Source organism: Trichocoleus sp. FACHB-40 (assembly GCF_014695915.1).
Taxonomy (GTDB): Bacteria; Cyanobacteriota; Cyanobacteriia; order Cyanobacteriales; family FACHB-T130; genus Funiculus; species Funiculus sociatus.
Window position 1 is genome coordinate 57,672 of sequence record NZ_JACJPF010000100.1, and the last position, 57,671, is coordinate 115,342.

Consider the following 57,671-nt stretch of genomic DNA (forward strand, 5'->3'; position numbering starts at 1 on the left):
GGAAGCCCAGACTACTCCTTTGCCCCCGCAAAATCCAAAATTGTTACGCCCAGCGAATCAATCCCAACTCATAAGGAGTTGACAAATTTTCATGTTTCGGCAGAACGCGCAGAGACAAACCTTGTAAACCACTGGAAGTGAAGAGAATATCAGCAGTGTAAATGCAACAATTATGTTGATCCTGACCTTGGTGTTCCATCACCACAGGCACACCGTTGACAATTTCCCCATCAGCATCGACAGCACCCTGATAGAGTTGCACCTGCACATCATCTGGAGTTAGAGCGTCCAGATTAATTCGAGCTTTGACACCAACAGTTTGATTAACCAAAACCCCAGCAGGTTCAGAGACATCAACCTCTTCAATTTTGATGTCATACCAATGTTCAAACATCCGCTGCTTCCAAGAAGCTATTTCCTTAGCTGGAGCGTAGTTGTTTGAGGTCATAATCGAGTAGCGATCGCTTGCCGGGAAATATCCCCGTACAGCATAATCGCGCACCATCCGCGAAGTATTGAAAAACGGTAAATTCAACCGGATTGCATCCTTCATTTTCGCAACCCATTGGCGGGGAATTCCATAACCATCCCGTTCATAGAACAGCGGTACGACTTCCTGTTCTAGCAACTCGTACAGGGCATTTGCCTCCACGTTGTCTTGATAATTCAAGTCGTCGTAGTCTTCCCCGTGACCAATAGGCCAGCCAGTGCGGACATAATCAGCCTCATCCCACCAGCCATCTAATATGCTGAGGTTCGGCGAACCATTCATTGATGCCTTCATCCCACTCGTACCAGAAGCTTCGCGGGGACGGCGGGGCGTATTCAGCCAAACATCACAACCAGCCACCATCAACCGAGCTACATAGATATCGTAATTTGGGATAAACACGACACTGATATTCATCCCTTCCTCCCGCGAGAAATGGATGATATCGCGGATCAGTTCTTTCCCCGGTATATCCTTGGGATGAGCCTTACCAGCAACTACAAACTGCACCCGGCGATTTTTGTTACCCTGCAAAATCTTCTTGATTCGCTCTTTGTCACGGAGAAATAGGCTAGCCCGCTTATAAGTAGCAAACCGTCGCGCAAACCCAATCGTTAACACCGTTGGGTCTAGCACTTCCTGCGCCTGGGCAATTTCGCCGGGAGTTGCACCGCGATCGCGCAACTGTTTCACTAGACGCTCCCGGACAAACACCACCAATTCCGACCGTTGACGCTCGTGATTGCGCCACAACTCTTCATCCGGAATCGACAGCACCCGCTCCCACAAACTATCATCCGCAGGCGCATCAGACCACTGAGGGCCAAGGTAGCGGTCATATAGCTCCTGAGTAGACCTTGCCACACAACTACGGGCGTGTACCCCATTGGTAATCGCGGTAATTGGCACCTCCTCCAGGGGCAAGTCCTTCCAAAGATCCTTAAACATCATCCGCGATACCAACCCGTGCAGCTGGGCGACACCATTAACAAAACTTGATGTCTTCATCGCCAGTGCTGCCATGCTAAAAGGCGACGACAAATCCCCGGTATTTTCCCGTCCTAGAGCGAGAAACTCTTCTGGCGAAAGCCCGTAACTATGGGCATAGTGTCCCACGTAATACAGAGCCTTGTCTGGGGGGAACAAGTCGAATCCAGCGGAAACTGGTGTATGAGTAGTGAAAACCTGACTAGCTTGCGCTACTTGTTTAGCTTCGGCAAAAGTCAAACCTTCGTCCTGCATCAACATTCGGATGCGTTCCAGAATCAGAAACGCTGAGTGACCTTCATTCAGGTGATAGACGGTGGGTTTATATCCCAAAGCCTTCAGCATCCGGAAACCCCCGATGCCCAGCATCATCTCCTGGTGAATCCGCATATCCAAGTCACCACCATACAACTCGTCGGTGATGTCGTGGTCGTAGGAATTATTTGGCTCAATGTTAGTATCGAGCAGATACAGAGGTACGGTTCCCACTTGTACCCGCCAAACACGAGCATAAACGGTGCGCCCTGGATACTCTACCTCGATCCGCAATTCCGAACCGTCAGGATTGCGCTCCGGGTGCAGGGGCATATTGTAGAAGTCGTTGATCGGGTAGCGTTCTTGCTGCCAGCCATCGGCGTTGAGGTACTGGGCAAAATACCCTTCTTGGTAAAGTAAGCCTACAGCAACCAGCGGCAAGCCTAAGTCACTAGCTGATTTCAGGTGGTCGCCCGCCAGAACGCCTAAGCCTCCGGAGTAGATAGGCAGGCAATCGGTAAGACCAAATTCCGCACAAAAGTAGGCGTAGCACTCTTTCTGGTCAGTTGCGCGATCGCTGCCACTTGACAAGTTTCGGTTTTTGCGATACCAATTTCGCTCTTGCAGGTAGTCGTCTAGCTGCATTGAAGCCCTTTCCATTTGGGCGACAAAGCCTTCATCTTCAGCAACTTCCTTTAATCGGGCTTGGCTGATGGTTCCCAGCATCAAAACTGGGTTATGACGGCTTGATTCCCACAAGTCGCGGTCTAAGCGCCGAAATAACTCTTTGGTTTCGACGTTCCAATCCCAGTGCAGGTTATAAGCCAGCTTGCGTAGGGGTTCTAGTCTCGGCGGCAGAGAAGGAGAAACATTAAATGTCCGAATCGGCTGCATCGACAAAGCCTCTATAAGTCTGAATAAAGTTATTGTGTACTCAGATCGGCCGAAAGTACGATGTTTTTTATACTCTTTTCGAGGACTGATGATGCTTACAACTTAGAACAAATATTTTTATACCTCTGTTTAGCAACAAGCAGCCGCTTTTAATACAAAATGATGGGATTTCAAGGTATCCGAAATTAAATCTTCCATTTCTGTCGGATAGTTAAACCGCGCAAACTCATACTCAATGACTGCGCCAAGGCTGTTTAATTCTTCTAAATTTTGGCAGCTTTGGATTGCGGCGATGAGGAGTCGCTGCCAACTCAGAAAAATTCTGTAGCTAAAAAAGCTGCTGCACGTCTTCCCTTTTTCGTTTTCCCAGACTATGCACAGCTGATGCGCCATGTGCTTTATCCACTTCACCTGGTTTGCCGGAACCCCCAAAACTTGCCCTGCTTCTTCCTTGGTTATATGCAAGCTGGCACGCTTAAACCATCGCGTTTTAATAAAGCTGTGGCGAGTTGCTTGCTTTGAGCGAGTTCTGCGAGTTCTGCGTGCCATGATGCGTTCCTTAGTTGTGAGTAAATTCTCTATAAATTCTGTCGCCCGAACCTGCCCTATACATATGCCGATAATTCTATTATCTTATCCGCAATTGCGGATAAAGTCCATATTCTCAGCATTCTCAGCAGCATACAATTGATAAATAAGTGAGGTGACGCTAATTGATTAAGTCTGATACTGGAAGCAAAGGTCGAGTGCAGGAGGACGGTACAGGTCGGTATCGATTCGACCGAATGGGCATCATGCGTGTTGGAGAGATTCTTCGCAAAGCCAGAGAAACAAAAGGCTGGAGTCTCCAAGAGTTGCACAATTATTGCGGTCTACCAGCCAGCTCAGTTAGTGACATTGAGAATGCTTGTGTCACCAAAGTTCAGGCTGATGCCTTGGAAACTTTGCGCGTAGCCTTAGAACCACAAAATCCCGATACAGGTATGACTTATACCCTCGGTGACTTATATGAAATGATGCTGGTTAGGGAAGGAGAAACTAACGGTGCAAAAGGGAAAAGCTAGAGCGATCGCATTTTTTCCCCAGGAAGCGATCGCGTAACTCTGTAAAAAAATCTACTTAACTGGAACCACCAGCATAGTGATATCCTGTCTGCCAACAACCATCACAGGCTCATCAGCTTCAACAATGGCTTGGCAATCAGGCTCTATAAATCGTGCAGGCCAGAAAGTACCAAGACACTTGACTCGTCCAGGCTGATTAGGAGCGATTGTTTTCTCCACTGTACCCGCGATAGGTTCAGCGAACATCTCAAAATTTTCGGGAGCTAATGAACTGTTCACGATTACCTCCATCTGATTGAGCGACCTGAGCCTTGGAAAACTGAGTGAGAAAGATTTGAGCCAGAGCCGATCGGGTTTTTTCGGAAAAACTTAAGTGTTTAGCCTATCGTTCTGCCACCAGCATCCGATTAGTTTTCAGCCAGGAAAAATCTAGACCATTAGAAACCTAACATCAGCTTAAGTTCCTTAAATTCCGGATAAAGCCCCAAGATTCCCGGATCAGTTGGACGGGAGGAGTCGCCAACGAGGGCGATCGCTTTCTTCAACAACGACGCTTGGTGAAACTTAATGCACTCCAGAATCGTCAAGCAATTTGAGCAGCCTTGCACGACCCTGAATTCAACGCTTGAGGTCTTTGTCAAAAATGAAGCAATATTTCGGTATTATGAGAAAGTTGTCATGCCTTTAAGGTAACAACATTCAGCCTTTCCCGTCTGGAGTAGATATCGGTATGCTGACCCTCAAAATAGTTGTTTATATAGTCGTTGCCTTCTTCGTCCTGCTCTTTATGTTTGGATTTTTGTCCAATGATCCGGCTCGTAACCCGAAACGTCGGGATTTAGAATAAACAGCGATCGCTTAATGCCTCAGGCCAATGTCGGGACAGCAGCCCAATGTGAGGCACGCTGCTCAGAATGCAGTTGAGAATAGGCATTTGTGCTGTCCGCTCGACTCCTGTTGCTAGAAAATGCCCCAACCAGTCCCGCCGCCTGAACCACCTTCAATTGTCAGTACCTCACAGCCAGGGGAATTCGCTCCTCTGGCTGCTTCAACTCCAACTCTTTTCTCGGTTTCCACCAGAACCATGCAAACCGGGGCGGTTGCTGCTCCGACTCCGCCGGAAACCCTACCGCCGGAGTCTTCCTCATCTATATCTATCCCTAAAAGAAGTGCCGTCCTGCTTGGTTCTCCGATTTCAGTGGGGCATTCTGTCGTTGGAGCAAAGCAGCCGCCTGCGAAAAATCGAAATTCTGAAAATAAGACAGAACCAGTAAAAGAACGGGCAGCAGCACCTGTTTTGCAAAAGTCGCTGTCCGTATCCCAGTTACCAAGTGTAGATCAACAGCCAAAAGAGCCGCCGCCAGAGCCGAATCCGACGGAAGCCGAAGATGACAGGCTATCCCCACTCCCACCGTCAGAGGGAACTGGGAGAGAATCCGAAGATGATAGGCTACCCCTAGAATTACCGCCAGAAACTCCGAGAGAATCCGATACACCCGTTGCCCCCTCCCCCTTGGAGGGCGAACCCTGGAGTGAGGAGGAATTAGTACCTGTCTCACCACCACCCAAGACACAGACACAGCAACCTTCCCCCGTAACACCCACTACTGAGAGTAATGGTAGTGTCGTGGAATTAACTTCAGACCGTCAGGAGTACGAGGTAGATCGGCAAGTTGTGACAGCCGAAGGCGATGTTTTATTGCGATACCAGGGATCGGTAGTAGATGCCGACCGGGTGCAGCTGAACTTGCCAAATCGGATTGTGGTAGGCGAGGGGAATATAGCCTTGAAGCGGGGCGATCAAACAATCAGAGGCGATCGCTTAGAATACTTCTTTGCCCAAGATAGCGGTTTTGTCTTAAATGCCAGTGGGGAAATTTATCAGCCCACAGCTGGGACGGATTTTTCTGGGCCATTACCAAATGATACCCGTGCCTTTGCCCGACCGTTAAGCGATCGCATCCTCGCCAACCAACCGTTATCGAATATCAGCAGCCCCGGTGGCTTTGGCGCTGTATTTGGTGCTGGCAGAACTATTCAAAACCAGTCTGCCTTTCAACAGGGAGGCACCCTGAATCGGCTGCGCTTTCAAGCGGATCGAATTGATTTCGACTCCGAAGGCGCGATCGCTAAAAACGTTCGCTTTACCAACGACCCCTTCTCACCGCCAGAGTTAGAGGTACGGGCAGACACAGCTAGATTCAGAAGAATTTCGCCCCTTGTAGATGAAATTACCAGCACTAACTCCCGCCTAGTTTTCGACCAGGGGTTCTCCATTCCCATATTTCAAGATCGCCGACTGATTGACCGGAGAGAGCGCGAACCTGGAATCGTCACCTTCGGGTATGATGATGGCGATCGCGGTGGTGTGTTTGCCGAGCGCACCTTTCAACTTATTTCCACTGACAAGATTTTATTTCGCGTCACACCGCAGTATTTTATCCAGAAAGCAATTACTGAGGGCGACTACATCGATCCATCGGTATTTGGTGTCCGGTCTAGGCTGGATGCCACCCTGAGTCCCACTACCACTTTGAGGGGGACGGCAGTTTTCACCAGTCTAGATCCCGAAGAGATAGCAGAAGACGAGTTGCGGGCAAGTCTGCGCTTGCGCCAAACCATCGGCACCCGTTACCCCCACACCCTGAACCTGGAATATAGCTATCGCGATCGCCTCTTCAACGGCTCCCTCGGCTTTCAAACCGTCCAGAGTAGTATAGGCGCAGTCCTAACTTCCCCTGTAATTCCTCTAGGAAACACAGGCATTAACCTCAGCTATCAAGCAGGCGCTCAAATTATTAACGCCGACACCGACCGCATAGACTTGCTCGACCCGGTGCGGACAAACAACCGCGTCACTCTCAACCGCTACCAAGGTAGTGCGACCCTTAGCCGTGCCTTTACACTGTGGCGGGGTGAAGCCTTACCCGCCACCCCTACCGAAGGATTGCGATATACACCAGTACCAATTGTTCCCTACCTGCAACTGACTACTAGCGCTACTGGCGTATACAGTGGTTACAGCAGTAGCGATACCCAAGCATCCTTGAGTGCAGACATCGGACTACAAGGGCAAATTGGTCATTTTTCTAAGCCTTTCTTAGATTACACCGGGTTTAATGTCAGCTTGTCTCAGGTTGCCCGTAATGGCACATCGCCTTTCTTGTTTGACCGTTTAGTTGATACTAAAGTCCTTTACGCTGGTATCACCCAGCAAATTTATGGGCCATTTCGCGCTGGTTTTCAAACAGCTATCAGTTTAGATACCGGTGATAGCATCAGTACCGACTATTTTCTGGAATACAGCCGCCGCACCTATAACGTCATCTTGCGTTATAACCCAGTCCTAGAGTTGGGTTCCATCAGCTTGCGGATTAATGACTTCAACTGGTTAGGTAATCCAGATCCATTCCCAGGTTCTGGTGTCCGTCCAGTTATCCAAGGTGTTCCCGCTACAGACTGAGTGGAATTGCGATCGCAAACTCTGCCCCTTCCCCAATTGATGAAAAACACTGCAATGTCCCGCTGTGCTTTTCTGTAACAATTTGGTGGCTAATCGAAAGTCCTAGTCCAGTTCCTTTACCCTGCGGCTTAGTGGTGAAAAATGGGTCAAATAGCCGTTGGCGTACTGACTCAGACATTCCTAATCCATTGTCTTTTATCCGAATCTCCACCTGATGGTTATTGGTTACGAATGTGCGAATTGTAATCAGGTTCGGATGCTGCTCAATTTCAGCATAAGTTTTAAGGGCGTTAGACTCCTCTAGCGCCTCAATCGCATTCGAGAGCAAATTCATAAATACCTGGTTGAGTTGTCCGGCGTAGCACTCAACCATAGGCAAATCTCCATACTCTTTAAGCACCTGAATCGCTGGACGGTCTGATTTAGCTTTCAGGCGGTGCTGCAAGATCATCAGCGTACTTTCTAAACCATCGTGAATATTCACAGCCTTTTTCCCAGCATCATCTGCCCGCGAAAAGTTGCGTAAAGACTGCATAATATCCCGAATGCGGTCAGTACCAAGTTTCATTGAGGAAATCATCTTGGGTAAATCTTTCAGCAAATATTCTAAGTCAATCGCCTCAATTTCTTCGGCAATTTCTCCTGGCGGATTCGGCATATGCTTTTGATATAAATTCACCAGATTACTCAAGTCTTGAACATACTCTTTAGCATGGTGCAAATTGCCCGCAATGAAGCTGACCGGATTGTTAACTTCGTGGGCAACACCAGCGACAAATTGACCCAAAGAGGATATTTTTTCAGTCTGTATTAGTTGAGCTTGCGTTTGCTGAAGTTTTTCTAAAAATTGTTGCAACTGCTGAGATTTCTCTTTTTCCCGCGCATATAAACGGGCATTTTCTAAAGCTATAGCGACTTGCGAAACTAAGACTTTTAAGACTTCTATCCGCTCTTGGGTAAAAGCTCCTGCTGCCAAGTTATTTTCCAGGTAAAGAATTCCTTGCACCTGGGATTGATAAATAATTGGTAGACAGAGAATTGATTTTGGTTGATTTTTCTGAATGTAGGGATCTGTGTTGAAAGGCTCTGCTTGAGTCACGTCATTAAAGACGAGATGATTTTGACTTCTGAAGACGTAGTTTATAACGCAAAGGGGTAGATCCTCACTGGTTTCAAGAGAAATCGATTTTAAAACTGTCACTTCATTGTTTGTAGCAGTACCAGCAGCTTCGATGAACAGTTGGTTATCTTTAACTAGCAGTAGCACTCCTTTTTGAGCAGCGGCATTTTCCAGCAGAATTTTGATTAACTTGCTCTGCAATTTTTCTAAGACAATTTCACTAGCGATCGCTTGCGAAGATTTGATAAAAGTAGCTAAGTCTAAAAAGTTGGTCAAATTGCTACCAGTAGTGGTAGTCGTAGTCGTAGTGATGGTGACATCCAGGGTCGGGTCTTCTATAGTACGACTTTGTGCTACCAGAATTGGATGTTTGGATTCTAAGTCTTTGACTTTGGCTATAGCTCCCCAACGGATATAGGCATAGTATGCTTTCGTTATGTATGCCTGATAAATTATTTCTTTCCCTAAAGATTTATACAATTTCCCAGCTAATTCATAAGCCAGTGCTTCTTCTTGAATATAACCATTTTCGGCGGCTCCTTTGATGGCGCGATCGTAGTAATCCATCGCCTGATAATTCTCGCCAATCACCCGATATTGTTCTGCTTCGACCAGATATAATTTATGTAAAAAATTCATTGGGGCATGATTTGCCCAGTGCTGCATTTTCTCCTGGTTGGCTTGCACTTTGTCCAGTACACAGTCTTGTTCTGGCTTTGATAGGGAGGCATACATCGCCAACCGGACTAGAGAATCGTAGAAATCGAGGAGAGGAATAACTGGCTGTGCTGTTACACCGCCTAAATAGTTTATTGCTAAAGCTGCATTTTCCAGCGCTAGGGGATACTGTCCAAACAGATAGTGAAGGATCAGTTTGTAAAGGTGCAGATAGTAAAGCGCCATTACATCATTTGCTTCTTGATGTTGCGGTAGCGATCGCTCCTCGTCGTAAGTTTCACCGATTAAACGGCACGGATCGACAGAACGCCCCATCAAATTTAGAACGGCCTGCCGTAGCATCTCGCTGTAGTTTAACTGAAGTTCCTGCTTGATTTGGCGGATAGCATTACTATAGGTTGCTAGCTTGGGTTCCAAAGCAGCTAGTTCCTGACCCATTAAGTATAAAGATTGACATTCAAAAAAGTAATTCCAAGCAGTAGATTCTAAATTTCCAGTTTCTAGTCCGCGTTGATGCCCTAGCTGAAAAAGTGATAAAGTTTCCCTCAGATGAAACTTCCAGTGATTTACGAAGAGTGCAACGGCACAAAATACTTTGGTATCGATTGCTTTATCACTAAAGTGTGACAACAAATTTAACGCCAATTTGCCAAATTGGTAGCCAGATTCAATGTCATTGACTATACCGCAAAGGATAACACCATAAGTAGCATAAGCAACGGCAGACACGGGCGCATTACCGTGAGTAATAGACAAATTAACCTGTGATAATGTAATCAGCGGATACAGCCTGGGAGCGGCTACGTAAGTAGCAGCAGCTATTGTATACAAAATCCGCATAGCTGCCAGCGCGTAAACATCAGTCATTTTGGGCAGATTCATTAAGTCTTCAATGCCCTTTTCTGGGAGTAGAGCAGCCGTTTTGAAGAGCGCCTGACCGATGTCTGCATCTGTAGGTTCTCCGGGAAAGTCTACCCCCAGCAACTTCAGCGCTTGTAGCCCGATTTTAATAGCTTCTAGCAGTTTATTCTGGGCTACATAGGTGAGGATTGTGACTTCATAAACCTTGACTTTATCGAGCTGATTTCTTGCTTGTTGCAGCACAATCTCAGCGTGTTTTTGCATCTGTTCAAACTCACCACTGAGGTAAGCTGCTTCTGCTGCTTGTTCATATAATACCAAGGTAAAATTATAAGCATTTTCCCAGGTATCAACGCTTAAAAGTTTTACTCCTGTGTTCAAATACTTGAAAGCAGGTTCATAAGCAGTAGCAGCTTTTGCCTTACGTCCCGCAATTAAATTTAATCGCGCCAATTCATGTTTTTCAGACTCTTGGGTGAGCGTGTCAATTCCGAAATTCAACTGATTAATAATATCAAAAATGTTTAATTCTATTTCCTCAATTGGCGTATTTTGCAAGAGCAATTGACCAATTTTTAAATGGATAGCTTTCTTTTGAGTATTAGGAATCAGGGAATATGCTGCTTGCTGGACGCGGTCGTGCAAGAATTTATAACCAACCCGCGAAGTATCGAAAGTCAAATCAACCGCTTCTGACTGGTTAAAGACTAAGGGAACGCGGTACGCTTCACTCAAGGGAAGTATTAACGCCGCTTGTAAAGCTGGATACAGTTCGCTGGCAGTGACGGAGGGTGACTGTTCATTGACAATTGAAAGAACATCTAGGGTAAATCTGTCCCCCACACAAGCAGCTAATTTCAATACTTCTTGTGTTGATTTCGGCAGCTTTTCAATACGAGAAGCAATCAGTTCCACTACACTTTTATCGGTGATGCCAATCGCCTGTATCTTTTCAATACTCCACTGCCATTCCCCCTGTGTCCCTCCTTGGTAAGGAGGAATTAAGGGGTTGAAATCAAATTTCAAAAGCTTTTCTTGATATATCGCCTGGAGTAATTGCGTTATAAAAAATGGGTTTCCGGCAGTTTTATTACAAATTAACTCTGCTAGAGGTTTAACTCTTCCCGTATCATTTAAGGTATCAGCAATTAGCTGATTTATATGAAATAAATCTAACGCTTGCAGAACAATATTATTAACAACTGCGCCTGCCTTACGAATTTCTTCTACTGTTTGAATTAAAGGATGAGTGGGACTAACTTCATTATCCCGATACGCGCCGATGAATAGCAGATATTTGCTATCTGGGTCAGCAATTAGCACTTGCATTAACTTCAATGTGGCTGAATCTGCCCATTGCAAATCATCTAAAAATATGACTAAAGGATGCTCTTTTTGAGCGAAGACGTGAATAAATTCTTTAAAAACTCGATTAAATCTGTTTTGCGATTCGGTTGCCCCAAGTTGTGGCACTTCTGGCTGTTTGCCAATGATTAGTTCTACTTCGGGAATCAAGTCAATAATTACTTGCCCATTTGACTCGACAGCGCTTATGATTTTAGTTTTCCATCTTGACAGTCGGGCAGCACTTTCAGTTAGTAATTGGCGCATCAATGAGCCGAAGGCTTGAATCAATGACGCATAAGGAATATTCCGCTTTAATTGGTCAAATTTACCGGATATAAAATAACCCCGTTGTCGGGTAATAGGCTTATTAACTTCATTTACTACGGCAGATTTACCGATGCCAGAGTAACCAGAAACTAGCATCAATTCACTGGTTCCTTGACTGATGCGATCGCAAGCGGCTAAAAGTAATTTTACCTGAGTTTCTCTGCCGTATAATTTTTGTGGGATCAGCAACTGACTCAAGACATCTCGCCGTCCTGGTATGAAATCAGTAATCTCACCCTTTGTTTTTAACTGGTGAAAACAAATTTCTAAATCTGCTAATAGTCCCGCTGCACTTTGATATCTATCTTCGGCATTTTTCCCCATCAACTTCATCACAACTTCTGAGATGGCTGGGGAAATTTCAGAATTTAATTCGTGGGGAGATTTGGGTTGAGCAGCAATATGGCTGTAAACTATCTCCAACGGATCGTCACTCGGAAATGGCAACCTCCCGGTGGTCATTTCATACAAGGTGACACCGAGAGAATAAAAGTCTGTGCGATAGTCGAGAGTGCGATTCATTCTCCCAGTTTGTTCGGGAGACATATAAGCAAGGGTGCCTTCGACTGAATTGGGATTATTAATTAGTGGGCTTTCTTTAGTTAGGCGTGAAGCGATGCCGAAGTCGGTAAGTTTAACAATTCCGGTTTGGGAATTAATGATGATGTTACTGGGTTTAATATCTTTATGAATAATCTGATTTTTATGCAGATAGTCTAAGGCTTTAGCGAGTTGGATGCTAATGCTTAAACAGGTAGTGAGGTTGAGTTTCTCTATTCGCAGCAGTTGTGCGAGGGAGTTACCACCAAAGTCTTCTAAAAGTAGTGCCTGACGATTGTTGAAGGTTTCGAGGCTAAGGACTTTGACGATGCCTGGATGGTCTAAGCTTTGCCGGATTTGATATTCGTGTTTGAGGCGGGTGATGGCTTCGAGGGTGGGATATTCCGCTTTGAGGAGTTTGAGGATCGTTGGCTGTTGGTGGGTTGGGGTCTGCCCCCGATAGATAATCGTTTGGATACCTTCGTGCAGAGTCGATTGGATTTGATATTCGGAGATTGTCTGCATAAAGCCCTAAAAGTTACCTAAGTTATTAATATCCTGCCATCTAGAACTATGCTCAACAATGGGGAAAATACGCGATCGCACGCGCTAACAGTAACCAATTTAAGCAATTTTCGCGGTGATCGCTGCAAGTAATAGGTAGCTAATATCACTTTTTTCGCTGCCCAGTTAAAGAAAACTGGCACAGCGATCGCATCTTTCAATCGCCTCAAACCATTGGTTTGAGGTTTTGGGAACGAGAGTTTTCTGCCTACAGTTTAAAAAACTGTCACGGCGATCGCATTTTTCAATTAACATTAGTTAATAATTATCGCTTATCAAGAATTTTATCTAATCATAGATTAATTTAAAATATTAGTTCAGTTGGAGGCTATAGCAGCTATCCAACCACTTGCCCCACAAAAAGACACCATAGTTTATAAAGCTAAAAACCCTCAACAGCCGAATGCGGTTGAGGGTTTTTTAGGAAGACAACCATGTGCGCGAGCTTTGCTAATTACCTGGCTTTCGCTTTTTCTTGAGCTTTTGCTGCCGCTTTTTGGTAGCAGTAACAGCATGGTCAATCGGAAATCCAGCGATGGGTATGACTTGATACTGCCGCTCTTCTTCGAGCTTTTTCAGCTCCGTGTAATCGACCCAATGGATGCAATCAACAGGACAGGTATCAATGGCTTCTTGAACTACCTCTTCTAAATCTCCATCCTGGCGAACTACACGCGATCGCCCATATTCTGGCTCAATATAAAATGTATTCCGGGCAACATGGGCGCAGTGCTTACAACCAATACAAACTATTTCGTCAACATAGACTCCCTTTTGTCGCAGGTTGCCACCCAACTCCGGCTCCAAACCAGAACGTTCCGGTGCATCCCGCCAAATACCACCTAACTCTGGCTCTAGACCAGAACGCTCAGGAGTCTGCTCTATCCCAGAGGGTGCTTCCTCAGACATTAGGCACTCCAGCGCTGCACGACTAGGCGGATAGAACCATCCTCATTTTGTTTTTGCTCAGCAACTTGAAAGCCCTGGTTAGCAGATTCTTTGATAACCGTATGGTAAGCGTAACGCTGAGTTATTTTATTAAGAAAACGATCCACAGACCCGACTTGCTGCCAATACTGTAGGTCAGCGACCAGTTCGTATTCTTGGCCATTCCAGCTAAAGCCGAGGTCAGAACCATTGTCCTGCTCAATGACAACTTCGGCAGTACGGGTCTGACCGCGATAGCCTCGTACTGTGCTAGGGCCAGATTTCCAGTCAATTCCCAAGTCTGTCAAAGCAGCTTCTAAGGAGGAAAGGTTACGGATTTGAGTTTTGATGTTGCTAAAGTGTGACATGGTGGTTTTTTCAAATGAATAAAGATGGATTAAACAAAAAAATTACCATTCGCTATAGGTGGCTTGGGTTGTCGCCACCGCATTTTGCTCAACAGCTAAGGCAAAAAATTCCGAAGTTGGCTCATTAGTGAGTACCACACCAAGCTGCGCTTCAATAGCGGCAGTCACTTCAGCGCAGGAAGCCCCGATGATTCCCGTGACTTTTTCCTGCACCCGGCCATCCGGATAAATGACAAACTCTAATGATTCCATGCTCATTGCTTTAGAAATCCAAGAAGTTAGGGGGCGGCAATAACCATAGTGCTGATGTTGCCGTATAAGACATCTTTCTAGGGACTGACTCAGGGGCATCTCACTAAATTAATGTTGTTCGATTGAATCAAAGCGACGCAAAACGTAACATAACTTAATGATTTGAGTGAGTCGTACTTTTATTATTTGTCAGTGTCGCTTAACTTTACATCTCCGTCAAGATAGAGAATTATTTCAAAATCTGGTAAAAAAGCTAACAAGCATCTTGATCCCAGAGCTTGCCAGAGGAATAGCAATAATACTTAGTCAGTGAGACGGGGAATTTAGGAGTTGGTAAGAATAAATCCTCATGGTTGAAATAGGGAAAAAATTTGTTTGTTCTTTATGAACAAATTTCAGGGCTTGTATTGATTTTGGGATTGGGTCAATCAGCCTGGATAATTAAAGTTTGTTCAGTTTCGGTAAGACGCTATGAGTGTTTCCATCAATCCAACTACCTTGCACCCTCACCCCCAGCCCCTCTCTGATCAAGGGATACGGGAGGAAAACCCTAATCCTATTCGAGTGGGCGTTCTGGGCTTCGGGGGACTGGGGCAGGCTGCTGCCAGAGTTCTTGCACCAAAACGCGAGATGATTTTGGTGGCGGCTGCTGACCAACAAGGCTATGCCTACGCTGCCGCTGGGTTAGAGCCAGATGCCAGCATTGCGACTTATCAAGCTCAAGGTTCGCTTGGTTATTTAGAGTCAGCAGGCACCCTCAGCAGCCAGAGCATTCAAGATTTAATCGAACAAGCAAACCCCGTGGATGGCTATTTTCTGGCGCTGCCAAATTTGCCCAACACCTTTATGGCATCTGTGGCGCAGCAATTTATCCAGTCAGGTTGGCGGGGTGTTCTGGTAGATGCTATGAAGCGCACGAGTGCCGTCCAACAGATGTTGGCGCTCTCGGAGGAACTGCAAGCGGCTGGTATTACTTATATGACTGGCTGCGGTGCGACACCGGGCTTGTTGACGGCGGCAGCTGCCTTAGCCGCGCAGAGTTATTCAGAAATCCACAGTGTCAAAATTACGTTTGGGGTAGGAATTGCCAATTGGGAAGCTTACCGGGCGACTATCCGTGAGGATATTGCCCATTTACCAGGTTACGATGTGGAACGCGCCAGAGGGATGAGCGATCGCGAGGTGGAAGCGTTGTTGGATGAAACCAATGGCATCCTGACTTTGGAGAATATGGAACACGCTGATGATGTAATGCTGGAACTGGCGGGAATTGTTGAACGCGATCGCGTCACGGTGGGCGGCGTTGTTGATACCCGCAATCCCAAAAAGCCACTCAGCACCAATGTCCAAGTAACGGGGCGCACCTTTGAGGGCAAGATTTCCACCCATACCTTTACCCTTGGGGATGAAACCAGTATGGCAGCAAATGTTTGCGGCCCTGCCTTCGGTTATCTCAAAGCTGGCGTAGCGTTGCATCGGCGAGGCATTTACGGTTTGTTTACCGCTGCCGAAGTCATGCCACAATTTGTAAAATAAAAATCCAAAAAACTAATTGCTAATTGTTTTTTATTACCATTAGCAATTAGCTTTTGTTACTTTTTGCCTTTATGAAGCTGGTGGACTTTTCGGCAAGAAGGTTTCCGATGTCTCCTCTTCAATATCCAACATTGGTGTCTGGATAACAAAGGGGAGACTTGCCCCCATTAAGCCCCGCTTAATCCTTTCTGGAGTTTCTTCAAAGACTACGAATAGGGGATAAATCTTTTGCGCCCCTTCGCTGAATATGTGCTTATAGCGGTGAGGCATCACCCACTCATAATCTTTATCTAGCCACACTTGAGTTTGCCGCCAGCGACTCAGCAAGTCGGAAAAGTCTTCTTGGGGACGGTGGATAAAGACAAATATTTCCACCCCCATTTTGATTTTCCACTCTGGATCGCACATCAAAATGGCGACATCAGAGGGTAGGCGAATTGCTTCATCTGTGTGCCTGACAACGCCCATATCTCCCTTTGGTACGCTGTGGCGAATACGTACTATTGGCAGAGGTATAGCGATCGCGCTTTCGTCGGCTCGCCGCATACTAGGAATCATCTCTAGATATGGGCGGTACTGCTTGAGCAATGCGATCGCGCCTGAGTGGTTACTGTACTCCGCCAAACTAGCTTCGTAATGGGATTGTTTAACAGACATATTTTTATTTTCAATTTTATCTCGGAACATTTTTGATTATGTCCCTCAAAAAGCATAAGACAAAAGACACAAAAAATCAGAAATATTGGATTTCAAATAAATATCAAAATCTATTTTACCCTTCATCCTTTCTTTTGCCTTTTGCCTTTTGCCTTTTTATTTAGCCTAGTTTGTCAAACACTGCAAACATCGGCAGATACATGGAAAGCAAAATCACCGCTACCATCCCGGCTAACACCACCATCATGATAGGTTCGAGAATGCTGGTGAGTGCTTTCACAGCTTGCTCCACCTCATCTTCGTAGAAGTCTGCCACTTTCATCATCATGGCATCTAGCTGACCAGTTTCTTCCCCAATACTAATCATTTGAATTGCTAGAACTGGGAAAACCTGCTCTTTTTGCAAAGCTAAGCTCATCATTCCACCCTGTTGAATGTCCAGCTTAGCTGCATCCACTGCATTCGCAATTACCTGGTTTCCGGCCGTATCTCTAACAATGTCCATACAAGTTAGAATTGGCACGCCAGAACGAGTTAAAGTGCCAAAAATGCGGCAAAAACGAGCGACGCATGATTTTTCATTCAAGTCACCCAACAGCGGCATTTTCAAGAAAAAACGATCCATAGTCAGACGACCAACGGGTGTCTTGTAGTACCATCTGTAGACGATGGAGATAATTATCACAGCAGCTATGGGAATGATAATCCTCCAACTTCTAAGAATTCCGCTGATCCACAGCATGAACAAAGTTAGCGCGGGTAATTCTGTTCCCAAATCTTGGAAAATGCCTGCAAAAATTGGGATTAAAAACACCGTCATACAGATAAATACAACGACTGCCAAAAATCCCACAGCCATTGGGTAAGCCATAGCCCCTTTGATTTGGTTTTGCAGTCGCGCCATATCCTCTAGTACCTTGGCTAAGCGGTTGAGTACCTCATCAAGGACACCTCCGACCTCACCAGCTTGTACCATACTGACGTAGAGATTATCGAAGCACTCCGGATGTTTACGCATAGCATCAGAGAGATTGACACCCTGCTGCACCTCAGAGCTAATTTCCACAAGAGCTTTTTTCAGCTTAGGATTGCTGCATTGCTCAGATAAAACGCCCAGACATCTCACAATAGCCACACCCGCATTGACCATAGCGGCAAATTGACGGGAAAAGACGGCTTTGTCCTTGACTGTAACTGAGGCTAAGGAAGTTTTGATGTCTTCCAGGCTTATTTTGCTGATGTCAAAGCTTTTACTTTCTCTAATATTTCCAACAGAAACCCACTTTTCGCGAAAGGCATCACGCGCATTAGCAACGGAGTCGGCAACAATTTTGTCTTTTTTAGCGGCTCCTGTAGAGTCACGCACATCAGCAATGTAGGTAGGCATAGCTCACCTCTGGATGAGAGAAGAAAGGTTAATGGAAGAATGAAAGACGATCGCATATCGCCTGTTACGGTAGGATGAAGGTCAGAATTGGGAAACATAAAGCTATATGGAAGAATCTGATTGAGAGTTGATTCTTTTTTGTTCTTCCGTCTTTTTTTATCCTTCAGCCCTCAGCCTTCATCCTTTAATTATCGAGCGCCTGCTTTAGCTCCGGCTGGAGCTGCACCGATGATCCGCTGTAGTTCGTCAGGTTTAGACGATTTGCCCATCGCCGCTTCAAAGGAGATGGAACCGGCTTTAACGTAGTTAGCTAGAGCCTGTTCCATCGTCTGCATCCCCAATTTTGCTCCGGTCTGGATCGCCGAGTAAATTTGAGCGGTTTTGCCTTCTCGAATCAAGTTAGCGATCGCAGGTGTCACAAGCATGATTTCCTGAGCCATCACCCGACCATATTCACCGGCTTTCGGGTTATGCTTAGGCACCAAACATTGGCTGAAGACTGCTAACAATGACCCAGACAACTGAGCGCGGATTTGCGGCTGTTGCTCTGGAGGGAACACGTCCAGTATCCGGTCGATGGTGCCAGCAGCTGAGCTGGTGTGCAACGTACCGAACACCAAGTGACCAGTTTCAGCCGCTGAAACCGCTAGAGAAATCGTCTCCAAGTCCCGCATTTCCCCCACCAGAATAATATCTGGGTCTTCCCGGAGCGCCGCTTTCAAAGCATTAGCAAAGCTCTTGGTATCTTCGCCTTTTTGACGCTGGTGAAACAAGCTCTTGATGTTTGGGAAAACATATTCAATCGGGTCTTCCACTGTTAAAATGTGTTCCGCCCGCGTCCGGTTGATCAAGTCGATCATCGCAGCGAGAGTGGTGGTTTTCCCGGAACCCGTCTGTCCTGTCACCAATACCAATCCCCTTGGTCTGTGAGTCAATTCCCGTACAACATCTGGCAAACCCAGTTGATCAAAGTTAGGAATTTTAGAAGACAAAGCTCTCAGACACGCTGCGTAGTAACCCCGTTCTTTGTAAACATTGACCCGGAAGCGAGCTAAACCTTTTACCCCATAAGAGCAATCCAGTTCCCAGTTTTGTTCCAAATCTTTACGCTGCGTGTTGTTCAGCATACTAAAAATCAGTTTCTGGCACTCTTGGGGGGGAAGCGGTTCGGTACCGATAGGGGTCAATTTCCCACTGATGCGGAAGTATACTGGCGCTCCTGCTTGGAGGTGCATATCTGAGCCACCCATTTCGATGAGTTGCTCCATCAAGTCTTCAATCATTAATTCCATTAGGCTGTCTCCTTTGTTTGTCCGTTGCTAATTGCTAATTTGTTTAGTACGTTTAGTCTGCAAAGCGAGGTGTCATACAGTAAGGACAATCTAACCACTCTGGTTTTAACTCAGCAGTGCAAGTTTTACACTCAAGACCGCTCTTGCGCTTGGCTTTAAGTTCTGCCTCCAGGCCGGCATCAGTAAACGTTACCCGTTCTACTTCTTCAAGAGTGGTATGGCCCTCGCGTACCAGCTGTAAGCTGTATGCCAACAAGGTCTTCATTCCCTGTTCCACAGCCAGTTCCTTGATGCGCTCTGTGGGCGCACCTTGGCTGATTAAGGTTTGCAGCTCCTCGGTCACGCGCATGACTTCATAGACACCTACGCGACCTTTGTAGCCGATACCATTACATTTTTGGCACAAGTTGCCTTGGGCTTTGGCTTCCTTAGCTTCATCGGGTGCTAAGGTATTGGCTTTGTAGAAGGTAATATCTTCAAGGTTAGAAGCCGATAGACCAAATCGCTCCAGTTCAGCTTTGCTGGGGGTATAGGAATCGCGACAATCGCTACAAACGCGCCTCATCAGACGTTGTGCTAAGACTCCAATCAAGGAACCGGATACCATGAATGGCTCGATGCCCATTTCGTCTAAGCGAGCGATCGCACCGGCTGCATCATTGGTGTGTAGCGTTGTCAGTACCAAGTGTCCGGTAAGTGCTGCTTCAATTGCCGTTTTTGCCGTTTCTTTGTCCCGCGTCTCGCCCACCAGAATCACATCCGGGTCTTGTCGCATGAACGCCCGCAAAATCGAAGAAAAGTCCATTCCCTTTTCTCGAATCACCTGCACCTGGGTAATCCCCGGCAAGGCATACTCGATCGGGTCTTCCGCCGTACTGATATTAATTCCCGGATCGTTCCGTTCTGCCAAAACTGAGTACAAGGTGGTAGACTTACCAGACCCGGTTGGCCCTGTCACCAAAATCAATCCAAAGGGACGGCTTGCCATCTCTCTGACAATATCTAGGGATTCTTGATCGGAAATTAATTTATCCAAACCCAGCTGAGTAGCAGAGTTATCCAAAATCCGCAATACTACCTTTTCACCGTAGCGACTAGGTAAGGTGTTCACCCGAAAGTCAACTTTGCGTCCCTCAAACACCCGCCGGATACGACCATCTTGGGGCATCCGCCGCTCGGCGATGTCTAGCTCAGCAATAATTTTGAAGCGGGCAGTGACAGCTGGGATGATTTGTTTGGGCAAGTGATCGAAGGCTTGCTGTAACACCCCATCTTTACGAAAGCGAATGCGTAAGTATTCTTCTTGGGGTTCAACGTGAATGTCTGAAACCTTTTCTTGCAGAGCCTTGAGCAGGATTTTATTGACCAAGTTAATGATCGGTTTATCTTCTGCCTGCTCCTTACTGATGTCACCATCATCTTCATCAGGTGCATCTTCTAAAACGCCAAAACTTTCAATAACGTCTGAGACATCAGTCTGCTTTTGAAGTCGAGCTGCTTCCTCGTTTTTTACTTTTTCATCTCGATATTGGTTAATCAGATGCAAATAGTCTTCCCGCGTAATCACCATTCGCTGCAACCCAATTCCTTGAGGTCGCAAGATGCGGTTAAGGTCGTCTTGAGCGGCTAGATTATCGGGATCGACCATTGCCACTAGCACAGAGGGCGGCTCGGAGTCGTTTTTGGATAATGGCACCAGTTGATAGCGACTACAAATATCAATTGGAATCAGGGTTTCAATCAAAGCGCGCAGCTGCCCAGTCGGAATCTGGCTGATTTCCGGATCTAGCGATTCCACACCGTAAAGTATTTTTAGCTCAAACAGCTGTTGTTTCTTGTATTGGCGCAGTAAATCTGGGGGCAAAGCCCGCCCTGTAATCGATTCTAGGACTTCTGTTAGGGGTCTACCAGACTTCCGGCTTTCGACCATAGCCTGCCGCATCTGGTCGGCATCAACTAAGCCCTGCTGAATCACCTTCATGCCGAAGGGCGAAAATTCGTTGCGGACAGCAAGGGCGCGATTTCGTGGTGAAGATTGAGTCATAGAGGCGCGATCATACCTTATATTACAGATTGTTCCCAAAACGATCAGCAAAATTGCAATTTTTCAGTTAAAACTACTTTGTTGTTGGGCAACCAAGTTGGGGTTGTTCCAGGCAGCAGTATTAAAGACCATACCTTCATCCATTTTGAGCGGTTACGGTGCTTTTATGGGAAAAGTACCGCTTTCAAAGCAGATGGTGCTTTTAAGAGCAGTAAGCAGTAATACCTGTAGAAGGGCGCTGTACGTTTAAGATGTAGGACAAGCCGGACGATTTTGATTCCGGGATGGCTTAAATATTGGTGTCAGCACAAACGCTTTTATTTGTCTAGGGATGCAACATTCTCGATGATAGCCAAAAGCCCAGTATTACGAGCAAGATTGTTTTAATATATTATTTTGCAATAAAACCATAGTGGAATGTCTAGATTCTCGTATCTAGTAGCCGCGCTTAGTTAATGGGCATAAGCGGATTCGTTACACTAATGTTACACAAGTCCAGTTTATACTAGCGTATTACGCCCAAATGCCAGCGGAGGGAGTAGGTTGGCTCAATGCCAATAAAAGCGCCCTGATATCGGTTGTATAACTTGTTAGTTTTAGACAAGTAAAGCGATCGCAGTGTCCAAAAGTGTTGGCATGATGCCCTGGAACACTATTCTAGAAAAAGGAGGTTCCTGTCGCACCCCTTTACCAACTATTCCGATCTACTCCGGCTGCTGGCCACTGACCCAGATTCCTTATCATAAGATGGTACGGGCGATAGTCAAGACAGGACTAACAAACAAGTAAGTGTGAGCAGTCTCAAAACTTGGGATGAGAGCCGAATGAACGAGGAAGAAAATCAGCAAGATAACACTTCACTTCGGGTTGATGACCCAATGGTGGTAGAGGGAATGGGGAATGAACCATTATCTGAAACAGGAAACATGAGTGGAGAACTGGATTTAGACGTGCAAGTAGAAGGCGACCAAGTATCTGATGCAGTACCAGAAGCCTCTGCAACATCAAGGGAAGCGGAAGCCGATCAAAACGCACAAGAGGGCGATTCATCTGCTAGTGAGGCATTGAAGCGGGAACTAGAGGCAACCAGAGCGCAACTGGAAGAGCGCACCCAGCAGTGTGAGTCTTTCAAAACGCAGTATATGAGGATTGCGGCAGATTTTGAAAATTTCCGCAAGCGGAACCTCAAAGAAAAAGAAGACTCGGAGGTGCAAGTAAAACGCGCCATGATAACAGAATTACTGCCAGTGGTGGATAATTTTGAAAGGGCGCGATCGCAAATCAAACCTCAAACAGATGGAGAATGGAGCATTCACAAAAGCTACCAAGGGGTATACAAACAGCTGGCAGACGGACTCAAGCGGATTGGAGTATCTCCCATGCGTCCGGAAGGACAAGAATTTGATCCGAATCTCCACGAAGCGGTGATGCGCGAACCAACTGATGAATATCCAGAAGGAGCCGTGATCGAACAGCTGGTTCGGGGATATTTTATAGGCGATCGCGTCTTGCGCCACGCCCTAGTTAAAGTTGCTGCGGCTCGTGACCCCGTGGTACCCTCAGAGGAAGGCAATCGGTCAGAGCAGGAAAGTTAATGGACTTTGACGCACTGGATCGACGCTTATTGGCATTAGTAATTACAATCAAGTTGATGGAAATCTTGGGCGAAGTCAGAATCGTCCAAGGTAAACAATTTAACGGTTACTCAACAAATCTTCTTGCACACCTTCACTACAGCTAGCTATGGGAAAAGTCATTGGCATCGACCTCGGCACGACCAATAGTTGCGTGGCTGTTTTAGAGGGGGGTCAACCGATCGTCATCTCTAACACAGAAGGTGGAAGAACGACCCCTAGTATGGTGGGATTTGGGAAAGGGGGCGATCGCTTAGTAGGACAACTGGCAAAGCGGCAAGCTGTAACCAATGCCGAAAACACAGTTTACAGCATCAAACGCTTTATCGGTCGCCGCTGGGATGACACCGAAATAGAGCGATCGCGCGTACCCTACACCTGCATCAAAGGTCGGGACGATACCGTTGATGTTCAGATTCGGGGACGCAACTACACCCCTCAGGAAATCTCCGCGATGATCCTGCAAAAACTCAAGCAGGATGCCGAAAACTTTCTGGGCGAACAAGTAGATCAGGCAGTAATCACAGTACCTGCCTACTTTACAGATGCCCAACGGCAAGCCACAAAAGATGCTGGAACCATTGCCGGTCTAGAAGTTCTACGGATCATCAACGAACCCACAGCAGCTGCACTCGCCTACGGACTGGATAAACAAGATCAAGAACAGCGCATCCTAGTATTTGACTTAGGCGGCGGCACCTTCGACGTTTCCGTTCTGCAACTCGGTGATGGCGTTTTTGAAGTCAAAGCCACAAGCGGTAACAACCATCTAGGCGGAGATGACTTTGACAACTGCATCGTCCTCTGGATGATAGAAAACTTCAAAAAGCAAGAGAAAATTGACCTGGGAACCGATAAAATGGCTCTCCAGCGGCTGCGAGAAGCAGCTGAAAAAGCCAAGATTGAGCTTTCCAACATGGGCAGCACCTCCATAAATTTGCCCTTCATCACCGCCGATGACACTGGGCCAAAACATTTGGAGATGGAACTAAGCCGTGCCCAGTTTGAAGAACTGGTAAATTATCTGGTAGAAGGCACAATTGAGCCGGTTAGTCAAGCCATTAAGGACAGTGGTTTAACGCCAAATGAAATTGACCGCATTATCCTGGTGGGAGGTTCCACCCGGATTCCAGCCGTTCAGGATGCTATCAAGAAGTTTTTTGGCGGCAAAACACCCGATCGCTCAGTCAACCCCGACGAAGCAGTAGCACTGGGAGCAGCAATTCAAGGCGGCGTGTTAAGCGGCGAAGTTGAGGATCTGCTGCTATTAGACGTTGCCCCCCTGAGCTTGGGTATCGAAACTTTGGGAGAAGTGTTCACAAAAATTATTGAACGCAATACCACAATTCCCACCACAAAATCCCAAGTCTTTTCCACCGCCACAGACGGACAAACAAGCGTGGAAATTCACGTCTTGCAGGGTGAACGGGCAATGGCTCGTGACAACAAAAGTTTGGGCAAATTCCTCCTAGCAGGAATTCCCCCTGCCCCCAGAGGCGTACCCCAAATTGAAGTGTCCTTTGAAATCGGCGTTGACGGGATTCTCAAAGTATTAGCTCAAGACAAAGGTACTGGGCGAGAGCAGAGTATCCGAATTACCAATACAGGCGGCTTGAGTGCTACCGAAGTTGAACGGATGCGGCTAGAAGCTGAAACCTTTGCCGAAGACGACCGTCGTCGGGTGCAAGTGGTTGAGTTGAAAAACCAGCTTGATAGCCTGTTCTACAGCTATGAATCGACGTTAAATGACAACGGAGATCTCGTTAGCGAGGATTTGAAGACGCAGGTGAATCAAAAGGGCATACAGGCAAGAACCGCACTGGCGAATCCCTCGATTAGTGTTGAGGAGATAAAACAGCAAATTGAAGAGTTTCAACAGGCGCTGTTTGCTATTGGGGCTGCTGTTTACCAGAAAGCTAACAACGGACGCGAGTCAGTGCAGGATTACGAGAGTGTAGAAGGTGGTATAGCCCCATTCCAAAACACGCCTGACGGCACAATAAACGAAGAAGACGATTTCATCAATTTTGATGATGACAACACTGTAACTGCCGACTACGAGGCAGTTGACTAAAAGAGTTAGGAGTTAAGGGCTAGGAATTAATAACTCATGACTCCTAACTCATAACTCCTAACTTTCATCAACCCCTATCCCCAACCAAGCAGCGTTCTATGGCCCGCGACTACTATGAAATTCTCGGGGTTTCCCGTGACACAGATAAAGAAGAAATTAAGCGTGCCTACCGCCGTCTGGCTCGAAAGTATCACCCAGACGTAAATAAAGAGCCAGGGGCGGAAGAACGCTTTAAAGAAATTAACCGAGCCTACGAAGTCCTTTCGGAACCAGAGACACGCGCCCGCTACGACCGCTTTGGTGAGGCAGGGGTGGCTTCTGGTGTCGGTGCAGGCCCAGATTTAGGCGATATGGGCAACTTTGCCGATATCTTTGAAAGCTTCTTCAGCGGTTTTGCTGGCGGGATGGGTCAGACAGCGACAAGGAAACGCAGCGGCCCAGTTCGCGGTGACGACTTGCGGTTGGATCTGAAATTGGAATTCCGGGAAGCTGTATTTGGGGGGGAAAAAGAAATTCGGATTCCCCATTTGGAAACCTGTAATGTCTGCAATGGTGTTGGTGCTAAACCGGGAACGCGAGCCAAAACTTGTCCGACATGCACCGGTTCCGGTCAAGTGCGCCGCGCTACCAGGACACCTTTCGGTAGCTTTACTCAAGTTTCTGTGTGTCCCAGCTGTAACGGCGAGGGACAGGTGATTGAGGAAAAGTGTGAAGGGTGTGGTGGCAACGGCAGAAAACAGGAAACTAAGAAGCTGAAAATTACCATCCCTCCTGGGGTAGATAATGGAACTCGCTTACGGGTTTCTAAAGAAGGAGACGCTGGTTTGCGTGGTGGCCCTCCGGGAGATTTGTACGTTTATTTGTTTGTTGAGGAAGACGTAGAGTTTCAGCGGGATGGGATTAACATCCTGTCAGAAATTAAGATTAGCTACTTGCAGGCGATTTTAGGTTGTCGTCTGGAAGTTAATACAGTTGATGGGCCAGTAGAATTGACGATTCCATCTGGAACACAGCCGAATACGGTGCAGACGCTGGAAAACCACGGTGTGCCTAAGTTAGGAAACCCGGTAAGTCGGGGAGATCAACTGATTACGGTGGGAATTGATATTCCGACTCGGATTACGGCTGAGGAAAGGGAACTGCTGGAGAAATTAGCTAAAATAAAAGGCGATCGCACTGGCAAAGGAGGGATAGAAGGATTCTTGGGAGGATTCTTCAAGGGATGAACAATCCAACAGCTTCGCTAGGTCTGCCAGACGAAGAGATGGATTTGCGTGGGACACCTTGCCCGATTAATTTTGTCCGCACTAAACTCCGTTTGGAAAAAATGGCACCGGGAGCCTTGTTAGAAGTGTGGCTAGATCCAGGGGAACCGATAGAGCAGGTTCCTGATAGTTTGGCAATGGCAGGCTACACGGTAGAGCAAGTTGAAGACCGGGCTGGCTTTTTTGCGCTGAAGGTGCGTCGTCCCCATGAGTTATGAGTTATGAGTTATGAGTTCTGAGTTAGAAGAACCACTCAGTACTCAAGACTCGGCACTCAGCACTGTGTTGGGTACTGTGCTGGCTGTGCAGGCAAATTTCTATCAGGTGAGGTTGGAGGAGAGCCGGGACGCGATTCAGGAATTGCTGTGTACTAGGCGATCGCGTCTGAAAAAAATTGGTCAGAAGGTGATGGTGGGCGATCGCGTAATTGTAGAGGAACCAGATTGGGCTGGCGGACGAGGCGCAATATCGCAAGTTTTGCCCCGACAAACGGAACTGGATCGTCCCCCAATTGCCAATGCTAATCAAATTCTGCTGGTTTTTGCTTTGGCAGATCCACCGTTAGATCCCTACCAACTCAGTAAATTTCTCGTGAAGGCAGAATCTACCGATTTGGATGTCTGTCTTTGTCTCAATAAAAGCGATTTAGTCTCAGAGGAGCAAGTCCAGCAGTGGCGCGATCGCTTGCACGGATGGGGCTACCAACCTATCTTTATCAGCGTCCATGTTCGCATGGGGATGGACGAACTGCAAGCCCAACTCAATGACAAAATTACCGTCTTTGCTGGGCTTTCTGGAGTTGGAAAGTCTAGCATTATAAACTATTTTATTGAAGATGTCAATTTGAGAGTAGCGGAAGTTTCTGGGAAACTCAGCCGGGGTCGTCACACGACGCGACACGTAGAACTGTTTGAACTACCGACAGGTGGACTGCTGGCAGATACTCCAGGCTTCAATCAGCCAGATTTGGACTGTCTGCCAGAGGAGTTAGTCGAGTATTTTCCCGAAGCGCAGAAGCGGCTAGAAGTGGGAAGATGTCAATTTAGCGACTGTCTGCATCGCGATGAGCCGAATTGTGCAGTTAGGGGAGATTGGGAGCGTTACGAGCATTATCTAGATTTTTTGGAAGATGCGATCGCTCGCAGCGAACATCTCCACCAACAATCCGATCCCGATGCCGCTATGAAGGAGAAAACCAAAGGCAAAGGGCAAAACCAATACGAACCCAGGCTGAACACTAAAAAATATCGTCGTCCTTCCCGTCGCACTCAACAGCAAGCGCTACAAGAATTTTATCAAGACCCGGATAATTGACGTGAGCGATCGCTAGGACACCCAACTTGATAGGGATTTAAGAGTTTTCCGGCTGTATTTGTTCATGGAGATGGACGATTTAATGAAACGTTTCAATCCCTGATAGGGATTTAGGAGTTTTCCGGTGGTTCATCCTGGTTATCAACATTTTTTTCAGGATAACCGCAAATCTGCATCAGATTCTCCTGACTCACCTCTAGCGCATCTTCTAGATCCATAAGTTCATTTACCGTTGGTAAAGCGCCAGCTAGGAATTCCTTAAGCCGCCGCAGTGGAATATCAGAGAGTTCATGCACTTCAATCAAATCTTTTGCTGCCAAGAGACTTGCAAGCGTGGGCGGGTCTTTGGATAAGAATATTTCACCCTTGCCCAGCGCTTCTAATAAAGCTGATGCGTCTCGGTATCCCCAGAACTTGAATAGTCTGCCGATACCATCCCGCGCTATTTGCGTGAGGCTGAAGTTCCAGCGCTTTTTTAGATTGTCATCGCCAGCGGCTGAAACGCCTTTTACGCGGGGCATACAGTTCCTCTACTTAAACTACTTCAATCTTAATCCCAATCCCTTTCAAGACAGCTAAGTTGCGCTATCTGGGAAAATATGCGTATATTTTCCTTCCTTATAAGTTAACATTCCTGAGAAAGTATGTGCATACTTTGAGATAGCGACGTTTCAATCCCTGATAGGGATTTAGGAGTTTTCCGGCTTGCGGGAGACTTGCTGGATGCTGGTGTGGATATCGCGTTTCAATCCCTGATAGGGATTTAGGAGTTTTCCGGCCTTCGCGTTCTTGTTCGTCCGCTACACCCATAATTTCAATCCCTGATAGGGATTTAGGAGTCTTCCGGCGAACTGGGTCTGCGGTCTGTGCCATAACAGGTTTCTGCAATATTTCAATCCCTGATAGGGATTTAGGAGTCTTCCGGCAGTTAGGAGTAATCCAAGTATCCAAAGTTACGCATTTCAATCCCTGATAGGGATTTAGGAGTCTTCCGGCAACCCAAAAACATTTGTAGAAACACCCGTAACCTTCGAATTTCAATCCCTGATAGGGATTTAGGAGTCTTCCGGCGCGATCGCCGCCAACGCCACGCTAACGATCAACTATATTTCAATCCCTGATAGGGATTTAGGAGTCTTCCGGCGTGACGGTGACGACTGTGCAGCCCAAATACTTATTTCAATCCCTGATAGGGATTTAGGAGTCTTCCGGCGGCCGATATCTGAAAGGCTCACTGTATGTAGTTTTCGAGGTGCAATTGCGTCAATCTGTGGAATCTTATCATCCTGGCGCGGATTAGGCAAGAGTCTCATTTAGTGAAAATGTCTGAAAAGCTCGGTGCGAGAGCAATACAGCAGATGCGTCAACCGTAAAATTTGATTGCATCAGTTAAATCCTTACCCACAGAAGGATTCAGCCATTTTTTAGCTTTGGTGAATTTCAACACCTACAGGTTGACGCACTGAACTAAAAATCGCGCTTATTATTGACGCTTGGCTACCCAATCGCGGCGCTGTGCTTCATTGCCACCCAAATCGACACTACCAGCGATCGCATCCTCCTGAATTTTCCCATCAAACTGCATCGTTACCTTAGTTCCATTCACCGACTCCACGGTCTTGAAACTGAGACGGTCGCCTGTTAACTTGGCATCAGTCAACTTGATTACGCGATCGCCTATACTTAGGGTTCCCTTGACTCGCTGGAACTCTTGGGTTAATTGCAGCTTGTAACGTTCTTCACCAGAAGCAGTTGGCATATTCCATTCCCAAGTTCCCGATACTTGTGCTGGAACCACCCAGTAGTAAACCAGATGCGGACGCGAACCTACCTGCACCAGTTCAGTTTGATCCGGTTTCCATTCCCTCATATCGAACTGGTGGGAGACAAGGCGCGTCCCCGGTTTGAGTTGGAGTAGAGTAGGTCGCAGCTGTAAATTAACTTTAGGCAACAGGTAAAGCGTTATTACTGTAGCCGGAGTGAGGTCAGTTTTGAACAAATCTTGCTCGATAAACCTAACGCGATCTCTTACACCCGCCGATATAGCATTTTCCCTACTCTCCACAACTAGCCGCGTGTTAAGCTCTACACCAACACCCTTCGCGCCGAGTTTCGCCGCCTCGATAACCAGTCTTCCATCGCCAGAACCGAGATCGTAGACGACATCATCTTTGGTGACACTCCCCAGCTGCAACATTTTTGTTACCACCTCTTTAGGCGTTGGCACATACGGCACATCTTTCTGTGCTAAAACCTCCTCTGACAGTGGTGCAGGTTCAGCTTGCGAGACGGGTGCCAATTGACCCTCTCTCCAGATGAAGACGCTGCTAACACCCACACACAACACCAAAAAGCCAAAGATTCGCTTCAAACGCATAGCAAGTGATGACCTTTGTGAATGCGACACTTCTCCTTATCTTGCCAGATGCGATCGCTTGTGAACACTTGGATTCCCACTCCCAAAGATTTCCTCAGATGACGCAAGCGTTGGCGAAAGAATCATTAACTTGTTTAAGGTAGTATTTAACGGGTTTCTAATGCGGGTTGATAAATCCCGTTGTACCCACGCACCAAAGTGCGACGGGATCGAAATGCACACGCTAACGCAGCAGCAGCACAACCGTCTGGAACAACCCCACCACAAACCCCAAAATACCGCCTAAATTGACAATAGCTTGCAACTCATTTTTCACAATTCCTTGAATTGATGTTTCCAGTTCCGCCGCAGATGTCGCCTTCACTCGGTCAATAATTACCTGATCGATATTCAAAATGGGAATCACTTGAGCGACAATATTTTCTAAATCTCGCTCCAAATAACGCTCTAAAACTAAAGCCAATTCTTTGCTGACCACTCCCAAAGAATTAGTTATAGCCGCAGAAGTTCGCAAACGATTAAGCAGCAACGAGGCAATATTTTCCCAATCTAAAGATTGACTCAATCCCTGCATTAATTCAGTGCCACGCTCTTGAACATATTGGCGGACACCATCGCGTAAAGTTTTACGCAGCTGTCGCACTGTTGAAACTGGCAAATTTTGCATAGAGAGATTTTGCAGCCATTCTTGCAAACGTTGTCGAATCGCTAGGGAAACTATTAACTCTGCCAGACGTGCATTACTCGCCTCTTTTTCATCCAGGCAAAACGTCCGCAAGCGTGTTAGCGTATTGCGAAGACCAAACAAATTCGCTACTACCCAGTAAGTACCACTGGCCTTTTCTCGAAAGCCTTCATCAATAATTTGAATATTGCGATCTGTCAAGAAATCTACTATAGTTTGTCGCAAAACATCTGGTGGCAGTACCACCTGCAATATCCAATCAGAAAGCTTTTTAGCTTGGTCTTCACTAAGCTGAAAATCCAGCAAAATCTGGTCAAAAATTTGGTTTAATTGAGCTTCCAGAAAATCTTCGCGACGAGCTAAAACTTTGATAATGCGGGGTAAGGACTGACCGAGCAAATCCCGAAGAATTCCAGCCAGAACTTTGCTGGTTTTCTGCGATTTATCGGGTTTAATTTGCTCTAGTGCCAGTTTGAGCAACCAGAGAATTGCCGCCTGGACGCGCTCAGTATGCAACAGCCGCCGCGCCAGGTTTTGCAGTTCTTGGGGTGTCAGCAGCGACCCCATAATTGTCGCAGAAACCCGATTAGCTAGGCGCTCTTGATTTCGGGGAATCAAGCCGGGAGTGAAAGGTACACGCCGCCCTCCTATGTAAAGAGTACGATAGGGGCGGAATAACATTTTAATAGCAATATCGTTGGTGAAATAGCCAATAATTGCACCAACTATGGGGGGGCTGACGTAAAGCCAGAAGTTAGACCAATTCAAGGTAGCGATCCAGTTAGACAGGGCTTAGGGATAGGGGAGTGAGTAGGCGAGGAGTTTTATTCACTCTAATTCACGCCGAGTGCAACTTTCAGTCTTTGTCTCACCCCTTTTGAAAGGCGGCTAGGCAGGATATTGTCGCTTATGTCTAGCGTTTCGATCCCTCTAACCCTCTTTACAAGCGGCTGTTCAGAAAAAGCTGCATATCGCGCTAATTTATAACGCTTAACTCTTAACTCTCCACTCCCCCTAATTCCCATATTAGGCTTTGGCTACGACTAAAATGCCCATCATCCCACTAGCAATTTGATAGTGAGTAGCTTTGTCAAATCCAGCTTGACGGGCTAAATGAACTTGTTCGCTGCCTATGGGAAATTTATCTAGGCTGGGACTAATGTAGGCGTATTCTTCGGTCAATCCTAGTTCTTTGGCATTTGGGACGACGATGTTATCCAGATACCACTGCTGAAAGCTTCGCAGTAGGGGACTGCTGGGGCGATGGAAGTCTAACATAGCGGCTTTGGCACCAGGCTTGAGGACGCGGTGCAACTCTTGGAGACACCGGGGAATATTGGTGACGTTGCGGAGTCCGTAGCCCATTGTGGCGCAGTCGAAGTGGTTGTCGGGAAAGGGGAGATTTAGTGCGTCTGCTTCGATCCAGGTGATGGGTAGAGGCGGGTGTTGATTTTGGGAGCGTTGGCGAGCGATCGCTAACTGCTCTGATGAAAAATCTACCCCAAAAACTTGCCCGGTTTCTCCGACGCGCTGTGCCACTAGCTGAGCTAGATCGCCACTGCCACAGCATACATCCAAGCAAACATCACCAATACTTAAATCAATCCACTTCACTGTCATCAGCTTCCAGACGCGATGCTGCCCTAAACTCAAGCGATCGTTAAGCTGGTCGTAAACTGGGGCAATGCGGTCAAATATGGCTTGAATTTGCTTTTGGTCAGTAGTCATTAGTCTGTTGCTAATTGCTAATTGTTTAAAAGCCATTAGCCATTAGCCAATGACTAATGACCAATGACTACTTATGGTATCGGGTACTGGTGAGGACTAGACCAACTTGCTGCGCGGATAAGTGAATCAGTTTCAGCTCATCTTCTCGCAATTTGCAGGGGCGTTTCCACTGGAGTGATAGCACCGCCAGCACTTCACCCCGATAGACGATGGGGATAACTAGATGCGCCTGAAGGCCTGAAGCTTGGTATTGGTCAATACCAGCTGGAACGGTATTTCCCGGAGCATTCACCCAAGCCTGAACTTGTCGGGATGCGATCGCCTCCTCTACTCTGGGGTCTAAAGAGAGCCAGTTTTCTGTGTCAAGAGCGGAACTGTAAATTCCTTGAGCCTCAGTCAGCGCCTCACCGTCCACTAGCTGCAAAATGCAGCCATCTGCCCAAAAGCTTTTGCCAAAAGCATCAGCAATTGGCTCTAGCGTCGCTTCTAAGCTGGGGGACTCCTGTGCTACCTGCACAATCGTTGCTAGAAGTGCTGTTTGTGCCTGAGCGCGATGCAGCTCCTCCGTGCGTTGCTTCAACAAATCATAAGTATCTGCTGCCCGTTGCACCACGGCTTTGAGTTCATTGGGGTCCCAAGGCTTCGTGATGTACTTGTAAACTTGTCCAGAGTTAATCGCTTCTACCAAATCCTCAACGTCTGTAAAACCCGTGAGGATGATTCGCACCGTATCTGGGAACTTGGGAACTGTTCTGCTCAAAAATTCGGTTCCCTTCATTTCTGGCATCCGCTGGTCAGAGATAATTACGGCAACTTCCCCTTCTGCTGACAAAACTTCCAGGGCGTGAATACCGCTTTCGGCTCTCAGAACATTGAAATCTCGGCGGAAAGTGCGGTAGAGCAGATCGAGATTATCTGGCTCATCGTCTACCACCAACATTTTAGGCTTTTTTGGTCGCTCTAGACTCATTAACTGACGGCTGATAGTATCAAGATCCGTAATAGCATTGTCCATAAAGATACAATAAACTCTTGGTCAACTTCTTGGTGCAGATTGGGACGTACAAATCATTTTTAACTAGAGGTTAATTATTAGTAGCATCTTTGTAACGAAGAATGTAACCAGGAATTTACGGTTTTTGCCTAATCAAAGGGACACTGGGAGTGGGGGCTAGGGAATGGGGTCTGGGGATTCCCAATTCTCAATTCTCAATTTTAAATTCTCAATTTCTAAATTAGTGACCCGAACGCGATACATTGAAGAACGTCGCTTGTAACTTGATAGCTTGTGAAAGCTCCTTGCGGTAATTATGACTGAAACATCTTCCTCAGACACTCCCGATCGTAACCCTCAACCAGAGCAAGCGAAAGAGAATATCGAAGATTTACTGCTTAGTCTTCGGCGCAAAGAAGGCAGCTGGGTTGAGTGGGGACAAGCCTGTGCCACATTGCAAAAAGCAGGTTACACTCCCCAGGCGATTTTTGAGGCAACTGGTTTTGAGCCTATACAGCAGAATCAAGTTATTGTCGGCTCTCAAGTTTATACGTCATTGGTGAATGGTGAAGCGTCCCTGGAAGCGCGATCGCACTATTTTCGCAAAGGTAGCGATATTTTGTATGAATTGCGTATTCTTACCCAGCTAGAACGAGTTGCGACGGCAGAATTTATATTATCCAGAAATCTGGATGCCGATGTTGCCCGTGAAGTCGCAAAAGACGTGAAAGAGCTTTCCCGGATGCGGACGTTACCGCAGGGATTTTCTAACCATCCCGGAGATGCGGTAGCCTACCAATATTGGAGACGGGCAAAACAACAAACGGATTTGGCAGAGCGATCGCGTTTTATTGCTCGTGGCTTAATGTTCGCCCACAGCCAAAGCGCCCGACAACAGATAGAACAGCTGCTTACTGAAGTTGTAGGCACTTCCAAGCGGAAAGCCCCTATTTTACCCGTGTATCGGCAGGATGAAGACGAGCAACAACCCCGCATAATCCCAGTAGCGGGCGTCCTCCCTCTAAAATCCGCTGACTTGCAAAATATCCCGCTAGTCGAACCAATTAAGCCATTCGAGCTAGTGAAGATATCTTGGAATGGATCTTGGGTTTCTCTACCCGGTTGGCAAGTCGTTTTGAAAGCCCAAGAGCCAGTAGTAATTCTCTGCGATAGTAGCTATTTACCCAATCAATTAAGCAGCAATTCTGAACCAATCCTGCTGCTGATAGATCGAGCTAAACAGGAATGGGATGCTGATAGCTACTTTTTATTTGAAGAGTCAGGAGAATTGCAATTTCAGTGGTTCCCAGATGCTCCCAGTTTCCCTCTTTTAGGACAAGTTATCTTGGTGCTGCGTCCGAAAAAAATTCTGGATGAAGAAATGAGCAAGGATCAATGGGAACTGGAAGATTAGTCATTGGTCATTAGACATTTGTAAAAACGCCTGACGATTAAAGTCGCACCTATAGAAAAAGCCCGCGCAGGCGGGCTTTTTCTATAGCCTCTGTAGGTAGGCTTGGTTTATGTAGCCACAGGCTAGAGTCTGTGGGGTATATTTGCAATTAACTAGAGGGAACCAACCTTCTACGTAAGGATTCGGCGCGACGCTTGGCAGTAGGATTGTTCGGTGCGTGTTTGAGCGATTCCTCATACATTTCTAAGGCTTGAGAAGTTAATTTCTTCTTCTCATAAACATGGCCCAGGTTATTGAGCGCTGTGACATAATCTGGATCTAGCTTCAAGGCTTCTTTGTAGTTGCGAATTGCTACGTCATACTGCTCTTGAGAGAAGTTAGCAAAGCCAAGAGCATTGTATACAGGTGCAAGGTTTTCTGATTCAGCATCTTCAGCTTTTAGGGCTTTTTGAAACTGGTTTATCGCCTGTACGTACAATTTTTTATCGAGATAGATGCTGCCCAGTTCGTAATACTCTTGAGTTGTTCCTTGGTTATCTTTCAGATTCTTTTGCAGCCGCGAGAGGGCGCTTTCAATTTTGCGAGTTTTGAAAATCTGGCGCACAATTGCCACAGCAGCAGCACCAAGCAGTACCAGCAAGAACGAGAGATAGAAAATTGGCAGAATTTCGTTATCCATGCCCTTCCATTAGAGAGATTAAAATTTTGCTTCTAACTTTATTATGATGAGATGCGATTCATCGTGTCTGGAACCGTGGAGTATCGCTCTGAGGTAGCCCCCAATACTTAATCCGTTCCTGTAGCCATCCTTCTGCCTTCCAACGGGCGATCGCATCATTCACCCGCTGCCGCAAACTATCGTACTGCAATCCCTTGGGCATTACTACAGCTAAGGGGAGTCCTGAGAGTCGCACACTTAGTAGTCGATACTGAGGATACTCCTGCACCCAGCCTGTGAGAACGCTGGCATCGGCGGCAAAGGCACTGGCACCACCGGATTCTAGAAGCGATCGCGCCTCTTCATAAGAATCTACACCAACTAGCTCAACTTGTGGTATAATAAAACGCACCTGCGAAATCGTATCAGAACCTTTCAGGACGGCAATCTTTTGATTTTGCACATCATCTAGCTTCTGTAAAGATGCGTCCTTGGTAACTAAGGCAGTGCCATCCAGATAGTAGGGAAGGCTGAAGTTAACTAAGCGATCGCGCGATGAGGTTGCCGTTACTCTGGCAATCGTCAGATCGACTTTACCCTCCAGCACTACCGAGATGCGATCGCGGTTTGCCACTGGCTGCAACCTCACCGCATCCGGTTTCCCCAGAATTTCCGCCGCCAAACGTCTAGCTAAGTCAATTTCTAACCCTTGCAGTTTGCCACTGGCATCTGTGAAACCTAGAGGCCGCACATTATCTTTAACTGCAACAATCAGATAGCCACGCTCTTGAATCTCTTTGAGTTCAGCGGCATTAGAAGAGGCGATACCCCCAACCACCCACCAATAAATTTTTCTGATTTCTCCCCCGCCAGCGCGGGAGTCGGAGGGGGTGGGGGGTTGCAAAAGGCACAAAGAAAAAGAAAATAGGCAAAAGGCAATAGGCAAAATTAATTTATCCTTCATCCTTTTGCCTTCATCCCTAATCTTTAGTAGCTAATTGCAGCACTTGGTCAAAACTAGATGGATCGAGGACAGCCATCTGCGCCAGCATCTTACGATTTATCTGAACATTAGCTTTTTTCAATTTACCCATAAGTTGGCTATAGCTAATGCCGTGCTGACGTGCTGCTGCATTGATGCGCGTAATCCACAGACTGCGGAAATCGCGCTTGCGCTTCTTGCGATCGCGATAAGCGTTACGCAGCGCCTTCATTACCTGTTGATTGGCCGTCCGGAACAGAGTTGAGTGTGAACCTCGGAAGCCTTTGGCTAGTTTGAGAATTTTGTTGCGGCGTTTACGAGCAACATTACCGCGTTTTACCCGTGTCATGGCTAGTCGTTAGTGGTTAAGGGTCAGTAGTCAGTAGTTCGTAGTATTAGTCAGTAGTTATTAGTTATTAGCTAAAAACTAGCGACTAATTGCTTCCTTACAAATACGGCAGCATCAAGCGTACATTTTCTTCATCGCGTTCATGCACCACCGCCATTTTAGACATCCGCCGTTTCCGGTCAGAAGACTTGTGCTGTAGCAAGTGGCTTTTAAAGGCTTTGCGGCGTACTATTTTACCGCTGCCAGTAGCTCTGAAACGCTTTGCCGCTGCTTTGCGGGTTTTCAGTTTGGGCATAACCTTGTTTTAATTCGACACAATCTACAATATTAGCACTATTATGTGGTTTCCGACAAGTAATGGGGGATTGGGGCTGGATAAGACTTTTTCCCAATTCCCAATCCCCAATCCTTTTTTATGTCATATAAGGATATTAACTAAGCAAATCAAACCTTCCATTCCCATTTTTGCAGTGTAGACAATCTGTCTGCCCTCAACACCTCTTAAATCTTCAAAATGTTTTTGAATACGAGTTACACCGCTATTTCTTAAAGCCGTTAAAAATTTCTATAGTTATTTTGACGTATATCCTGAAATCAAGAGTGACACTTTGCACACCAGTTAGGTTTCACAGGAGCCATCGGCTACTTCCTCTGTGTGCCACCGCTTAAGAAAAGCTAACTTTCACGCATCTACCTTAAGTCCATACCTTACTCAGCTTTACTACAACTTCATATACTTTCAGTATAACCACTTAGAGCTAGATTTCCTCCCAGGTAAAGGCTTTGGTGTTTTTCTTTGCCTGGGTGGGCGTTTTAAAGTTTATTGTTTTGATAAAGATTCAGTATAACTACTAGCATTTCGTTTGAAGAATATGTGAAGATTCCATGATAATGCGAAGTAACCCTGAAAACAAATCACCGCAAGATTGTCAGAGTATCTAATTTCCGCAAAGATTTATAGCTTTTGTTGAACGCCAGAGATATACACGGTTTCTGTTGACACGAAAATTGTAGCGATCGCGCTTTGGAACATTTCTCATACAAACATCCAGCCTTCGGGAGGATGAATGTTTGCCTAATTGATTATTAGGAAACAATTGACGTTATTTACCTAAATGCAGGAGAAAAATAGCCATGAAATTACACTTGAGCCTTCCCGCAGCATTGATGGGATTATGCCTCAGTTTAGTAGTAACCGGAGAAGCACAAGCTGCCAGCTTCACCTTTACCAAGATTGCTGATAACAGCGGCTCGTTTAGCTCTTTTTTTGAAGCTCCCGTCATCAATAATCAAGGAACTGTCGCCTTCAGAACAAGCGAAGGAATTTTTACGGGAAATGGAGAAACAATTACTACCATTTCCAACACCACCGTTTCCTCGCAATCCGCCATTAGGGCCTTTAGTGATATCTCTATCAATGATGAAGGAAGCGTTGCCTTTAATGCTGATCTAGAGCCAATATTCATAATGACCGGCCCAGAAAGTGGCATTCAAATATTCAGGAAAGGCATTTTTACAAGCAACGGAACCACAACAAACATTATTAGGGAGTTGGCGACCGATGGACGTACCCGCGTTACCATCGATTCTCCATCAATCAATAATCAAGGAACTGTCGCCTTCTCATATAGCTTTTTAGGAACCTCTGAATCAGATGACAGCACAGTTGTGACAACGAATGGAACCACCACCACGACTATTGCCCGTGGTAAAGCTCCTAATGTCGATGACACTCTCGGTCTTTCCGTCGAGTCCAACTCGCTCAATGATCAAGGAATCGTGGCTTTCAGAAGAGGTTTAAGTGGGGGAGGTAGCGGAATTTTCACAGGCAATGGCACCACAACAACTACCATTGCCGACACCAACGGCATCTTTAGTAACGTTGGTGCTGCCTCCATCAACAACGAGGGAACAGTAGCCTTCAACGCTGACTTAGATGCCGGGGGAGAAGGCATCTTTACAGGCAACGGCACCACAACCAACACCATTGCCGATACTAGCGGCATCTTTAGCAACTTTGGTGCTGCCTCTATCAACGATGCAGGAATAGTAGCCTTTTTAGCGGGTCTAGATGCGGGAGGGACAGGTATCTTTACTGGCTCCAATCCTTTAACTGATAAGGTTATCAGCACTGGTGACACCTTATTTGGTTCCACCGTAACGTCGCTTGGCTTTTTCCGGGAAGGATTAAATAATCCCGGTCAGGTGGCGTTCTTTGCCAGCCTTGCTGATGGCACTACCGGCATTTTCCGTGCCGATCATCAGGGAGTGCCTGGCCAACCACCAAAAGATGTTCCGGAACCTGCTTCTATGTTAGGTTTACTGGCATTTGGTACTTTCGGTGCTTTTGTCAAGCGGCGCAAATAGAAATAAGAGAAAATTAGCCATGAAATTACACTTAAGCGCATCGACTGTAATCATGGGCTTGTGTTTGGGCTTCCTGGCAGCTGGAGAAGCACAAGCTGCCAGTTTCACTTTTACAAAGATTGCCGATACAAGTGGCTCGTTTGACAGTTTTCGTGGCGAAGGCATTGGTGGTTACGAGCCAATTTCTGCCGCTCCCGCTATCAATAATCAAGGAACAGTAGCCTTTTTTGCTGTTCTAGATGCGGGGGGTGAAGGTATATTCACAGGCAACGGTATCACAACTACTACTATTATCGATACCAACACTCCCTTTCCGGTCGAATCCGCTGAGTCTAGCTCCGGTTTTTTCGTTGACAACCTTGGTTCTTTCTCCATCAATGATGTAGGTAACGTGGCTTTTAGCGGTTATTTTGGAACTTCAGGAATTTTTACCAGCGAATTAAAAAACGTAATAGAGGGTGCGGTTGGAGATAGTTTTACGCGCGTTTATTCTCCTTCGATCAATAACGTCGGAACTGTAGCTTTCTTACAAACAATCTCAAGATTTAATGGGCTGACCAGGATTGTGACTGGTAAAGAATCGGTTGACGATTTTATTGCTTCTACACGTTTCTACACCGAACCAGTAGCTGTGGGTGTCTTTGAAAGCATCAGCACTCCTATGATTAATGATCAAGGAACTGTAGCCTTTAAAGCTGATGTATATCAGTCTGATAATGAAAGTGCTATAGCAAGTGGAATTTTCACAGGCAACGGCACAAGAGATGATGGAGAAATTATCACCAACACCATTGCTGACAGCAATGGTGCCTTTAACAGTTTTAGCGACCCCTCCATTAATAATTTAGGAACCGTAGCCTTTAGTGCTGTCCTAGATACGGGACGTAGCGGAGTTTTTACGGGCAACGGCACGACAACGACCACTATTGCCGATAGCAGGGGCGCTTTTAACAGCTTTTTTAGTACCCCCTCAATTAATGATTTTGGAACAGTAGCTTTTTTGGCAGGCTTAGATGCTGGAGGAAGTGGCATTTTCACTGGAAACAATCCTCTCAAAGATAAGGTAATTGTTACTGGTGACACCCTATTTGGTTCGACAGTGCAAGAGTTAAGTTTTTACCGAGAGGGGTTGAATAATTCCGGTCAGGTGGCGTTTTTTGCCAGTCTTGCTAATGGCACTGGCGGAATTTTTCGCGCCGATCCAATAGTAGTTGAACCACCAAAAGATGTTCCGGAACCTGCTTCCGGCTTAGGTTTACTGGCATTTGGTGCTTTGGGTGCTTTTGTCAAGCGGCGTAAATAGAAATAGGAGAAAAATAGCCATGAAATTACACTTGAGCCTTCCAGCAGCATTGATGGGTTTGTGTCTGGGGTTGCTAGGAACTGGAGAAGCACAAGCTGCCAGTTTCACTTTTACAAAGATTGCTGATACAAGTGGCTTTTTTGACAGTTTTCGTGGGGAAGGCATGGGTGATTACGAGCCAATTTTTGCCACTCCCGCTATCAATAATCAAGGCACCGTAGCTTTTTCGGCTTTTCTAGATGCAGGGGGTAAAGGTATCTTTACGGGCAACGGCACCACAACGACCAGCATTGCCAATACGAACAACCTTTTTGGCAGCCCCCCTGGCAGTCCAACGGTAGGCTATACTCTTAGTGAACTTGGTTCCTTCTCTATAAATGATGTAGGGAACGTAGCTTTTAGTGCTAATTTTGGAAGAACAGGAATTTTTACCAGCGAATTACAAAACGAAATAGAGGGTGCGGCTGGAGATAGTTTTACGCGCATTGATTATCCCTCGATCAATAACGTCGGAACTGTAGCTTTCTTACGAACAATCTCAAGGTTTAGTGGGCTGACCACAATTTTGACTGGTAAAGAATCGGTTGAGGGTGTTATTGCTTCCACCCGCTTCTATACCGAACCACCAGCTGCGGGTGTCTTTGAAAAGATTAGCGCGCCTATGATTAATGATCAAGGAACCGTAGTCTTTAGTGCTGACGTATATCAGTCTGATAGCTTCTATGATGACCTAAGTAGCGGCATTTTCACAGGCAACGGCACCAGAGATAATGGAGAAATTATCACCAACACCATTGCTGACAGCAATGGTGCCTTTAACAGTTTTAGCGACCCCTCCATTAATAATTCAGGAACCGTAGCCTTTAGTGCTGCCCTAGATACGGGAAGTAGGGGAGTTTTTACGGGCAACGGCACGACAACAACCACTATTGCCGATAGCAGTGGCGCTTTTAACAGCTTTGGTACTCCCTCAATTAATGATTTTGGAACAGTGGCTTTTTTGGCAGGCTTAGATACGGGAGGAAGTGGCATTTTCACTGGAAACAATCCTTTCAAAGATAAGGTAATTGTTACTGGTGACACCCTATTTGGTTCCACAGTGCAAGGGTTAAGTTTTTACCGAGAAGGGTTGAATAATTCCGGTCAGGTAGCGTTTTTTGCCAGTCTTGCTAATGGCACTAGCGGAATTTTTCGCGCCGATCCAATAGTAGTTGAACCGCCAAAAGATGTTCCGGAACCTGCTGGCTTGTTGGGTTTACTGGCTTTTGGTACTTTCGGTGCTACTTCAGTGATGAAACGCAAACAGAAATAGCAGATAAACAGTTACCTAATTGCTGGATAAAAATAGCCATGAAATTACACTTTAACATACCAGCAGCGTTGATGGGTTTGTGTCTGGGTTTGCTAGCAACTGGAGAAGCACAAGCTGCCAGTTTCAATTTTACAAAAATTGCTGACACCAACAGTTCTTTTAGCAGCTTTAGTAATAGTAACCCCAATGATAACTTCTTTGGTAGCCCTGCCCTTAATAATACAGGAACCGTCGCCTTTTATGCTGCACTAGATGTGGGTGGCGAAGGGATATTCACGAGCAACGGCACAACAACTACCACCGTTGTTGACACTAATAACAGCTATGGCAATCCTAGCGGAGAGCCTATATTTAATAGCTTTAGTTCCCTCTCCATTAATGACGCAAAAACCGTAGCCTTTTTTACTAAACTTCGCTCTAGTATATCTACTACATTAATTTTTAAGGGTGAGGATGAAACCAACTTTGAATTGGTTGTGATTGCTACCCCCCGAGAGGCCGTTTTCTTCCCCTCCATCAATAACGCTGGAACTGTAGCTTTCTTAGAAGAATTCACAGGAGTTTTCGTGCAAACCAGGATTCGTATAAGTAACGGAGGCTCTATTTCCAGCCGTTCCTGCGGCGGCGTTTTTTGCCAGCCCATTGCACCTGGTGTCTTTGAAAGCATTAGCATTCCTATGCTCAACGATGCCGGAACCGTAGCCTTTAGAGGGGGCGTATATCAGTCTGATAATGAAAGTGATATAGCAGGTGGAATTTTCACAGGCAACGATAACCCATTTGGCTCTGAGCCTATTATCACGACCATTGCTGATACTAGCGGCATTTTTAGCGGTTTTAGCGACCCCTCCATTAATAATTCAGGCAATGTAGCCTTTATTGCGGGTCTAGATACGGGAAGTATCGGAGTTTTTACGGGCAACGGCACAACAACAACCACCATTGCTGATAGCAGTGGCGCTTTTAACAACTTTTTTAGTACTCCCTCAATTAATGATTTTGGAACAGTAGCTTTTTTGGCAGGCTTAGATGCTGGAGGAAGTGGCATTTTCACTGGAAACAATCCTCTCAAAGATAAGGTAACTGTTACTGGTGACACCCTATTTGGTTCGACAGTGCAAGAGTTAAGTTTTTACCGAGAGGGATTGAATAATTCCGGTCAGGTGGCGTTTTTTGCCAGTCTTGCTAATGGCACTAGCGGGATTTTTCGCGCCGATCCAATAGTAGTTGAACCGCCAAAAGATGTTCCGGAGCCTGCTGGCTTTTTGGGGTTATGGGCGGTTGGTGTATGGAGTGCAACTTCAGCACTAAAGCGCAAACAGAAACAGCCTTCTTAACGGCTGATGGTATGCGATCGCATTGCACTTTTATCAACTTATAACTTTTGGAGAAATAACTCGTATGGCTACCTTAAGAAAAACATTTTCAGCCTTAACCTTCAGCACAATCTGCTCAGTTTCTTTATCTACGCTGATGGCACCTGAAAGTGTGCAGGCTGCTACATTGACCAAATTAACTTTCGATGAGCTACCGACTCAACCAGTAGATGATTTAAGTTTTAAGGGAGTCACCTTTGATTTCAAGGTAGATGGAATAGACTCAACTGCTGCCACCTACAATGTTGTAAGAACTTGGGATCTATCAGAAATAGGAGGTCTCCCGCCAGGAACTCTACTCTATAATTTGGATTTATCACCCCCCGTCTTAGCAACCGATGCCCCTGGTATCCTTACACTTGATTTCACCATGCCGACGGCAGAACTTATGTTCGACGTGGCAAGGCTAGTGAGTTTTCTTGAGCCTATGCCTACATTTACTATTGAACTCTTTAATGAGGCGTTAAGTTCTATTAGCATCCAGCAGGTGATTCTGGATGAAGACACAATCGGCATTATTTTCCCCTCTCCGATAAGAGCGGCTGTTGTGGGTAAAACTTTTGCCTATAGCGGAACTTCAGTAAAACGGGCAGTTATAGATTTCAGTAACACAGGTTCAGTTGGATTTGACAACCTAACTTATCAAGTTGCCACTCAAACCACTCCGGTTCCCGAACCTGCTTCAGTGTTGGGTTTATTAGCCTTTGGTGCTTTGGGTGCAACGAAAGTAATGAAGCGCAAGCAAATTAACTCCGCATCCTAGATAAGGTGACTACCGATTTCGGAAACTGACTCTTCAGCGCGGGTATGACTGGGCAAGGTTTTTTCTCCTGTAAGCTGTCTTGATGGCTCCAGTTGAAGGTGTTCCAGCGGAAAGGGCCTTTTTGGGAGGCGGACATCCAGAGTAGGCGCTTTGCCCGTGTCATGGCTACATAGAGGAGGCGGAATTCTTCTGCGGCTTTGAGTTGTCCTGCTTGTTCCCAGGCGAGGGGTGCTACTGGCGGTACTTGACCGTGGAGATGGGCGCGAATTTGCGCCCTAGCTACTTCTGCTAAGGTAAAATCACCCAAAAACTGGGCAGCTGTTGGCACCCAAGGACTACCAGGAATGCTATCCTCGTGCAGAAACGGGATAAACACGTAATCCCAATCTAGCCCTTTGGCTTTGTGCATGGTGATGATGGTGACTTGACCGGAACGGATATAACGAGCGTCTGTGTCTTCCGTTTCTACGGGTTCAAATCGTTCCGAGTTCACAATTTCGCTCAGTACCTCTAGTGTGGCGCTCATGGAACTGTTGCCAGAGGTAGCGATCGCAATTCGTTCTGCTAATTTATCTGCTGTGGCTAGCTCGGATTGGCCATATTTTAAGGTTAGCGCCAGGAAAGTTGGCAGTTGGTACTGGGGGAGTTCTAGGCGGGCGCGAAGTAAACTGCGACAGTAACGCGCCGCCTGCTGCACTGGTGGTGTCTGTGCTGGGTCGAGGGGGCCTGGATAGAGAAATTGCTCTGGGAAGGTGGCGAGGGCGTTCAGATCTTGGGTGGGAATTAGTTCGCGTTTGACGAGGACTTCTAGTGCGGCTTTTAAGTAGTCTGGGGAATGAGGGCGGTCGAGAAATTGCAGCATGGCGAGGATTTCAGCGGGAACGCGGGAGTGGCGATCGCTTTCTCCTACCTCGAACACTTTAATATCGTGCTGACGTTCCAGATAATCTAGTTTCTCTTTAACAAATCGGGCTTGCCGATTTTCCCGCACCAAAACAGCTGCCCGACTATTTGGGGTTTTCCCAAATAATTCAATAACTCGCTCTCCAATTAACTCAACTGTATGGTAAACATCGCGGGGACTATAAATTTCCAGTCCCCGACCTGTGGCGCTAGGATTGGCATCAGTCTGCGGATCGTCTGCATCAACGGGGCGAATTTCTTGCTCACGAAACGGGAGTTCGGCTGTTGGTTGTTTGTTGTCTCTTGTTCGTTGTCGGTTGACTGCTGCCGATTGTTGATTCACCCAGCCTAGAACAAAGTTAGCGGCGGCGATGATAATAGGGGTACTACGACCAGCTCGATCCATTGTTGCCAAGCGGTTGAGGTGCTGACAATCTTCGCAGAACCGCCGGAAATAAATGGGGTCGGCTGGGGTGAAGGTGGAGTTGATGGCTTGGTTAGGATCTCCTACCCGCACCAAATTAAGATTGTAGAGACGGGATACATTGCTCTGGTTTGAATCTAAGGCGGTTGGGTAATCTGTAGTAGCGAGAATTTCTAACAGCTGACTCTGGAGGGGGCTGGAGTCTTGGGCTTCGTCTTCAAAGACGGCAAAAACTTGATTCTGCCACAATTGGCGGGCGCTGTCGTTTTTCAGTACGCGCAGTGCGCCTAAAATCATTTCGTCGTAGTCGATTAAGTCACGCGATCGCAATAATGCTTGATACTGCTCGTACAATCCAGCTGCTACGCTCAAAATCCCATAATCATCCGGTGTCTGCCTTGCCAATGCCCACAAATCTTGCGGCAAGAGACCAGAACTTTTCGCTTCGTGAATCACTGTGTTGGCGATGCTAGGCAGCACCTCAGTCCGTAAAACTGCCTGACGGCGCAACCGCTCAGTTTCTTCCCCATCAAATTGAATGCCCTCTAGCAGCGTCCCGTAACGCCCATGATTAGCAGAAATCCATCGCTCTACACAGTCTCGAATTAACCGATGACTTTGGTTGGGAGAAACCACCGTCGCCGTTTCCAAATTCAAACCCGATAACTCTGGATGGCGAGTGGCAATATTCAGCGCCAAACCGTGTAAAGTATGGACAATAAAGCCTGTTTGTGGTAGCAGTAAATCTTCCCGGAGACACTGACGAATTTTCGCTTTGATATTAGCAGCAGCAGAGCGGGTAAAGGTGACGATGACTAAATAGCGTCGCGTATGCAGCTGTTCGCGAGCAATCGCTAAAGCAGCTGCTACTGCCATCCCCGTTGATTTACCTGCGCCAGGGACAGCAGAAACCGCCAACGGCCCAGAACGCCAGTCAGCCATGCTTTGCTGCCCTTCCCGCAGCCCATCGCGGAGTCGCAGCATCGCCTCTTCCCGCACAGGTGCAATAGACGGCTGGGGTGTACCATCGGGTGAAATTAGATTATCGTCGTTCATGGAAGGATGGCTAATGGCTAATGGCTAATGGCTGATGGCTTTTGAACAAGCGAGCAATTAGCAATGGACAACGGACAAAAATGAATCAATCTATTAATTTCTTTCTACATTATTTAGCGCTGGCTGCGGTAATTGGTGTGGGAGCTGCTTTGCGGTTTTGGCATCTCGACCTGAAACCTCTTTGGTTGGATGAGGTAATTACGGCGTTATTTAGCTTGGGACGCACCTATGATGACGTACCGCTAAATGTAGCTTTTCCCCTCTCAACATTAGAGCAAATTTTCACGCTTAACCCAGAAGTCACATGGTCGGAAATTGCACAAACACTTGCTACTCAGTCTACCCATCCTCCCTTATTTTTTTGCTTAATGCACAGCTGGCTTTCCTGGTTAAACTCAGTTGATGCCGATGCTTTAAAGTCGTGGGTGTGGGCTGTGCGATCGCTTCCAGCAATATTTGGAGTAATTGCGATCGCGGCAATTTACTGGCTGGGTAGCGTTGCTTTCTCCAGAACCACTGGTTTAATTACCGCCGCTATAATGGCTGTTTCCCCTTTTGGAGTTTACCTTTCCCAAGAGGCAAGACACTATACTTTGCCAGTATTACTAATTACCTTAGCTCTTTTAGGATTAATTCAAATCCAGCAAAACCGGGAAAAGGGTATTTCAACACAAGTCCTTGTTTGTCTAGCCTGGGGAATATTTAACAGCATTGGTTTCTACGTCCACTACTTTTTTATCCTCGCTTTCATCGCCCAAATCTTCGCCCTTATTTTCATGCAAGTTACAAGGCTTCATGGGATATCCCCAACTTCCTTTAACGATGGGCGCGGCAAAACTAAGAATATAAGACTTTTATTTTTACCTCTTGCCTTTGCTTGCTTGCCTTTTTTATTCTATCTGCCGTGGTTGCAAGTTTTAATGGCACATTTCAACCGCCCAGAAACCAGTTGGCTACCTTCTCCACATAATATTGCTCCCCTATATCAAACTCTTGCTGGCTGGCTGGTGATGGTGGTTTCTCTACCAGTAGAAAACCAACCTCTCTGGATTGCAGTTACAAATGGACTGCTGATGCTTCTATTTGGTGTTTGGCTCTTAAAATACGTTATTTTTGATGCTTTCAGGGTAAAGTCAAAATTTATTCCCAATATAAGTCGTTATTGGGCAATTTTAACTTTTGTTATTTTCAGCCTGTGTGTGCTGCTCCAATTCTTCGCTGTTATCTACCTTTTGGACAAAGATATCACTATTGCTCCTCGTTATAACTTTGTTTATTATCCCGCTATGTGCGCTATTTTGGGAGCTATTTTTACTATTCATCTGAGCAAGGTAAAAATTAAAAAGGCAACCGGATATAGAAACGCGAATGGCTTCTTTACATTTTACTTTTTAGTTTCCTTTATAAGTTGTGTGTTTGTGGTTTTTAACCTAACCTTTCAAAAACCCTTCAACCCGCAGCGAGTCGCCCAGAACATGAACATAGAACCTGATGCTGGTTTGATGGTTGTGGTGGGATACGAAAGTTCTCAGGATGTAGCGTTGGGATTAAGCTTTGCACTAGCACTCGACAAACTACGGACACCTAATATAGATGCTTTAGAGTCGAAGCGATCGCTTGAAAATGAAAAAGCGTATTTTGCTTTCTTAGACAGAAAAACTGGTTATGATAACGTTTGGCAAGAGGTGTCTGTGCTCCAAACTCCCTTAGAAAAACCGCTCAACTTGTGGGTGGTTGCCCCTGGACTCAAGCGGAGGGATTATCCCCAAGATTTAGCCCTTTCTGATAAATACACTTGTAATATTGAGCAAACTGAACATTATCGGATCGGGGTTCCGTATCAACTGTATCGGTGTCGTTAGTTCTTATGTTTATTCGGTGATTAAAACAGTTTTTTTCGGAGTCTAGGCATCCCAATTATGAATCTTTGCTCTTTGCCACCAGCCCTACAACCAGGGGATTTGCTACGAGTAATTGCCCCCAGTGGTGCAATGCGTGAAGTTGAGGCGTTTGAAAAGGGTGTGGAGATATGGCGATCGCGTGGGTATCAAGTAAAAGTAGATGATAATGTGAGCGATCGCTATGGCTACCTTGCTGGAACAGATGAGAACCGTCGTCGCCAGTTGCGAGAAGCATGGCATGACCCAGAATGTAAGGGTATCCTTTGTGCTAGAGGTGGTTACGGTAGTGCCAGATTATTAGAAGATTGGACTTGGCAAGCCAGGGACAAGCAAGTCCCAATCCCCAATCCCCAATCCCCAATCCCCAATCCCAAGTGGTTAATCGGCTTTTCTGACGTTACAGGCTTGCTATGGAGTCTTAGCAAGGAGGGGATTGCAGGCGTTCATGGGCCGCTGTTGACGACGATTGCAGCTGAGCCTGAGTGGTCAAAACAGCGACTATTTGACTTGGTGGAAGGGCGTTCTGTAGAACCTTTGAAAGGTACAGGTTGGGGTGGTGGCCAAGCGAGTGGCATTTTGCTACCAGCAAATCTGACAGTAGCGACGCATTTTTTAAACACACCGATACAACCTGAACTTGATGGCGTTATTTTGGCACTGGAAGATGTGACTGAAGTTCCTTACCGCATCGACAGATTGCTGACCCAATGGCGACTTTCTGGTGCTTTTAAGAAAGTCCGAGGAATTGCTTTGGGACGCTTTAGCCGATGTGAGGCTCCGCCTAATATTCCTAGTTTGACAATTGAGGAAGTTTTGCGCGATCGCTTGTCTCTTCTCAACATTCCGATTGTCTCCGATCTCCCTTTTGGTCACGATGGTTGCAACGCAGCTCTACCTATAGGAATACTCGGTTTACTAGACGCAGACGAAGGCATTTTAAGCCTACGATCCCAGTAAGAAGAAGTTTTGCTTAATGGGAGATGACAAAATAATGTCCGGTAAGTTTTTCCAAACACTCGCGACAACCTTTGCTGTCACGGGTTTGATGCTATCAAGCGTCCCGAATATATCGTCTTTAGCAGCAACCCCACTGAAGAATGATCAAAGCGTAACTGGGGTGATCCGTCCTATTTCTCCCACATTTCGCTATATAAACACAGCTAGGAGAGGTAATCCGGTTGAGATAGGATTTGGTGAAGAATACACTCTTAACGCCAAACAAGGTGACACAATCCAAGTCTCAGTTGGAACTGATAACCGCACTAATCTCCAGCCAGTGTTAGTTCTGTTTTCTTCAGAAGATGGCAGACAAGTTGCTTTTGAAGATAGAAGCAATACGCTGCGATATCAAGTGCCAACAAGTGGAGAATATAGACTATTTGTGTTGGGACAAAATAACTCTAAAGGTAGGTATACGCTTTCACTGTCAGGAATTACAGAAACTGCGGCTACTCAAACTCCAACTACTCAACCTACAGCCACAGATCCTCGAAGACAGGTTTGGCAAAATGAGTATGGTTTAAGAACTTTAGATAACTGTCCTGAAAACAAAAATTCTTTGGTCGCTGTCACTTTCCGGGAATATGGTCAAACGTATACGTACTGTGCCAATCCCAACCGCTTTGTCAAAGCAGGGGAGTATAACTATGACATTAGCAGTGGTGAGTTAAAGCCGAGAACGGTTGCGACTCAAAACCCAACTACTCAAGCCACAGTCACAGATACCAGAAAACAACGCCTACAAAACGAGTTTGGATTGACAGTTATGGACAATTGTCCGGCTGCAAGGACTTCTTTAGTTGTCGTGTCTTATCTCGAAGGCGGACAAACGTATACGTACTGTGCCAATCCCAACCGCGTTTTCCCCGCAGGCGAGTACAGCTATAACCCCAACTCTCGCACCCTAGAAGCTGCTAGAAAACAGCAGCAATGCACGGTGGAAATCGGTGGCGTCTGCTTGGTTAGGTAAAAAAAGGGGGATTAGCTGCTAGTCTGTCAAAGGCTAGTGGCGAATAGAGAGTTTAGATTTTGGGTTGTCGAGAGCGGAAATAGTCTAAACGTCCATCCGACAGTGATAAGCTAAACGAATGTGTTTAATAAAGTCTTTAGGTGAAGTTTAGATGACCGTTGCAACCCAAGTACCGTATCTGCTGCGGGCAGCTCGTGGAGAAGTTTTAGACCGTCCGCCAGTGTGGATGATGCGGCAGGCGGGTAGATATATGAAAGCTTATCGGGATTTAAGAGATAAGTATCCTGCGTTCCGCGATCGCTCTGAAAAAGCAGAACTCGCTATCGAAATCTCGCTACAACCGTTTCGCGCCTTTGAGCCAGACGGGGTAATTTTATTTTCCGATATCTTAACCCCCCTGCCAGGACTCGGTATTCCCTTTGATATCATCGAAAGTCGTGGCCCAGTAATCGATCCGCCCATCCGCTCTTTGGAGCAAATCGATAAACTGCATCCCCTGGAACCTGAGGAATCTCTGCCTTTCATCCGCGAAATTTTGCAAACTTTGCGTCAAGAAGTCGGTAATAAGGCAACTGTGTTGGGTTTTGTCGGTGCGCCTTGGACGCTGGCGGCCTATGCAATTGAAGGCAAAAGCTCGAAAGATTACACGATTATCAAGAGCATGGCTTTCACAGAGCCAGCAATGCTGCATAAATTTTTGGGGAAATTAGCAGACTCAATTGCTACTTACGTCCGCTACCAAATCGACTGCGGCGCTCAAGTTGTCCAGATGTTCGACTCTTGGGCGGGGCAACTCAGTCCTCAAGACTACGAAAGTTTTGCTTTACCATATCAGCAGCAAGTTGTCAAGCAGGTGAAGGCAACTCATCCAGATACCCCACTGATCCTATACATTAATGGCAGTGCTGGGATACTTGAGAGGATGGCACAATCCGGCGTAGATATCGTCAGCGTAGACTGGACGGTGGATATGGCTCAAGCAAGGGCAAGACTTGGCTCTGATATGGGAGTGCAGGGAAATATGGATCCGTGCGCCTTATTTGGCTCGAAAGAGTTCATACGCGATCGCATTTTAGACACGATTCGCAAAGCTGGGAAAAAAGGTCATATCATGAACCTCGGTCACGGAGTTTTACCCAGCACCCCCGAAGAAAACGTGGCATTCTTCTTTGAAACTGCCAAATCAGCTAAGAGCTAATAGCTAAGAGCTAAGAGCTTCACGATTAGCTCTTAGCTCTTAAGCAACTTACTAATGACTAACCCCTTATGACCCCGAAGCGGATTTTGGTGACTGGTGCGAGTGGCTGTATTGGTCACTACATTAGCGAAAGCCTGATTCAAAACACAGAACACGAGCTGTATCTGCTGGTCAGAAACCCAGATAAACTGGGAATTGACTACGAAGCAAGACCGGGCGTTACCATCCTGCACTATGACCTGCGAGAAGTTGAGCGAATAGGCGATTTGCTCAAGACAATGGATGTTGCAGTTTTGGCAGCTACCGCTTGGGGCGGGTCGCAAGAGGTGTTTGATGTTAACGTTATCAAAACCATCCGGTTGTTGAACCTGCTTAACCCAGCAGTGTGCCAACAAGTAATTTACTTTTCCACCGCCAGCGTCCTCGACCGTTCCAACGAACCACTCAAGGAAGCATCACAACTGGGGACAGACTATATCCGTTCTAAGTATGACTGCTTGCAGCGGTTATCGAAACTAGCGATCGCACCCCGCATCACTACCCTGTTTCCCACCCTGGTACTCGGAGGAGATACCAACAAACCTTACTCCCATCTTTCCTCCGGTTTGCCAGGAGTAGCCAAGTGGATAGACATGATTCGCTTTTTCAAAGCTGATGGCAGCTTCCACTTTATCCATGCGCGGGATATTGCGACTGTGGTGCAATACCTCATCGAGCATCCCCCAAAACCTGGAGAACCGCGACAGTTAGTTTTGGGACAGGAAGCGCTGACGGCAAATCAAGCCGTAGAAGAAGTCTGCGCCTATTTGGATAAAAAGATTTATTTCCGCGTGCCTTTGACTCTCTCACTTGCCGATTTATTGATCGTCTTGTTCCGAATTCAGATGGCACCTTGGGATCGATTTTGCTTGCGCTACCGTAATTTCACCTACCAAGATCCCATAAATCCGACTACCTTTGGTCTGCCGAATTACTGCGCCACCTTCACCGAGGTGCTGAAAATTAGCGGAGTCGAGAGAAAACCGCCCGCAATTAAAGGTGAGTAGACACTCAAGAAGGGTTTTTTAACGCAAAGGTAGTGCTGTCGTGCCTCAACCCTTACGCAAAGGCGGCTAGTAAGTAGCGAACAAAAATAAGGATTAGATTAAAAACCTATAACCTACCCTTTGTGTTCCTTCCGGCGTACCTTTGCTACCAGGAGCCTTAAAAAAACAATTATATTAACCAGATTAGCCGGATTCAGCTAAACTCTTATGCTATGAATTAGCTAATAGCTAAAAAATTAGAAGAGTGTGAGGGTTTAGATTCAATGAGAGTTTTATTAGTTTATCCTCTTTTTCCTAAAACATTTTGGTCTTACGAGAAAATTCTGGAATTAGTCAACCGTAAGGTTTTGCTACCGCCGTTGGGTTTAGTGACCGTGGCGGCGATTTTACCTCAAGAGTGGGAATTTAAACTGGTAGACAGAAATATTCGCTCTGTGACAGACGCAGAGTGGGAATGGGCAGATGTGGTAATTCTCTCCGCTATGATTGTCCAAAAGCCAGATTTACTTGACCAAATCCGGGAAGCGAAGCGGCGCGGTAAACTGGTGGCCTGTGGTGGCCCTTATCCAACTTCTGTACCGGAAGAAGTCCAAGAGGCGGGTGTAGATTTCCTGATTTTAGATGAAGGGGAAATTACTCTGCCGATGTTTGTCGAAGCAATTGAGCGCGGCGAAAAATCGGGCATTTTCCGCGCCATCAATGGGGAAAAACCAGATGTCACGACAACTCCAGTTCCCCGCTTTGATTTGCTAGAATTTGATGCTTACGATTCGATGTCGGTGCAGTTTTCGCGGGGTTGTCCCTTCCAGTGCGAATTTTGCGACATCATTGTGCTATACGGTCGCAAACCCCGCACTAAAACCCCAGCGCAACTTTTGGCAGAGTTGGAGTATCTCTACCAACTGGGATGGCGGCGCGGTGTGTTTATGGTGGATGACAACTTCATTGGGAATAAGCGCAATGTCAAGTTATTTCTCAAGGAGTTGAAAGTCTGGCAAGCTGAACACAAATATCCTTTCAAATTTAATACAGAAGCTTCTATTGATTTGGCGCAAGATCCCGAATTGATAGAGCTGATGGTTGAGTGTTATTTTGATGCTGTGTTTCTGGGAATTGAAACGCCGGATGAGGAAAGTCTGTCGATGACCAAGAAATTCCAAAACACGCGCAGTTCCCTCGCCGAAGCTGTGGAAATGATTACACGCGCCGGGTTGCGACCAATGGCTGGGTTTATTATTGGCTTTGATGGCGAGAAAAAAGGCGCAGGCGATCGCATTGTCCGATTTGCGGAACTGACTGCTATCCCTACCACAACTTTTGGAATGTTGCAAGCCCTCCCCAATACAGCTTTGTGGTACCGGCTAGAGAAAGAAGGGCGACTGGTGGGCAAAGAAGGCAACCTTAACCAGACCACTTTGATGAATTTTATCCCGACGCGCCCTGTAGAAGACATCGCTAGAGAATATGTCGAGGCATTTAGCGATTTGTATGAACCCAGTCGCTATCTGGATCGCATCTATCGCTGTTTCCTAATGCTAGGCGCACCAAAAGTAAAAGCCCCTTTCAAAATGCCCAGCCTGATAGATTTGAAGGCACTTTCGATTGTAGTCTGGCGTCAAGGCTTCAAACGCCAGACTCGCTGGAAATTCTGGCATCATTTGTTTAGCATCATTAAGAACAACCCCGCAGTATGGGAACATTACCTCACCCTCTGCGCCCACAATGAGCATTTCATGGAGTATCGGCAAATTGTTCGCGACGAAATTGAGGCTCAATTAGTTGAATATCTAGCACCCCTGACAAAACAGAAACCGGAAGTTTCTGAGGTGAAAATTAAGCCAGAAGAGTCATTAGTTAGTAGCCATTAGTTATAGGGACACGGCGGCCCGTGTCCCTACCAAAAACTAAGAACTAATGACTAATGAATAATGACTTTAAATAAAGTGAGGATGGACATTTCATGCGAATTTTACTTTTATATCCGCTATTTCCCAAAAGTTTTTGGTCTTTTGAAAAAACCTTAGCTTTGCTAAATCGCAGAGCCATGCTACCGCCTTTAGGTTTAGTAACTGTAGCAGCAATTCTCCCCCAAGAGTGGGAATTTAAGCTAGTAGATAGAAATATCCGCCCGGTAACTGAAGCTGAGTGGGAATGGGCAGATTTGGTGATTCTCTCAGCAATGATTGTCCAGCAGGAAGATTTTATCGACCAAATTCAAGAAGCAAAAAGACGCGGTAAAGCTGTTGCAGTAGGCGGCCCTTATCCAACAGCGTTACCCAAAGAAGCAGAAGCTGCTGGTGCAGATTATTTGATTTTGGATGAAGGGGAAATCACTCTGCCGATGTTTGTGGAGGCAGTTCAACGGGGCGACACTGGTGGTATTTTCCGGTCTGGGGGAGAAAGACCAGATGTAACCATTACGCCTATTCCTCGCTTCGATTTACTGGAGTTTGACGCTTATTCGGAGATGTCAGTCCAGTTTTCTCGCGGGTGTCCTTTTCAGTGCGAATTCTGCGACATTATTGTTCTCTACGGACGCAAACCCCGAACAAAAGCCCCAGCCCAATTAATAGCTGAATTAGAACGCCTTTATGAGTTGGGTTGGCGACGCAGCATTTTCATGGTGGACGACAACTTTATTGGGAATAAGCGCAATGTTAAGTTGTTCCTAAAAGAGTTGCAACCTTGGATGGTTGAACATCAGTATCCTTTCTCTTTTGCCACAGAAGCATCAGTTGATTTGGCAAAGGATCAAGAACTGATGGATATGATGGTTCAGTGTAACTTCGGGGCGGTGTTTTTAGGAATAGAAACGCCCGATGAGGACAGTTTAGCGCTAACGCAGAAGTTTCAAAATACACGAGATTCTTTGAGCGATTCTGTAGAGGCGATCGCGCGTTCGGGACTGCGGGTGATGGCAGGGTTTATTATTGGCTTTGATGGGGAGAAACAGGGCGCAGGCGATCGCATTGTCCAATTTGTCGAGAAAACCTCAATTCCCACAGCCATATTTAGTATGCTCCAAGCTTTACCCGATACCGCCCTCTGGCATCGGCTAAAGAAAGAAGGACGACTGCGAGGAGAATCAGCGAACATCAATCAAACAACATTGATGAACTATGTCCCAACTCGTCCCCTAGAAGAAATTGCCCGCGAATATATCAACGCCTTCTGGACACTTTACGATCCGGAGCGTTTTCTAGACCGTACTTACCGTCACTTCCGCATTTTAGGAGAAGCAACTTATCCTAATAAAGGAAAACGTCCCAAAAAGAAACTAGATTGGGTGGTAATTCGAGCGTTTCTAACAATTTGTTGGCGACAAGGTGTTGTCCGCAAAACTCGCTTAAAATTCTGGCGCAACCTGTTTAGTATGTATCGGCACAATAAGGGTGGAATCAGCAGTTATTTAGCCGTGTGCGCTCAAATCGAGCATTTTGTGGAGTATCGCGAGATTGTTAAAGAGCAGATTGAAGCTCAGTTGGCTGATTTTATGGCAGAGGAGGCAAAAGTGCAAAAACTCCCACAAGAGGTAAAAACTCCTGTGAGTGCGTAATGCAAAATCGTTCATTTTAATTTTTTGGGGTGCGTTACGAGAAATCGCTTAACGCATCCTAAGCATTTGATGTACGCAGAAAAGGCGATCGCTCTCACCTAATAGTATCTACATCTGAAAGTTGAATTCTGCGATCGCGGCTGATCAGCGGTACACCATCTCAGCAATTCATAGATGTCTCTATGATGTCTTGAAACCAGTTTAAGAAGCGATCGCCCAAAGCCTCCAACGAATACTCCGCTTCCGCTTGTTGACGACAGGCTAGGCGGTCAATTTGATCCAATCGTCCAATTGCCTCTACTAAACCTTCCACCCTATCCGGTTCCACCAAAAAGCCGGTTTTCCCATCTTGGATAATTTCAGTCGGGCCACCTCGACTGTAGGAAATTACTGGCACCCCACAAGCCAACGCCTCAATTACCACATTGCCAAACGCTTCCACCCAGCGAGGAGTCATCAACAGCGCCCGACATTTGCCTAATTCTTGCTGCATTTGGGCTGTGGGGAAAAATCCCACATATTCCACAGGAGCATCTGGATACTCTTGACAAATCTGCTGCCAGTAGGCTTCATCCTGCATTTTTCCCAATATTTTCAGGGGGATGCCAGTTATATTTGCAGCTGCGACAGCATCCTCCAAACCTTTTTCGGGAGCGATTCGACCCAGCCAAGCTAAAGCGGGTGAGGGTTCTTTGACAAAATCATACAGGGATAGATCCAGTCCACCACCTAGAATCCGACACTGCTGGGCAAAAGGAAACGTTTGTGCCTGGGTGCGAGTGTAGACACCAATAGTACCGGGAAACTCGACAGCAACCTTTCCGGCGATTTGATCCATTGCATCGGACAAGGAACCCATACTGATGAAATGAGCGATCGCGCACTCAAAAAATGGTGTCAGGTAAAATGGCAACCAATCGTAGGCAATGTTGAAAATCAGATCGTAATCAGCCTGCACTTGCCGCGCGTAGTCGCACATATTGCCTAATACCGAATTTTCCGGCATGACAATCGGCGTACTGCGTCCCTGACTCTGAGCCGTCGTTTGGAGTTCTCCAGCAATCTCGACAATGGGAATCTCCCCTAAGACAGATCCTTGGGGAGCGACAATTTTTAGACTATGACCCCGCCGGATCATCTCTTGGGCAACGTTAAGCAGCGTTAGTTCGACACCTCCCCCTAGCCCTGTGCCAAGAGCGCCAACTGGGGTTGAGAGCAATAACAGTTTCAAAGAGCGTTGAATGTGTTTTGGGTTGAGTTCTGAGTTATTTTAATTCAATCAAAACTCTATTGCGATCGCTCGTCTGATTTGTCTTCAGGGGAATTAGGCAAAGCTGCCTTATTATCGGCACCAGGGATACTGCGAATCCGATTTAACTGACCCATAGCCCACCGCGCTGTTTCCTGAACATCGGAATTTTGATCCTCAGCAGCAAGGCGCAACAGTTGGCTAACTTGGGAAATCGTGTCATAGATTCTCGTCAAATCCCGAATCGCATTTTTCCGCACTTCCGGGCTTTCATCTTGCAATGAAATTGCCAGCGCCCGATTCATAGGTTTGAGAGTGCGCGTGCCAATTTGCGATAGAGCCTCCAATATTAAGCCGCGTTGCTGGGAATCTGAATCCATCAACAGATCCACCAATGGCTGTACTGCCCTAGAGTCTCCCCGTTGCGCCAGTTCCCAGATTGCCTTGCGTCGCTTTGTAAGATCGTTTCCCTGTAAATCTTTGACTAATTCCTCAACAATGTCGATTTTAGCCAGGCGAGTAGTTTCCCTGATCGGCGGTGTTGTTTCTTTAGGCGGCTGGGGAGTTATTCCCTCGTCTGGATGACGTTTATCTGAAACGGTAAAAACAGAGGAATGAAAGCCGTTTTTGCTGTCGTTTTCTAGCGGTTGAATGTGGGTGTCGATGCCATTATTACTGGCATTTTCCAAGTCTAGATAACTAATTTCATCGGATACATCAG

General features: G+C 46.4%; 48 protein-coding genes, 1 pseudogene and 1 CRISPR repeat array (1 of these 50 only partly in view). Of the genes and pseudogenes, 24 read left to right on the top strand and 25 right to left on the bottom strand.

Annotated elements, in window-relative coordinates; all coding sequences use genetic code 11:
• Positions 1-43 precede the first annotated feature (43 nt).
• Positions 44-2,626, bottom strand: a complete 2,583-nt coding sequence (gene glgP / locus H6F63_RS22740) for an alpha-glucan family phosphorylase (RefSeq protein WP_190639682.1) — start codon at positions 2,624-2,626, stop codon at positions 44-46.
• 129 nt (positions 2,627-2,755) lie between these two features.
• The gene (locus H6F63_RS22745; protein ID WP_190639683.1) at positions 2,756-3,175 is read right to left on the bottom strand and encodes a hypothetical protein; all 420 of its coding nucleotides are present in this window, start codon (positions 3,173-3,175) and stop codon (positions 2,756-2,758) included.
• A gap of 164 nt (positions 3,176-3,339) precedes the next feature.
• Between H6F63_RS22745 and H6F63_RS22750 the strand changes: the two genes are divergently transcribed.
• Positions 3,340-3,690 (top strand): helix-turn-helix domain-containing protein, encoded by a 351-nt coding sequence (locus tag H6F63_RS22750; protein ID WP_190442944.1) that lies wholly within the window; start codon positions 3,340-3,342, stop codon positions 3,688-3,690.
• A 51-nt stretch (positions 3,691-3,741) separates the two neighbouring features.
• Here the strand turns inward: H6F63_RS22750 and H6F63_RS22755 are convergent, their stop codons facing one another.
• Together H6F63_RS22755 and H6F63_RS22760 are read right to left on the bottom strand one after the other, a co-directional pair.
• Complete coding sequence (locus H6F63_RS22755; protein ID WP_190639684.1) at positions 3,742-3,969, bottom strand: NfeD family protein; 228 nt, start codon at positions 3,967-3,969, stop codon at positions 3,742-3,744.
• A 158-nt stretch (positions 3,970-4,127) separates the two neighbouring features.
• The gene (locus H6F63_RS22760) at positions 4,128-4,298 is read right to left on the bottom strand and encodes a hypothetical protein (RefSeq protein WP_190639685.1); all 171 of its coding nucleotides are present in this window, start codon (positions 4,296-4,298) and stop codon (positions 4,128-4,130) included.
• 122 nt (positions 4,299-4,420) lie between these two features.
• Here H6F63_RS22760 and H6F63_RS22765 point away from each other — a divergent pair, with 122 nt between their 5' ends.
• Complete coding sequence (locus tag H6F63_RS22765) at positions 4,421-4,537, top strand: photosystem II reaction center protein I (protein ID WP_190421628.1); 117 nt, start codon at positions 4,421-4,423, stop codon at positions 4,535-4,537.
• A gap of 120 nt (positions 4,538-4,657) precedes the next feature.
• Positions 4,658-7,153: a DUF3769 domain-containing protein gene (locus H6F63_RS22770; RefSeq protein ID WP_190639686.1), complete on the top strand. Its 2,496-nt coding sequence runs from the start codon at positions 4,658-4,660 to the stop codon at positions 7,151-7,153.
• Here H6F63_RS22770 and H6F63_RS22775 read toward each other — a convergent pair.
• The 5 genes from H6F63_RS22775 to H6F63_RS22790 form a co-directional block, all read right to left on the bottom strand.
• Positions 7,143-12,551, bottom strand: coding sequence for an ATP-binding sensor histidine kinase (locus H6F63_RS22775; protein WP_190639687.1), 5,409 nt, complete (start codon positions 12,549-12,551; stop codon positions 7,143-7,145). The genes H6F63_RS22770 and H6F63_RS22775 overlap by 11 nt on opposite strands.
• Positions 12,552-12,716: 165 nt before the next feature.
• Positions 12,717-12,845 (bottom strand): hypothetical protein, encoded by a 129-nt coding sequence (locus tag H6F63_RS30670; protein WP_277876473.1) that lies wholly within the window; start codon positions 12,843-12,845, stop codon positions 12,717-12,719.
• Positions 12,846-13,040: 195 nt separating this feature from the next.
• On the bottom strand, positions 13,041-13,499 hold the full coding sequence (locus H6F63_RS22780; RefSeq protein WP_190639688.1) for a ferredoxin: 459 nt from the start codon (positions 13,497-13,499) through the stop codon (positions 13,041-13,043).
• On the bottom strand, positions 13,499-13,885 hold the full coding sequence (locus tag H6F63_RS22785) for a DUF1257 domain-containing protein (protein WP_190421620.1): 387 nt from the start codon (positions 13,883-13,885) through the stop codon (positions 13,499-13,501). The genes H6F63_RS22780 and H6F63_RS22785 overlap by 1 nt, the downstream gene beginning before the upstream one ends.
• 42 nt (positions 13,886-13,927) lie before the next feature.
• On the bottom strand, positions 13,928-14,137 hold the full coding sequence (locus H6F63_RS22790; protein ID WP_190639737.1) for a DUF2997 domain-containing protein: 210 nt from the start codon (positions 14,135-14,137) through the stop codon (positions 13,928-13,930).
• A 471-nt stretch (positions 14,138-14,608) separates the two neighbouring features.
• Between H6F63_RS22790 and H6F63_RS22795 the strand changes: the two genes are divergently transcribed.
• Positions 14,609-15,673 (top strand): saccharopine dehydrogenase-like oxidoreductase, encoded by a 1,065-nt coding sequence (locus H6F63_RS22795; protein WP_242020052.1) that lies wholly within the window; start codon positions 14,609-14,611, stop codon positions 15,671-15,673.
• A 69-nt stretch (positions 15,674-15,742) separates the two neighbouring features.
• On the opposite strand, the gene H6F63_RS22800 is transcribed toward H6F63_RS22795, so the two are convergent.
• The 4 genes from H6F63_RS22800 to H6F63_RS22815 form a co-directional block, all read right to left on the bottom strand.
• Entirely contained in the window at positions 15,743-16,330 is a 588-nt protein-coding gene (locus H6F63_RS22800) for a hypothetical protein (RefSeq protein ID WP_190639689.1), read from the bottom strand.
• 160 nt (positions 16,331-16,490) lie between these two features.
• Positions 16,491-17,717, bottom strand: a complete 1,227-nt coding sequence (locus tag H6F63_RS22805; RefSeq protein WP_190639690.1) for a type II secretion system F family protein — start codon at positions 17,715-17,717, stop codon at positions 16,491-16,493.
• A gap of 188 nt (positions 17,718-17,905) precedes the next feature.
• Positions 17,906-19,009 (bottom strand): type IV pilus twitching motility protein PilT, encoded by a 1,104-nt coding sequence (locus tag H6F63_RS22810; RefSeq protein WP_190421614.1) that lies wholly within the window; start codon positions 19,007-19,009, stop codon positions 17,906-17,908.
• 52 nt (positions 19,010-19,061) lie between these two features.
• Positions 19,062-21,053 (bottom strand): GspE/PulE family protein, encoded by a 1,992-nt coding sequence (locus H6F63_RS22815; protein ID WP_190452122.1) that lies wholly within the window; start codon positions 21,051-21,053, stop codon positions 19,062-19,064.
• A gap of 824 nt (positions 21,054-21,877) precedes the next feature.
• Between H6F63_RS22815 and grpE the strand changes: the two genes are divergently transcribed.
• From grpE to rsgA, 6 genes are all read left to right on the top strand, one after another.
• Positions 21,878-22,648 (top strand): nucleotide exchange factor GrpE, encoded by a 771-nt coding sequence (gene grpE, locus H6F63_RS22820; protein WP_190421671.1) that lies wholly within the window; start codon positions 21,878-21,880, stop codon positions 22,646-22,648.
• Positions 22,648-22,794, top strand: a complete 147-nt coding sequence (locus tag H6F63_RS22825; RefSeq protein ID WP_190421610.1) for a hypothetical protein — start codon at positions 22,648-22,650, stop codon at positions 22,792-22,794. Before grpE ends, H6F63_RS22825 begins: the two co-directional genes overlap by 1 nt.
• A gap of 2 nt (positions 22,795-22,796) precedes the next feature.
• Positions 22,797-24,761 carry a molecular chaperone DnaK gene (dnaK, locus tag H6F63_RS22830; RefSeq protein ID WP_190421608.1) on the top strand — a complete coding sequence of 655 codons (1,965 nt, stop codon included), beginning with the start codon at positions 22,797-22,799 and terminating at the stop codon, positions 24,759-24,761.
• 98 nt (positions 24,762-24,859) lie between these two features.
• Positions 24,860-25,987, top strand: a complete 1,128-nt coding sequence (gene dnaJ, locus H6F63_RS22835) for a molecular chaperone DnaJ (RefSeq protein ID WP_190639691.1) — start codon at positions 24,860-24,862, stop codon at positions 25,985-25,987.
• Positions 25,984-26,244: a sulfurtransferase TusA family protein gene (locus H6F63_RS22840; protein WP_190421604.1), complete on the top strand. Its 261-nt coding sequence runs from the start codon at positions 25,984-25,986 to the stop codon at positions 26,242-26,244. Before dnaJ ends, H6F63_RS22840 begins: the two co-directional genes overlap by 4 nt.
• Before the next feature lie 10 nt (positions 26,245-26,254).
• Positions 26,255-27,340 carry a small ribosomal subunit biogenesis GTPase RsgA gene (gene rsgA, locus H6F63_RS22845; RefSeq protein WP_190639692.1) on the top strand — a complete coding sequence of 362 codons (1,086 nt, stop codon included), beginning with the start codon at positions 26,255-26,257 and terminating at the stop codon, positions 27,338-27,340.
• A gap of 110 nt (positions 27,341-27,450) precedes the next feature.
• Here rsgA and H6F63_RS22850 read toward each other — a convergent pair whose 3' ends face one another.
• Both H6F63_RS22850 and H6F63_RS22855 read right to left on the bottom strand, forming a co-directional pair.
• Entirely contained in the window at positions 27,451-27,861 is a 411-nt protein-coding gene (locus tag H6F63_RS22850) for a hypothetical protein (protein WP_190639693.1), read from the bottom strand.
• A gap of 147 nt (positions 27,862-28,008) precedes the next feature.
• Positions 28,009-28,553: a CRISPR direct-repeat array (repeat unit 37 nt; unit sequence ATTTCAATCCCTGATAGGGATTTAGGAGTCTTCCGGC).
• A gap of 567 nt (positions 28,554-29,120) precedes the next feature.
• Positions 29,121-29,717: pseudogene (locus H6F63_RS22855) on the bottom strand (class I SAM-dependent methyltransferase); the annotation flags it as partial.
• Positions 29,718-29,725: 8 nt separating this feature from the next.
• Between H6F63_RS22855 and H6F63_RS30675 the strand changes: the two are divergent.
• Complete coding sequence (locus tag H6F63_RS30675) at positions 29,726-29,860, top strand: hypothetical protein (protein WP_277876475.1); 135 nt, start codon at positions 29,726-29,728, stop codon at positions 29,858-29,860.
• Positions 29,861-29,940: 80 nt separating this feature from the next.
• Here the strand turns inward: H6F63_RS30675 and H6F63_RS22860 are convergent, their stop codons facing one another.
• The 3 genes from H6F63_RS22860 to H6F63_RS22870 all read right to left on the bottom strand — a co-directional run bounded on the left by H6F63_RS22860 (position 29,941) and on the right by H6F63_RS22870 (position 33,145).
• Entirely contained in the window at positions 29,941-31,170 is a 1,230-nt protein-coding gene (locus tag H6F63_RS22860; RefSeq protein WP_190639695.1) for a DUF445 family protein, read from the bottom strand.
• 258 nt (positions 31,171-31,428) lie between these two features.
• Positions 31,429-32,130 (bottom strand): bifunctional demethylmenaquinone methyltransferase/2-methoxy-6-polyprenyl-1,4-benzoquinol methylase UbiE, encoded by a 702-nt coding sequence (gene ubiE, locus H6F63_RS22865; RefSeq protein WP_190639696.1) that lies wholly within the window; start codon positions 32,128-32,130, stop codon positions 31,429-31,431.
• A 67-nt stretch (positions 32,131-32,197) separates the two neighbouring features.
• Entirely contained in the window at positions 32,198-33,145 is a 948-nt protein-coding gene (locus H6F63_RS22870; RefSeq protein WP_190639697.1) for a response regulator, read from the bottom strand.
• A gap of 295 nt (positions 33,146-33,440) precedes the next feature.
• Between H6F63_RS22870 and H6F63_RS22875 the strand changes: the two genes are divergently transcribed.
• A complete protein-coding gene (locus H6F63_RS22875; RefSeq protein WP_190639698.1) occupies positions 33,441-34,538 on the top strand; it encodes a RuBisCO accumulation factor 1 in 1,098 nt (365 codons plus the stop codon).
• Positions 34,539-34,686: 148 nt separating this feature from the next.
• Here the strand turns inward: H6F63_RS22875 and H6F63_RS22880 are convergent, their stop codons facing one another.
• From H6F63_RS22880 to rpmI, 4 genes are all read right to left on the bottom strand, one after another.
• Complete coding sequence (locus tag H6F63_RS22880) at positions 34,687-35,217, bottom strand: tetratricopeptide repeat protein (protein ID WP_190442904.1); 531 nt, start codon at positions 35,215-35,217, stop codon at positions 34,687-34,689.
• A gap of 58 nt (positions 35,218-35,275) precedes the next feature.
• Positions 35,276-36,160 carry a transporter substrate-binding domain-containing protein gene (locus H6F63_RS22885; protein ID WP_190639699.1) on the bottom strand — a complete coding sequence of 295 codons (885 nt, stop codon included), beginning with the start codon at positions 36,158-36,160 and terminating at the stop codon, positions 35,276-35,278.
• Between the two features lie 16 nt (positions 36,161-36,176).
• Complete coding sequence (gene rplT, locus H6F63_RS22890; RefSeq protein WP_190421582.1) at positions 36,177-36,527, bottom strand: 50S ribosomal protein L20; 351 nt, start codon at positions 36,525-36,527, stop codon at positions 36,177-36,179.
• Between the two features lie 97 nt (positions 36,528-36,624).
• Positions 36,625-36,822, bottom strand: coding sequence for a 50S ribosomal protein L35 (gene rpmI / locus H6F63_RS22895; protein ID WP_190421580.1), 198 nt, complete (start codon positions 36,820-36,822; stop codon positions 36,625-36,627).
• A gap of 839 nt (positions 36,823-37,661) precedes the next feature.
• On the opposite strand from rpmI, the gene H6F63_RS22900 reads away from it, so the two are divergent.
• From H6F63_RS22900 to H6F63_RS29525, 5 genes are all read left to right on the top strand, one after another.
• Complete coding sequence (locus H6F63_RS22900) at positions 37,662-38,894, top strand: PEP-CTERM sorting domain-containing protein (protein ID WP_190639700.1); 1,233 nt, start codon at positions 37,662-37,664, stop codon at positions 38,892-38,894.
• A gap of 19 nt (positions 38,895-38,913) precedes the next feature.
• Positions 38,914-40,197, top strand: a complete 1,284-nt coding sequence (locus tag H6F63_RS22905) for a PEP-CTERM sorting domain-containing protein (protein ID WP_190639701.1) — start codon at positions 38,914-38,916, stop codon at positions 40,195-40,197.
• A 19-nt stretch (positions 40,198-40,216) separates the two neighbouring features.
• Complete coding sequence (locus H6F63_RS22910; protein WP_190639702.1) at positions 40,217-41,509, top strand: choice-of-anchor tandem repeat NxxGxxAF-containing protein; 1,293 nt, start codon at positions 40,217-40,219, stop codon at positions 41,507-41,509.
• A gap of 38 nt (positions 41,510-41,547) precedes the next feature.
• On the top strand, positions 41,548-42,846 hold the full coding sequence (locus H6F63_RS22915; protein WP_190639703.1) for a choice-of-anchor tandem repeat NxxGxxAF-containing protein: 1,299 nt from the start codon (positions 41,548-41,550) through the stop codon (positions 42,844-42,846).
• A gap of 64 nt (positions 42,847-42,910) precedes the next feature.
• The gene (locus tag H6F63_RS29525; protein WP_199298223.1) at positions 42,911-43,648 is read left to right on the top strand and encodes a PEP-CTERM sorting domain-containing protein; all 738 of its coding nucleotides are present in this window, start codon (positions 42,911-42,913) and stop codon (positions 43,646-43,648) included.
• On the opposite strand, the gene H6F63_RS22925 is transcribed toward H6F63_RS29525, so the two are convergent.
• Complete coding sequence (locus H6F63_RS22925) at positions 43,632-46,031, bottom strand: ATP-dependent helicase (RefSeq protein ID WP_190639704.1); 2,400 nt, start codon at positions 46,029-46,031, stop codon at positions 43,632-43,634. The genes H6F63_RS29525 and H6F63_RS22925 overlap by 17 nt on opposite strands.
• 80 nt (positions 46,032-46,111) lie before the next feature.
• Here H6F63_RS22925 and H6F63_RS22930 point away from each other — a divergent pair, with 80 nt between their 5' ends.
• The 7 genes from H6F63_RS22930 (at position 46,112) to H6F63_RS22960 (ending at position 55,701) form a co-directional block, all read left to right on the top strand.
• Entirely contained in the window at positions 46,112-47,893 is a 1,782-nt protein-coding gene (locus tag H6F63_RS22930) for a glycosyltransferase family 39 protein (protein WP_190639705.1), read from the top strand.
• A gap of 57 nt (positions 47,894-47,950) precedes the next feature.
• A complete protein-coding gene (locus tag H6F63_RS22935) occupies positions 47,951-48,889 on the top strand; it encodes an LD-carboxypeptidase (RefSeq protein ID WP_190639706.1) in 939 nt (312 codons plus the stop codon).
• A 34-nt stretch (positions 48,890-48,923) separates the two neighbouring features.
• Positions 48,924-49,901 carry a hypothetical protein gene (locus H6F63_RS22940; protein ID WP_190639707.1) on the top strand — a complete coding sequence of 326 codons (978 nt, stop codon included), beginning with the start codon at positions 48,924-48,926 and terminating at the stop codon, positions 49,899-49,901.
• Between the two features lie 151 nt (positions 49,902-50,052).
• Positions 50,053-51,099 carry a uroporphyrinogen decarboxylase gene (gene hemE, locus H6F63_RS22945; RefSeq protein ID WP_190639708.1) on the top strand — a complete coding sequence of 349 codons (1,047 nt, stop codon included), beginning with the start codon at positions 50,053-50,055 and terminating at the stop codon, positions 51,097-51,099.
• Positions 51,100-51,167: 68 nt separating this feature from the next.
• Complete coding sequence (locus tag H6F63_RS22950) at positions 51,168-52,145, top strand: NAD(P)-dependent oxidoreductase (RefSeq protein ID WP_190639709.1); 978 nt, start codon at positions 51,168-51,170, stop codon at positions 52,143-52,145.
• Positions 52,146-52,408: 263 nt separating this feature from the next.
• Positions 52,409-54,013: a B12-binding domain-containing radical SAM protein gene (locus tag H6F63_RS22955; protein WP_190639710.1), complete on the top strand. Its 1,605-nt coding sequence runs from the start codon at positions 52,409-52,411 to the stop codon at positions 54,011-54,013.
• A gap of 92 nt (positions 54,014-54,105) precedes the next feature.
• Complete coding sequence (locus H6F63_RS22960; RefSeq protein ID WP_190639711.1) at positions 54,106-55,701, top strand: B12-binding domain-containing radical SAM protein; 1,596 nt, start codon at positions 54,106-54,108, stop codon at positions 55,699-55,701.
• A gap of 160 nt (positions 55,702-55,861) precedes the next feature.
• Here H6F63_RS22960 and H6F63_RS22965 read toward each other — a convergent pair whose 3' ends face one another.
• Together H6F63_RS22965 and H6F63_RS22970 are read right to left on the bottom strand one after the other, a co-directional pair.
• Entirely contained in the window at positions 55,862-56,932 is a 1,071-nt protein-coding gene (locus H6F63_RS22965; protein ID WP_199298224.1) for a glycosyltransferase family 4 protein, read from the bottom strand.
• Positions 56,933-56,988: 56 nt separating this feature from the next.
• Positions 56,989-57,671, bottom strand: partial view of a peptidoglycan-binding protein gene (locus tag H6F63_RS22970; RefSeq protein WP_190639712.1) — the 3' portion only. It continues 556 nt past the right edge of the window; 683 of the gene's 1,239 nt are visible here — the last part of the coding sequence; the start codon falls outside the window, past its right edge; it ends in the stop codon at positions 56,989-56,991.

Coding starts and splice junctions, on each gene's coding strand:
- H6F63_RS22775 (WP_190639687.1), bottom strand. CDS start 12,551: ATGCAGACAATCTCCGAATATCAAATCCAATCGACTCTGCACGAAGGT.
- H6F63_RS22790 (WP_190639737.1), bottom strand. CDS start 14,137: ATGGAATCATTAGAGTTTGTCATTTATCCGGATGGCCGGGTGCAGGAA.
- ubiE (WP_190639696.1), bottom strand. CDS start 32,130: ATGACTACTGACCAAAAGCAAATTCAAGCCATATTTGACCGCATTGCC.
- H6F63_RS22925 (WP_190639704.1), bottom strand. CDS start 46,031: ATGAACGACGATAATCTAATTTCACCCGATGGTACACCCCAGCCGTCT.
- H6F63_RS22765 (WP_190421628.1), top strand. CDS start 4,421: ATGCTGACCCTCAAAATAGTTGTTTATATAGTCGTTGCCTTCTTCGTC.
- H6F63_RS22880 (WP_190442904.1), bottom strand. CDS start 35,217: ATGGATAACGAAATTCTGCCAATTTTCTATCTCTCGTTCTTGCTGGTA.
- grpE (WP_190421671.1), top strand. CDS start 21,878: ATGAACGAGGAAGAAAATCAGCAAGATAACACTTCACTTCGGGTTGAT.
- hemE (WP_190639708.1), top strand. CDS start 50,053: ATGACCGTTGCAACCCAAGTACCGTATCTGCTGCGGGCAGCTCGTGGA.
- H6F63_RS22900 (WP_190639700.1), top strand. CDS start 37,662: ATGAAATTACACTTGAGCCTTCCCGCAGCATTGATGGGATTATGCCTC.
- rsgA (WP_190639692.1), top strand. CDS start 26,255: ATGAGTTCTGAGTTAGAAGAACCACTCAGTACTCAAGACTCGGCACTC.
- H6F63_RS22840 (WP_190421604.1), top strand. CDS start 25,984: ATGAACAATCCAACAGCTTCGCTAGGTCTGCCAGACGAAGAGATGGAT.
- H6F63_RS22930 (WP_190639705.1), top strand. CDS start 46,112: ATGAATCAATCTATTAATTTCTTTCTACATTATTTAGCGCTGGCTGCG.
- H6F63_RS22770 (WP_190639686.1), top strand. CDS start 4,658: ATGCCCCAACCAGTCCCGCCGCCTGAACCACCTTCAATTGTCAGTACC.
- rpmI (WP_190421580.1), bottom strand. CDS start 36,822: ATGCCCAAACTGAAAACCCGCAAAGCAGCGGCAAAGCGTTTCAGAGCT.
- H6F63_RS22910 (WP_190639702.1), top strand. CDS start 40,217: ATGAAATTACACTTGAGCCTTCCAGCAGCATTGATGGGTTTGTGTCTG.
- rplT (WP_190421582.1), bottom strand. CDS start 36,527: ATGACACGGGTAAAACGCGGTAATGTTGCTCGTAAACGCCGCAACAAA.
- H6F63_RS22905 (WP_190639701.1), top strand. CDS start 38,914: ATGAAATTACACTTAAGCGCATCGACTGTAATCATGGGCTTGTGTTTG.
- H6F63_RS22815 (WP_190452122.1), bottom strand. CDS start 21,053: ATGACTCAATCTTCACCACGAAATCGCGCCCTTGCTGTCCGCAACGAA.
- H6F63_RS22940 (WP_190639707.1), top strand. CDS start 48,924: ATGTCCGGTAAGTTTTTCCAAACACTCGCGACAACCTTTGCTGTCACG.
- H6F63_RS29525 (WP_199298223.1), top strand. CDS start 42,911: ATGGCTACCTTAAGAAAAACATTTTCAGCCTTAACCTTCAGCACAATC.
- H6F63_RS22935 (WP_190639706.1), top strand. CDS start 47,951: ATGAATCTTTGCTCTTTGCCACCAGCCCTACAACCAGGGGATTTGCTA.
- H6F63_RS22870 (WP_190639697.1), bottom strand. CDS start 33,145: ATGGACAATGCTATTACGGATCTTGATACTATCAGCCGTCAGTTAATG.
- H6F63_RS22875 (WP_190639698.1), top strand. CDS start 33,441: ATGACTGAAACATCTTCCTCAGACACTCCCGATCGTAACCCTCAACCA.
- H6F63_RS22780 (WP_190639688.1), bottom strand. CDS start 13,499: ATGTCTGAGGAAGCACCCTCTGGGATAGAGCAGACTCCTGAGCGTTCT.
- H6F63_RS22955 (WP_190639710.1), top strand. CDS start 52,409: ATGAGAGTTTTATTAGTTTATCCTCTTTTTCCTAAAACATTTTGGTCT.
- H6F63_RS30670 (WP_277876473.1), bottom strand. CDS start 12,845: ATGTTAATTGAAAAATGCGATCGCCGTGACAGTTTTTTAAACTGTAGG.
- H6F63_RS22785 (WP_190421620.1), bottom strand. CDS start 13,885: ATGTCACACTTTAGCAACATCAAAACTCAAATCCGTAACCTTTCCTCC.
- H6F63_RS22825 (WP_190421610.1), top strand. CDS start 22,648: ATGGACTTTGACGCACTGGATCGACGCTTATTGGCATTAGTAATTACA.
- H6F63_RS22915 (WP_190639703.1), top strand. CDS start 41,548: ATGAAATTACACTTTAACATACCAGCAGCGTTGATGGGTTTGTGTCTG.
- H6F63_RS22800 (WP_190639689.1), bottom strand. CDS start 16,330: ATGTCTGTTAAACAATCCCATTACGAAGCTAGTTTGGCGGAGTACAGT.
- H6F63_RS22795 (WP_242020052.1), top strand. CDS start 14,609: ATGAGTGTTTCCATCAATCCAACTACCTTGCACCCTCACCCCCAGCCC.
- dnaK (WP_190421608.1), top strand. CDS start 22,797: ATGGGAAAAGTCATTGGCATCGACCTCGGCACGACCAATAGTTGCGTG.
- H6F63_RS22805 (WP_190639690.1), bottom strand. CDS start 17,717: ATGCCTACCTACATTGCTGATGTGCGTGACTCTACAGGAGCCGCTAAA.
- dnaJ (WP_190639691.1), top strand. CDS start 24,860: ATGGCCCGCGACTACTATGAAATTCTCGGGGTTTCCCGTGACACAGAT.
- H6F63_RS22885 (WP_190639699.1), bottom strand. CDS start 36,160: ATGAAGGATAAATTAATTTTGCCTATTGCCTTTTGCCTATTTTCTTTT.
- H6F63_RS22950 (WP_190639709.1), top strand. CDS start 51,168: ATGACCCCGAAGCGGATTTTGGTGACTGGTGCGAGTGGCTGTATTGGT.
- H6F63_RS30675 (WP_277876475.1), top strand. CDS start 29,726: ATGACCTTTGTGAATGCGACACTTCTCCTTATCTTGCCAGATGCGATC.
- H6F63_RS22850 (WP_190639693.1), bottom strand. CDS start 27,861: ATGCCCCGCGTAAAAGGCGTTTCAGCCGCTGGCGATGACAATCTAAAA.
- glgP (WP_190639682.1), bottom strand. CDS start 2,626: ATGCAGCCGATTCGGACATTTAATGTTTCTCCTTCTCTGCCGCCGAGA.
- H6F63_RS22960 (WP_190639711.1), top strand. CDS start 54,106: ATGCGAATTTTACTTTTATATCCGCTATTTCCCAAAAGTTTTTGGTCT.
- H6F63_RS22745 (WP_190639683.1), bottom strand. CDS start 3,175: ATGGCACGCAGAACTCGCAGAACTCGCTCAAAGCAAGCAACTCGCCAC.
- H6F63_RS22810 (WP_190421614.1), bottom strand. CDS start 19,009: ATGGAATTAATGATTGAAGACTTGATGGAGCAACTCATCGAAATGGGT.